We start from the raw sequence: 56,627 nt of genomic DNA, 5'->3' as shown, positions 1-56,627 counted from the left end.
TGCCTTCTTCGTCGACGAAATCGAGATCTACGGCAAGTAGGGGGCGCCGGTGGGGTCGGCGAAGAAGATCGAGGCATTGGGGGCAAGGTCGCGGACCGCGGCCACGCCGGGATCGTCGGACTCGGTTGAGTCCGTGACGATCGCGGCGGCCTCCAAGCCCGGCGCGCCCGACGCCACGGCGGCGGCGACGGCGGCCTGGAGGGCGGTGAGCTTCAGCGAGGGCAGGTCGACGGTGCAGGCCGCGTACGTACGGCCGTCGGTGTCGCGGACCGCGGCGCCCTCGGCGGCACCCGTGCGGGCCCGGGCCGATCGGGCCAGCGTGACGATCTTCGCGTCCTCGGGGTCCAGCTCAGGCACGCGCACTCCTTCTAAGCATCGGCGGATTGGGCGTCGGCGGCTTCCGGATCGGCGGTCCGATCGAGTTGGCGTACGAGCACAGTGTCGACCCGGTTGCGGCGGCCGCCGAAACTTTCGGCAGTCAGTTCCAAGCCGGCGATCTCGGCGGTCGCGCCGGCGATGGGGACCAATCCCAACGCCTGCGCCAAAAGTCCGCCGACGGTCTCCACATCGTCGTCATCGGGCAGCGAGATGTCGAACAATTCTTCCAGGTCTTCCACCGAAAGCCGGGCGCTGACCCGTATGGTCCCGTCGTCGAGATGCTCGATTGGTGGCGACTCCACGTCATATTCGTCGGTGATCTCACCGACGATCTCCTCAAGAATGTCCTCGATGGTGATCAGACCGGCGGTGCCGCCGTATTCGTCGATGACGATCCCGATGTGAATCCGGCGGGCCTGCATTTCCCGCAGCAGGTCGTCGACCGGCTTGGACTCCGGTACGAACTCCGGATCGCGCATCAACTCCGAAAGTGGCGCGTCGACCGGATCGCCGCTGTTCGCGACCCGGGCGAGGTCCTTGAGATAGACCACGCCGACGATGTCGTCGACGCTCTCCCCCAGCACCGGGATCCGGCTGAATCCGCTGCGCAGAGCCAAAGCAAGCGCCTGCCGGATGGTTTTGGTGCGTTCTATCCAGACAATCTCGGTCCGCGGGACCATCACCTCGCGGGCGATGGTGTCGCCGAGCGAGAAGACCGAGTGGATCATGTCCCGCTCTTCGTGCTCCACCACCCCGCGTTGCTCGGCGATGTCGACCAGCTCCCGCAGCTCGACCTGAGTCGCGAACGGGCCTTCACGAAAGCCGCGGCCGGGGGTGACCGCGTTGCCGATCATGATCAGCAGCTGGCTGAGCGGGCCGAGCACCCGGCCGAGCCAGCGCACTGGGCGGGCGGTGATCAGGGCCACCGGGTAGGGGCGCTGGCGGCCGATCGTACGAGGGCCAACGCCGACCAACACGAAACTGACGACTGTCATGGTGCCGGCGGTGACGAGGCCGGCGAGCCAGCCGACACCCCACTCCTGGATCGTCGCGATCGCGACCACGGTGGTGGCGCCCAGCTCGCAGGCCAGCCGGAGCAACAACAGGATGCTGATATGCCGGGCGAACTCCTTGCGGTCCCCGACCAGCGCGAACACCAGGCGGGCGCCGCGTACGCCCTCACGTTCCATCTCGGTGACCCGCGCCGGCGACACCGCGGACAGCGCCGCGTCGATCATCGCGAACAGGCTGGCGAAGACGACCAGGCCGACGGCCAGCGCGACAAGACCCATCTCAGCCGGCCCGGCGAGCCGCCTGCCAGGACGCCAGCAGCCGGTTCTGCAGCGCGAACATCTCCCGCTCCTCCGCTGGCTCGGCGTGGTCGTACCCCAGCAGGTGCAGCACCCCGTGCACGGTCAACAGGTGCAGCTCGTCGGCGGCCGAGTGACCGGCCACCTTGGCCTGCTCGGCGGCGACCTGCGGGCACAGCACGATGTCGCCGAGCAACGCCGGCTGCGCGCCCGGCGAGTCGGCGCCCGGTCCGCGATCGACGTCCAGCTCGTCCATCGGGAAGGCCAGCACGTCGGTCGGGCCCTTCTTGTCCATCCAGCGATGGTTGAGCTCGGCCATGTACTCGGCGTCGACGATCAGCACCGAAAGCTCGGCCATCGGGTTGACGCCCATCTCGTCCAGCGCATAGCGGGCCAGGTCGAGCACCGCCTGGGTGTCGACCTGTTGACCCGACTCGTTGGAGATCTCTATGGACATGTTCGGCAGGTTAACGGCCGCGCCCGGACCGCTGGCCACGGACCCTCGCCGGGGCCGACGAAGTCGCGTGATCGGCGTCCCACTGCCCGTACGCGTCGACAATGTCGGCCACCAACCGGTGCCGCACCACGTCCGCACTGGTCAGCGTCGCGAAATGGATGTCCTCCACGTTTTCCAGGATCTCCCTGACCACCCGCAGGCCGGACATCTGGCCACCGGGCAGGTCGACCTGCGTCACGTCGCCGGTGACCACAATCTTGGAGCCGAACCCCAGCCGGGTGAGGAACATCTTCATCTGTTCCGGCGTGGTGTTCTGCGCCTCGTCCAGAATGATGAACGCGTCATTCAGGCTGCGACCACGCATGTACGCCAGCGGCGCGACCTCAATGGTGCCGGCGGCCATCAGTTTCGGGATGGTCTCCGGGTCCAGCATGTCGTGCAAGGCGTCGTAAAGCGGCCGCAAATACGGGTCGATCTTGTCGAACAGGGTGCCCGGCAGGTAACCCAGCCGCTCGCCGGCCTCGACCGCCGGCCGGGTCAGGATGATCCGGTTGACCTGCTTGGCCTGCAACGCTTGGACGGCCTTGGCCATCGCCAGGTAGGTCTTGCCGGTGCCGGCCGGACCGATCCCGAACACGATCGTGTGGTTGTCGATGGCGTCGACGTAATGCTTCTGGTTGAGCGTCTTGGGCCGGATCGTACGACCACGCCGGGACAGGATGCTGAGCGTGAGGACCTCGGCGGGGCGCTCGCTCGTACCAGCGTCGAGCATGCCGGCGGCCGTCCGCACGGTGTCGGGGGTGAGCTCCTCGCCGCGCTCAAGGACGGTCAGCAACTCGCCGATCAGGCGCTCCGCATACGCGTTGTCGGCCGGCTCGCCGGTCAGCGTGATCTCGTTGCCACGGACGTGCACGTCGGCCTTCACGTGCTGCTCGACCGCCTTGAGGACCTCGTCGCGGGACCCCAACAAGCTCACCATCCGATGAGTGTCGGGCACGACGATCCGGGTCTTGGCCTCGGTGCCGTCCGCGGGCTGGGGCGCCTGGGATGCCTGAGCTTTCTCGGATATCTGAGTTTTCTGGGATATCTGGGCCATGGGCTGCCGCAACGGGCCTGGTCTCGCCTGCCTTCTGTCTCTGGGTCCGGTCTGCTGTGGAGTCCCCATTCTACCGCTGGCGACCGACAGCCCGCCGGCATTATTTGGCTCAGAAAGTCTGCTGGTCCCGGGTGACCCGGTAGGTCGCCCAGTTCATTCGTACGACCTTGCCGTCGTCGCCCCTGGTGAGGCGCAGGTGCTCACCGGCCTCGCGGCCCGAGACCGTGCGGTAGAGGTCGGCGGTGAGCCGCTCGAAGATCGCCGGCGGGATCTGCTTGGGCTGGCCGGCGGCCCGCCCTTCCAGCTTGCCGTCCTTCCAGCTGAAGGTGAACTGGGTGCCCTCGGTCCACCAATGTCCGAGCACGCTGACGATCTCGTCCGGCGGCGCCTCGCCGGGCACCCACGGCTGGATCTGCGGCTCGTCCAGCTCGGCGGAGAGCTCCAGCAGCTTGTGCGGTACCGCGGCGATCTGCCCGGCCGTACCGGACGCCCCGAGGACCGCCGCGCCGACGCCGGACGCCCGGTCGCAGAAGACGCCGGCGATGAAGCCCGGCATCCCACCGGTGTGGCCGACGTGTACGACCCGGTCGCCGCGCGGGACGACCATCAGGCCGAGACCGAGGGCGAGTTTCCAGTCCATCTCGTCGGTCACCATCAGCGGGTGCACCATCTCGTCCACAGTGGACCCGGCCAGCACTTTCTCGTCCGGTTTGGCCAGGAACGCGGCCCAGGTGGCCATGTCCGCGGCCGTGCTCCACAGCTGCGCCGCCGGCCCAACACCGCCGAAATCCAGGCCGGTCTCGGGTCGTACGCGCTCGCTGAAGGCGTCGACGAGGTAGCCCTGCGCAACCGGGCCCTGCTGGGTCACCGTCGTACGGGTCAGGCCGAGCGGGCGGATCAACCGGTCGACGACCAGTTCCTCCCAAGTGCTGCCGGCGAGCCGGGCCACCAGGTGGCCGAGGATCGCGAAGCCGAGGTTGGAGTAGTGGAAACGGCGCGAAGTCGGCAGCACCGACTCGATGTGCGTCAGGTCGGCGAGCAGCTTGCCGCTGTCCGGTACGTCCAGGGTGTCCCACACGTCGCCGTACGGCTCGCGGGCGAGGCCTGAGCTGTGTGACAGCAGCCGCCGGATAGTCAGGTCGCCATGGCGCGGCACGTCCAGGTGCTGGGCGACCGTGTCGTCCAGGTCGAGCAGGCCGGCGTCGCGGGCCTGCATCACCAGCACGGCGGTGAAAGTCTTGGTCACCGAGCCGATCCGGTACTGCGCGTCGGTGCCCTTGGCCAGCTCCGGCCCGGCCACCTCCAGGGTCCAGAGCGGGCGGTCCTGGCGGGCCAGCGCCGCCGACACCGACGGCACCCGGTGGTCCCGCTGCAACAGCCGCACCTCGCGCTCGTACGCGCTGGTAGCCGCCTTGGGGTGGTCGCTTTTCTCCGTCACTGGGGTCCCGTCGGTCATCCGGGCGGCCACTGGAATCCGCGGCCGCCGAGCAGGTGCAAGTGGGCATGGAAGACCGTCTGGCCAGCGCTTTCCCCGGTGTTGAAGACCAACCGATAGCCATCGCCGAGGCCTTCGGACGCGGCGACCTCGACCGCACCCGCGAATAGGTCCGCGAGCAGCGTGGGATCGTCGGCCAGCACCGCGGCGGCATTCGGGAGATGCCGCTTGGGGATGACGAGAACGTGCGTTGGCGCCTGCGGGTTGACATCCCGAAACGCCAGCGTCCGCGCTTCGTCACGCACGACCGTGGCCGGGATTTCCCCGGCCACGATTCGGCAGAACAAGCAGTCTTCTGACATGCCGAAGATCCTACGTACTCTCCCCGCTGCGCGTTCGTGTCGGCCCAATCAGGCCGTTCTCGACGTTGGTGGCGATGCGATGCCGTAGCTCGGGCGAGAGATGGGCAAGCGCCTCGTACGGATCCTCGAGGCCCATCGGGAACGGATAGTCGCTGCCCAGCAGGAGGTGGTCCGCCCCGAAGGTCGCCAGCGCGAGGTCGACGACCGCCGGGCTGTGCGCGAGGCAGTCGCTCCAGAGCTGGCGGACGGTGATGGCGGGGTCCGCGATGCCCGGCGCGATGCCCGGTCGATGGGTGGCGACGCCGCGCGACCACCGGCCGACGACCGCTGGTACGACGCCACCGCCGTGCACCAGGATGATCTTGAGGTCCGGGTGCCGGGTGAGAACGCCGCCGAGCACGAGTTCGGCGGTCGCGAGTCCGGTCTCGACCGGGTTTCCCAACAAGTTCGACAGGTAGTGCAGGTCCATCCGCGAGTCGGGCGACTCACCGGGGTGCAGCAGGAGGGGTTTGCGCAGCGCGCTCAGCGCGGACCACAGGGGTTCCAGCGCCGGGTCGTCGAGGGCGACCGAGCCGCCGCCCGCCGATGCGGTCCAGCCCACCGAGTCGTCGATGTCCTCGACCAGCTCGAGAGCGACCCGCGGCCGGTCGAATGGCAAGTACGTCAACCGGTCGAGCGTCTGCTGGCCGTCCAGGCGGGCGCGCAGGCCGTCGTCCAAGGCCCGTACCCAGCTGCGGCTCTGCTCAGATTCCAAGCACTGTCGGTAAAAGGGTGGCGGCGCCGACACCCATGCCCGGTCCACGCCATTCTCCACCAGGTGCCCGGCGAGTCGCTCAGCGTCGTACAGCCCGGGGGCGCCGACCCGGTGGCCGTCCACGACGAGCCGGCCATCGCCGGCTTCCTCGACTCCTTCGGTCGTACCCGGCAAAATGGGCGCCAAGTGAGTGTGGACATCGGTGCTAGCCATCTGCGGACCTCCCCAGGAGCACCCGGACACGGTCGAGCTTCGCACCGGCCGTCACCAGGCCCGGGCGCTGCCGGGCCGCCCGCAAATCCCGCAGCTGAGCCAAAGTCTCGATGACATCCGCCAGCGGCGGCCCGCTGGCCGTCATGTCCGACTGACGTTCTTCGGAGACGTTGGCCGCCGGCTCCTGCAAATACGGGATCACCAGTTTCTGATGGTGAAAGACCGTCGCGGCGCCGTGTTGCTTGCAGGCGCTCAGAAACAGCTCGGCATTCTCTCGCAGCGGTGGATTCACCGGCCCAGCCTCCAGCTCACGGACAAGCAGATCCAGCAGTGACTCGGTGGTCACGAGCGCGCGGAGCGCGATCTGGTCCTCAGGGGCGAGGTATGGGTATTTGTCGGCGAGCACCCACTGGTAGAACGAGTCGTGCGGCGAACACAGCCCGAGCAACACGTCGATCGCGTTGACAGCGGCGAAATCTCCGGCGTTCGCACCCCGGAACTCGCGGGCGCCGACGCGATAGCTCTTGAAATACGGCCGAATGTTGTAGAAGAAGCGGTCGCGGTCGAGCTCGTCCGCGAGCAGCTGGTGATAGTGCACCACGTCCCGCAGCGCTGCCACCGCGTCCGCGAAATGGTAGGTGGCCAACGGATTCGAGACGCCCAGCGTGGGAATGCTGAGCAGCGCGTGCGCGGCGCGGCGGTACGCCATCACGGCCAACCCGTTGTACGTCAGGAAAATGCGCTCGCTGTCCAACGTGGTGAAACGGTAGAACACCCCGGCGACCGCCCGGTTGTGGATATGCTGGTGGGCGGACGAAAACCGGGGCGCCACTTCCAGCGACGCGGCCAATGCCTGTGCGAGCGGCGCGAACTGTGCCTGGTCGGGCTCCACTTCGTGCCGGCGGCAAGCGCCGAGATAAAAGCCAACCATCCCCAACAGCTCATAACGAGCACCGGCGTCCGGCGGCAGCTCCCGATGCTCGGTGACCTCGCTGATCAGGGATCCACCGTCCCGTACGAGGCGCCGGGTCAGCGCGTCAACATCAGCGCGGCCGTCGAGAATGATCGCCTTCGCACCGAAGTAGATCTCCTCCAGCTCGGTGTTGAGCACGGTGAACTCGCCGCGGATCCACTGTTCGAGGTCGTTGATCGAGGCGACGAGACTCATCGCGTCAGCCGGTTCGCCAGGGTGCCCAGACCGCGGACGCGGGTCACCACCAGGTCGCCCTCAGCAAGGAAAACCTGCGGGTCACGGGCATTTCCGATGCCGCTGGGCGTGCCGGTGAGCAGCACGTCCCCGGCTCGCAGGGTCATGCCGCGGCTCAGTTCGGCGATGAGTCGCTCGAAGCGGAAGGCCATTTGTTTTGTTGACGCGTCTTGTCGCAGCTCGCCGTTGATCTCGCATTGGATTTGCAAGCCGTACGGGTCGTCGATCTCGTCGGTGGTGGTGATCCACGGCCCGAGCGGCATGGTCGCGTCGATGCTTTTGCCTTTGAGCCACTGACCGCCGTGGGCACGTTGCAGGTCGCGCTGCGACACGTCGTTGGCGACACAGAACCCGAAAACGTGCTCCCAGGCCTGTTCTTCGGGAATATCACGTCCGTCGCGGCCGATGACGAGCACGACTTCGGCTTCGTAGTCCCATTTCGCCGACAGGTCCGGGTCGTACGCGATGTCGTCGGCGGGGCCGATGACGGTGTCCGGGCCTTTGGTGAAGAAAGTCGGGTGCTTCGGCGCCTCGGCCGGATCCTGGCCTTCTCGTTTGCCCTTGGATTCCTCGAAATGGTCCCAGTAGTTCCAGCCGGTGCACAGGATGTCCCGGTTGAAGCGGCTCAGTGGCGCTGCCAGCCGGATGCCCGCCAGCGCGATCGTCGGCGCCTGCGCGGCCGCGTCGCGTACGGATTCCAGGGTGCCGCTGCGGACGACGTCATCGAGAGATCCTGGGAGCAACGCGATTTCGGTGTCATCGGACGTGATCGCGCCGAGCCGCCGTTCGCCGTCGACGATCGCGGTGGCAAGTTTCATGACAGCACTCCGATGGCGTTGATCTCGATGAGATATTCCTCTTTCACGAACCTGGACACCTCGACCATGGTCGAAGCCGGTGCGACGCCGGTAAAGTACTGGCGTCGTACGGCATGGATGGCGTCGAAGTCGTTCATGTCTCGTACGTACACATCGACCCGGGCGATGTCCTCCAGCGTGCCGCCAGCGGCTTGAATGGCGGCTCGCAGGTTTTGGCACACCTGATGGGTTTGCGCGGTGATGTCACCGACGCCGGTGATGCCGCCCTCGGTGTTGCGGGCGGTCATTCCGGAGATGAACACCAACCGGCCGGGTCCGGCGACGGTGGCCTGCGCGAAATGCCCGTTCGGGACAGCCAGCTGGTCGGACACGATTTCGTTCTTCGGCATGATTTCCTCAGCGGGCGTCGGCGGAACTGGAATACCAGTCGGGCTGGGTCGGATAGTGCGGGCCGTCGTAGATCTCCAGCAGCACGGTCTCCTCGTCCGCGCGGGTGGGACCGTGCAGACTTCCCTTCGGATTCCAGTAGAACGAGCTCTCGGTCAACGTCAGACCGGTCGGCACGTACGTGTAGCGACCACGCAGGCAGAACATGAACTGGTTCGACGCGTGCGAATGCCTGGACGGAATCCCCGCACCCGGTTGGAACCGAACCAACGCGATGGAGGCACCGGAGGTATCGTCCCGCCACAGCATCTTGTGAGACAGGCCGGCCAGGGTCTTGTCCACCCAGTTCAGATCCTTGGTGTGCAACAGAATTTCCCGGAAGCGACCAAGAACCTCGCCGTTCGGCCCGGCCTCGGTGTGCTCGCGAGAGCGGTCCGGTGCTTCGCCCGAGTATGCGGCAGGTTCGGACACGTTGGCGGCCCACTCGTCGTCGCCGATCCCGTCCGGTTTCGGTGTCACGAAAGTCATCGCCGCTCCCCCAGATATTTCAGCTCGACCAGCCGGCCGACGCCCTCGGTGAGTTCGCTTGGCTCGTACGACACTTCACCGCCAGCGAGTCCGATCCACACGTACGCCGCGCTGTCCGGCGACAGCGCCAGCCGCTCACCAGGTCCCAGTTCGACGCTGTACGCCCGAACTTCCTCGTTCTCGAAGACCACCGGCAGCCCGGAAAGTGGAGCTCCGGGCGATCCGGTCGTCGAGTCGCCCACCGCTTCCTCACCGAGGTCCTTCAGCTCGACGAGCCGGTTGCGGTACGACCGGTCGCCATCGTTGGTGAGCATGTGCACCGGCGATGGTGGCCGGAAAATGACCCCACCCACGGTTTCTTCGAGAAAGCGGGCCGGATCGCCATTGAGCCAGTCCATATGGCACGGCGAGGATTCCAGGTTCGCCACGAGATAGGGGTTGTGGTGCAGATGCCACGGCTGCGTCTGGCCGGGTTCCAGCGCCACTTCCCAGATCCGGATCCGCGAGTTGTCCAACAGGATGGTTTGCCCGATCTCGCCGAGCACGACTTTCTCGCCACTGGGCGATTCCACGATCTGGCCGGCGGTCATCGGGTCGCTCCTTGCGTTATCTGGACGTAAATGTCACGGACCGGATCTTTGGTCTCGTCGGTCGGGTCAATCGGTACGATCGCCGCCACGTGGCCGTCGGGCCGTACCAACACAGCGGTGTCGGGAAGGACACCGATCCGGTGGGTGGCACGCTCTCCCGGATCGAACAACGCGCGGTCTCGCAGGCCGGAGTCCAATGGCGCGTCCCAGCGGCTCACCAAATGGCGGCTGAGGCCGGGAACCTCGGCGGTGGGAATCCGCGGGCGGCGGCGTACATCGGTGAAATAGAAAGCGACGAACGAGTCGCGAGTCAGATCATGCAGCCAGACCTGGCCGCGCGGACCGAAAACCGGTACGTCCGGCAGCCGGTCGCCGGTGCCGACCGGCTGCGGCGCGTCGCCGGAAGCGATCATCGACCAGTCGCCACGGCCATCCACATCCAGCCGTACGCCCAACAACGACCGGGTCACCGCCACCCCCCAACGCCCACCGGCCATCGCCGACACCTCGCTGGACCGCCGGTCCATGTACGCCCGGGCCGCCTCGGCCATCTCCCCCGACCCGCGGATCGCCACCGGCGACTGCTCCCGCTCGTACCCGTCCAACAGCCGCTGATCCGCCCAGCCGCGCAACACCCAGGCGAGGCGCCACGGCAGATTCGACGCATCCAGCACCCCGGTATTGAGTCCAAGCGCCCACATCGGGGTAATCAGATGAGCGGCGTCGCCCATCAGGAAAATTCGGCCGTCTCGCCACCGGTTGGCGACCCGCTGGTGGACCGGATAGACATTGGTGCCCAACACTCGCAGACCGTCGACATCACCGATAAACCGCTGGGCCTTCGCCGTCAGCTCCGCCCGGTCGGGCTCGGGTTGTCCGGGTTCCAACGGATAGAGAAACCGCCAGCAGTGCGGCTGCCTGACCAGGATCATCCATTCCCGCGGATCACCGAAATAGGCCAGATACGGGTAGTCCCGCGGATTGGCCTCATCCAGGTCGACCTCAAGGTCCACGAGCATGTATCGCTGCGCCAGGGTGTGTCCCTCGACCGCGATGCCGAGCGCCTCCCGCAGTTGCGAACGACCACCGTCGCAGGCGAGCAAATAGCTGCCGCGTACCGTCTTGGCGCCCTCTGGCGACTCGACCGTGACGTCGATGTGGTCCGCGCTCTGGGAAAATCCGGTCACCCGGTGTCCCATGTGGACGCTCCCAGGTGCGACCTGCTCCAGCCGGTCCCGCAACACCGGTTCCAAATGGTGCTGGGGAATGTTGATGACAAAGGGAAACCGGGTGTCGCCGGCGAGTGCGCCGGTGTACACGCTGGCTCTGGCCGTCCCGGTGGCGCGGTCGATGTCGCCGATCTCGTCGATCCGCAGCGAAGCGGCGAGCACGTCCTGCGCGGCGCCGTACCGGTCGAGGACCTCGACCGTACGGGTGAGAACTGTGCCGGCCTTGGTGTCCAACGACAGTTGGTCATCTTCCTCGAAAACAGCCACTTCGATCCCGTAATGGACCAAGCCGAGCGCGGTGATCAGGCCGACCGGGCCGCCGCCGGCGACGATCACCGGATTCTGAGGCATCCGACTCACTCCTTCGGGTAGGCACGGTCACGGGTGAGGGTGGAACCGGTCATGGTGGCGGCGTCCGACAGCAGGAAAAGCAGCGGCCCCACGACATCTTCAGGCGTACCGATTCCGGTGGTGGCAGCCCAATGCGCGCGCTCGGGCCCGTCCGGGTTGGCGGCCCGAAACTGCGGGGTGTCGATCACGCCGGGAAACACCGTGTTGACCCGGATCCGGTGCTGCGCCACCTCGGCCGCCAACGATTTGGCAAACGAGATCAGCGCGCCTTTGCTGGCCGCGTACGCCGAAGCCTGCGCCCGGCCCAGGTGCGCCAATCCCGACGCGAACACCAAAATCGAGCCGCGGCGCTGCTCGATCATGTGCGGCAGCGCAGCCTGGCAGGCCCACACGACTCCGTCCAAGTTGATGGCGAGCGTGCGCCGCCATTGCGCGGGATCCATGTCGGCCACCTCGGTACGCGGCTGAACCGCGGCGGCGCACACCAGGGCGTCGACGCGGCCATGTTCGGCGACTATTGCCTCGATCGCGGCGAATACGGCATCGCGATCCGAGACGTCGACCTGATACTGCGAAAGGCCGTCGATGTCGGGGCTCCGCACGATATCCAGGATCGCGGTGTTTCCGCCGGCCTCGACAAACCCGCGGGCGAGCGCCGCGCCGATGCCGTTCGCGCCGCCAGTGACCACGAGAACCTCGCCAGTGGCGTCAAAACTTGTCTTCATCGACTGGCTCCGTTCTGGACGCTCTCAGCTGTTTCGCGCAGTGCCGCGAGAACGCTGCCGCTGATCCGAATGCCCGACTCAGCGGTGGCCTCGGCGCGCTCGTACTCGACCTGGCCGGGCAGGAAGACCCGGTCCGTGCCGGGTCTGGTGGGCGACCCGACGACTTCGTCAGCCAGCCGACGCACATTGCGGCCGAAATCCGCGGCTGGACCGAAAGCCGCCGGATTGATCGCCAGGAAGAAATGCGCGCAGTCGTTGGGCACCGCGGTGTTGGCGTACAAACCACGTACGTCACTGCCAAAGGCACCGCCGGACAGGACACCGGTGAGTACGTCGACGATCAACGCGAGGCCGTACCCTTTCGGGCCGCCGGTCGGCAACAGCATCCCGGCCAGCGCGGCCACCGGATCCGTGGTCGGTGCACCGGTGGAGTCGGTCGCCCAGGTGGCCGGGATCTCCCGGCTTTCCTGCCCGGCCAGCCGGATCTTTCCCAACGCCGCCTCAGAAAGCGCCATGTCGAGCACGATGGGCGGGGAGTCCGGCAGCGGTACCGCGACGGCCAGCGGGTTGTTACCCACGACCGGTCGCGCACCGCCCGGCGCCGGCATCAGCGGCCGGGTGTTCGCCGCCGCCAGACCCACATACCCGGCGTCGGCCGCCGCTTTCGCGTACCGGAAGGCGGCGCCGAAGTGGAACGCGTGCCGTACGACGACCGCGCCGATCCCGAAGTCGTGCGCCTTCTCGATCGCCATCCGCATCGCCTGGTCGCCGCTGAGTTGACCGAGCCCGTGCCGGGCGGCCACCGCAGCAAAATCCTGGACCACCTCGGCGAATTCGGAGCGGCTCACCGAGCCGCTCCGAATGCGCTCCACGTACATGGGCACCAGCAGCGCGCCATGCGAGGCCACGCCCCGAAGATCCGCGTCGACCAACGACTGGGCAACGGTCCGCGCGGCCGCCGGCGAATAGCCGAGGGCGCCAAAGATCTTCTCGATTTCGCTGGTCAGCCGGGCCGCGGTCACCACCGCGGACTCGGTCACAGTCGGCTTGGTCATGCCAGCAACGCTAAGCGCGCACCGACCCACCCGATATCCCGACAACGCTGGTTCTGTCCGGATCCCGCATCCCGTGCGCACCGCTGGTTATGGGAGGTTCTGGTGGCGTTCGAGCTCCGCCGTCAGCAGGTTCTTGTCGCCTTGAGTGCGGCGGCGCACCACCGCGTAAATGGCCAACAGCAGGACAAAGAACGGGATCCCGAATTTCCAGGCCGGGTCCAGGCCCGGCACGAAGAACGTGGACAGCAGCACCGCCGTCAGGAACACCGCGGCCACTCCTGAGGTCACCGGGGCACCCAGCAGCCGGACCGGCGAGTCCGGCAGTCCGAGTTTGGTACGCCGAAGCCGAAAGACGAAATGGGTGACCAGGATCAGAATCCAGACCACGATCGCGGCGAACAGCGCGACCCCGAAAATCACCAGATATGCTTGCGAATTCTGTCGTACGGACAGCAGGGTCGCGGCGGCCATGCCCAGCGCCGACAGCACCAGCGCGTTTCGCGGGACACCGCGCCTGGTCAGTCTTCCGGTCCAACGGGGAGCGAGTCTGTGCAGCGCGAGCGAATGCATCATCCGAGTCGTCACGTACAGATTCGTGTTCGCACTGGACAACGCGGCGGTGATCACCACGAAGTTCATGATGCCGGCGGCGGCCGGAATATTCGCGGCGGCGAAGACTCTCACGAATGGGCTGGAACCCAACGTGCCACCTTGGGCCGCCACTGTCCACGGTGCCACCGTGACGATGACCAGGATGGCCAGGACGTAGAACAATCCCATCCGCAGGACCATTTGCCGGGCAGCCTTGGGGATGTCGTGGCGCGGGTTTTTCGACTCGGCCGCGGTCACCGAGACCACCTCGGTGCCGATGTAGCTGAACAGCGCGAAGACCATGGCCAGGCCGAGACCACTGACACCGTTGGGAAAGAATCCACCATGCGAGGTCAGGTTGGACAGGCCGTGCGCGGGTTGACCCGGCAGACCAAAGAAGATCAGGACCACTCCGAGGATCACGAAAACAGCGATCGCGGTGACCTTGATCATGGAGAACCAGTATTCGAGCGTACCGAAAATGCTCACCATCGAGGCGTTGACGCCGAGAATGACGACCGAGAACGCCACCACTGGAATCCAGAGCGGAACCTGCGGCCACCAGAACTGGATGTAGATGCCGGCCGCGACCACTTCGCCGCCGATGGCGATGACCTGGCCGAACCAATACGTCCAACGGATGACGAAACCAGCCCAGGCGCCAACGTACGAGTGCGCGATGGTGCCGAACGCGCCGGCGTCGGGATGCACCACCACCATTTCGGCCAGCGCCCAGGAAATGACCAGCGCGATCAGTCCACAGAGGACGTACGCGATGACGGCCGATGGGCCGGCGTGGCTGATCGCGAGCGTCGATCCAAGGAACAAGCCGGTGCCGATAGCGCCGCCAATGCCGATCATGGTGAGCTGGCGGGACGTGAGACGTCGATGCAGCGCCGCCGGATCTTTCGGTGAATCCTCAAGCGATTCCTGAGCCACTCCGGTGACCTCCATGGCCGTCATCCTCCGGTTCGTCGATACTCGCGAATGGCGGCAGCGAGGACGTCTATGTCTTCGACGGCGCTGTAGTAGTGCAGGGCGATCCGCAGCAGCTCACCGCGTGGGCTGGTGACAATGCCGCGGCCGGCGAGATAGCCGGCCAGCTCGTTCGGGTTGGCGTCCAGCATCGCCACCTGCGGTCCCCGCAGTGCTGCGTCGGCGGGTGACCCCAGCCGCTCCCCGTCCGCGACCAGCGTGTCGTGGGCGTATTGGCTCAGTTTCCCCACATGCGTACGAACCGTGTCCTGATCGAGTTCACTCAGTACGCGCATGCCAGCGACCGCGCCATAGGCGGCCGGGATCGCCGGCGTGCCACTTTCGAACCGTCGCGCGTTCGCCGGATAGTCGATTTCGCGCGGATTGAAGGCGAACGGGTTCCGCCGACCAAACCAGCCAGTCGCCGGCGGCTCGTGATCGTCCAGAACACCTTCCCGTGCATAGAGAAAAGCGATTCCCGGAATGCCGAGCAGGTATTTGAGCGAACCGGCGGCCAGGAAGTCGCAGCCGAGCTCTCGTACGTCGATCGGCTCCACGCCGGCGCCTTGGTAAGCGTCGACGAACGTCAACGCACCGGCGGCTCGCGCTGTTTCGATGACTTCCTTGACCGGCAGCCTTACGCCATTGCGATACGAGTTCAGCGGCACCGAAACCAGCCCGCAGCTCTCGTTGATCAAAGCCTGGTAGTCCTCGGCATGGACCACACCTGACCGATCCTCGACATATGAGACTTGCGCGCCGTTTCCGCGCTGCGCCAGCCAAACATGGGCAACTGAGGGGAATTCCAGGTCGGTGCTGACGATCCGGGAGCGCGACTTCCAGTCCCGGGTCGACGCCACCTGGTACGCGGCCGCCGACACCGACGGCAGCACCGCGATCTCGTCGACGCTGGCGTGGATCAGGTCAGCGAAGTGCTGACGGGCGAGGTCGACCTCGGCGGTCCACCGCTCCCACGGCGCGCCGTACTGGAGCAGCGTGCGTTGGTATTCCAGGAGCGCTGCGGCCAGCGTGTCAGACAACGCTCCCTGGCTGCAGGAAGCCAGATAGGTCAGGTCCCGCAGGCCCGGAAAGCGCGACCTGAATTCTTCGGGAGTGGGCACTGTTTTCCCTCTCGTCCATAAAACACGAGTGCCTTGGGGTGTCAGGAGCGTACGGCGACGGTAGACGTGTCGCTATCCAGGTGGCGTGCGCGCTATCCATGTCGCGCACATCACGTGGTTATCGGCGAAGCGTGGTCGACGGTTTCTCGCCGAAGCGTTCGCGGTATTGCACGGCAAACCGGCCGGCGTGCAGGAATCCGCAGCGCAGCGCGACCTCGGTGACGTTCCCGGTGGCCGGATCCGCGGCTTTCAGCGCTGCATGAACCTGCCGAAGTCGTACGTCCCGCAGATAGTTCATCGGTGTGGTGTCAGCGAAACGCCGGAATCCGGACTGCAGGGAACGAACCCCGACACCGACCGCCTCGGCGATGTCCTCGACGGTCAACTGCTCGGCGGAATGGTTTTCTATCAGCGACATCGCCTTCTGGATAACCCTGGGCGCGACCGAGCGCTCCACCCGTAACGCGTTGCTGTACGTATTCGGCTGTGCGAGCAGGAAACGCTGGAAGACCAACGCTTCCAAGTGTTCCAGCGCCGCTGGTTCGGCTGCCGAGACGGACACCTCACGCAGCATCAGGTTCATGATGTTGAGCCACCGCCGGGCGGCTTCGGAGGTCAGGTCCATGCCGAGCCCGAACCGCAGCGGCCGGTCCAAAGTCCGGTCCAGCGTGCGGCGCAGGTGTTGTTCCAGACGTTCGCGGTCGATGCGTACGATCATCTGCGGAGTCCCGGTCGCCCACGTCATGTCGAGGCGTTCGGAAGGGTCAACCACCACCGCGGTCGCCGGATCCGAGATCGCCACATGACGGCCGCAGGTGATGTCCGCTCGCCCGGTCAGCGGCACGTGCACGAGGAAACCGCTGGCCGGTGCGGTGGTGACGATACGTACGCCGGCGCGGTAGTCGACATAGGTCAGCGTCATCCCGCCGACGGTGGTGGAGCGAAGCACGGCACGAAAGGTCGAGTGGTCCGACGCGGGCGTCAGCTGGTGGTTGCGAAAGATCCGGCTGCCGACCAGCCGAGCCTCTTCCACGTCCGTCGTGTCGATGACCTCGTGGCAGGCCAGCGAGAGCGCCGGGACCGGCGGTCCCGAGTCTTCGACAACGCCCATGACCACTCCTTCACCGCCTGTCCTTTACAGGACACCACCCTGCGGGTCGTCGGGCACAGCGGGATACGCGCTGGTTCCGTCCGGCAGGTAAGCGGCGGCCGGGGACCCGGCTGGCACGAACACCGCCACTTCGAGCATCGGGACATCGCCTGTGTTCTCGACCTGGTGCAGGGTGCGCGCCGGGAGATGGATGCACGCGCCCGGATAGATCGGGTTGTGCTCACCATCGATGTGCAGGATCCCGGTGCCCTTCAGAACATAGATGACCTCGTTGTAGAGGTGGTAGTGCAACGGGGCCAGCTCGCCGGTCGGCACGTCGCCGACGAAATGCGTGCCGGACCGGAATCCGGTGGAGGGGTTCGCCAGCACCCGGTATTCGCGCCCGGCCGTCGCCTTGCCGACCTCCTGCGCGTCCAGCGGCGAGACCGTTCGCCGGTCGCCGGCCGGAACGTCATCGCCGGCCGGATCCGCCACCCGTACGCTGACGATCTCGGCGGCTTCGGTGATCTGCAGCTGGTACGTCTCACCGCGACCGATGTAGATGCCGCTTTCCGGCCCGAACTCCTGCGCCGGGCCGTCGCCAACCACGAGGTGTCCGCTTCCGGCGAGGACGAACAGCAGCTCCTCGTGGTCACCTGACTCGTACGACGAGGTCGTCCCGGCGTCGATCGAGAGGACCGTCTCGGTGAGGTACGTACAGCCGAACGACTCGGTCAGAACCGGCCGGACCCGCACCGGGCTGCCCGGCTCCTGCCGCGGTGCAATGTCCGGCGCGTACACCACAAAGCGCGAGCCCATCAGCCCACCACCTTCGTCGACTCCAGTGTGACGGTCGTACCGGCCAGCGCCAACGACACCGGACAGGTGCGCTTGGCCCGGTCCGCGATCCGGGCGAAGTCGTCGTCGGCGAGCGCGGCGGCCGAGCCGGTCACCGACAGGCTGATCTCGGTGATCCGGAACCCGGCGTCGGTCTGCTCCAGCAGCACCGCTGCGTTGGCGGTCACCTCGACGTCCGCGAAGCCGCCTTCCTCGAGCAGGTTCGCGACCGACATCGCGAAGCAGCCGGCGATGCCGGCGCCGATCAGTTCTTCGGGGTTGGTGTTCAGCGGCGCGTCGTCGGACTCGCGTGAGCGGAGCGAGTAGTCGCTGTCCAGCGCCCGACTGCCGGTACGGATGTGGCCCTTGCCGGTGGGTACGGGACCCGTCCACTGAGCTTCGGCGCGCCGGCGTACGCGAATTCCCATGGCGTTCTCCTTACGGATTGGTGGACCCAGCTTGCCTATCGCTTGCCTGTGAGTCAAGTACTTGCCTATCACTTGCTCCACAGGCATCCTGGGAGGTCAGCAGGCAGCCGGCGGAAGGAAACCCGTGGCACTGGACGAGTCGCAGATCGACGCGCAGCTGTCGTCGATGGCGACCAAGTTGCGTACCGCGCGTCATGAGCGCGGGATGCGGCTGGTCGACGTGGCGAGCGTGACCGGCCTCAGCGAAGTCCATCTCTATCGCCTCGAGCAGGGCGAGCGAGCGCCCTCGCTACGCGCGCTGCTGGTCCTCGCCAACGCCCTCGACCTGTCCCCCGCCGACCTTTTGACCAGCGACAACGCCGGCCCCAGCAAGGCCGTCGCACATACCGGCCAGGCGGTGTGGAACGGCACCGAGAAGTCGGGATCGGGGGTGATGATCAAGGGCGGTGTCAAGGTCCCCTACGACCTCGCGCACCGGGACAACCCGGGCGCCGAGGCTGGCAGCCCGGAGGCACTGCTCGGGATGGCCTTCGCCGGCTGCTTCTCGATGGCGCTGGCCGCGGACCTGGACGCCGCCGGCTTCCAGCCGTCCCGGATCGAGACCTTCGCCCAGGTCAGAAACGAGATCAGCGCGACCGGCGTCGACCTCAGCGACATCGAACTGCGCTGCGAGGCGGTGGTGGCGGCCATTGGTGACCAGCAGTTCCAACTACTGGCGGAGAACACCAAACGACACTGCCTGGTCGCCCGCGCCCTCGCCGCCGTACCAGCCCGACTCGACGCCCGCCTGGTCTCCTTCTCCGAATCCGACTAGTGGGGCGCAAAACTGTCGTACCCAGTCCGAAAAATCGCCCCCACCCAGTGACGGGTGGGGGGCGGGTTTGAGGACCGATGTCCAACTAAAAATTAGTCCTTGCCTCTCTACCCACCCCCCGCCCGTTCAAAGGGAGGGGGAAAGAAAAACAGACACGTACGACAATTTCGCGCCGTAGCGGGTACTTCGGGTGTGCGAGAGACGTGTAGGTGAATGGGGAGTAACTGGCTCGGTGGGGTCGGGATGTTGACTGTGGGACTTTGACCCGCTCTCGGCGTCGAGTGCGGGATTTTGTTCCACACTCGACGATCCGGCTGCTATGGATGCAAGAGTCGGGCGATCATGCGTTGGTAGCGGGCGACGAGTTCGTCGCGGGTGAGGCGGCCGTCTTTGCGGAACCATTCGCGTACGCCGTTGAGCATGTCGAGGATGGCCATCGTGGTGAGTTCCACGTCCTCGGTGGCGAAGGCGCCGGAGGTGCAGCCTTCGACGATCACGTCTCGTACGGCGTCGTGGTACGTCTGCTGCAAAGCGACCGTCTGGCGGAGCTGATCGGGCGTCAGCGCGTTGCGGAACGGGTTGCCGGTCAGCAGCTCGGGGCGGCGGTCGTCGGCGATTTCCACGTGCAGTCGGGCGGCTTGCGCGAGACGGTCTTCGGGCGACCGGGTGCCGTCGCGCAGCATCGGGACGATCGCCGCGTCGAAGTCCTGCATGAACGGCACGATGATCGCGTAAAGGATGTCCTGCTTGTTCGCGAAGTGGTGATACATCGTGGACGACGAGATGCCGACAGTGTCGGCGAGGTCGCGGATCGACGTGGCGTCGTACCCGCGCTCGTAGAACAGCCGGGACGCCGTCGCGAGGATCTCCGCGCGCAGCACCGGGCCGTCGTCCAGTGATCGTTTCCTGGCCACGACACAACCCTACCAACCGTGTCGAACGATCGATCGACATTGACGAGTGACACAACCCCGGTCTAACATCCGTGTCGATCGAGCGATCGACACTGAGCTTGAGGAGAGCCGATGGCGGACTGGTCGACGGTGCCGGAGCCCGGAGCGCGAGTCCTGGTGACGGGCGCCTCGGGAGGCGTGGGCCGGGCGCTTTGTGAGGCGTTGGCCAAGCTCGGAGCGGCGGTTGTCGGCGTCGATCGGCCTGGCACGGACGCGAACCTCACCGCCGATCTGACCGACGAGGTGGCGGCCGGGACCGCGGTGCGTACGGCCGTGGAACGGATGGGCGGGCTCGACGCGCTGGTCGGCGCGGCCGGGGTCGTCGACACGATTCACCGGGCCGACCGCTTTCCGGCGGCGGCCTTTCGCGGCGATGTCGAGGCGAACCTGACGGCACAGTTTTTCGTTGCGCAGGCAGCCTTTCCGGCCCTACGGGAAGCACCATTGGCCGCCATCGTGCTGTTCTCCTCATTGTCGGCGCAGGACGGGTTGCCCGGGCAGGCTTCGTACGCCGCTTCCAAGGCCGGCGTGCTGGGGCTCACTCGTACGCTCGCCGCCGAATGGATCGGCGCCGGCATCCGGGTCAATGCCGTGGTGCCCGGGCTGATCGCCACCCCGAAGGTGCTCGGCCTGCCGCCCGACACCACGGAACGACTGCTCGCCGACGTACCGATGGGTCGGGTCGCCTCACTCGGTGAAGTCGTCGGCACCGTGATCTACCTGCTCTCACCCGCCGCCGGCTACACGACCGGCCAGGCACTTCGGCTCGATGGCGGCGGCGGCCTCGGCCGCTCCGGCCTGCACCGCTAGCGATCAACGAGGAGATCTGATGTACAGCATCGGTGTGGACATCGGTGGCACCTTCACCGACTGCGTGCTGGTCGACGGGGACGGCCGGCACGTCACCAGCAAGGCGCTCTCGACCAAGGCCGACCCGGCCGCTGGCGTGCTCGAAGCCCTCGGCCTGCTCGCCGAGGCCGCCGGGATTCCCTTACATGACCTGCTCGCCGGCACGACCCGCTTCGGCCACGGCACCACGATCGGCACCAACGCTGTGTTGGAGCGTACGGGCGCGCGCGTCGGGCTGGTCGCGACGGCCGGCCACGGCGACGCGCTCACCCTGATGCGCGGCCATGGCCGGGTCGCCGGCCGCTCCATCGAAGAGGTCTTCTCCGTCCACGGCAGCCGGCTCCCGGCGCCACTGATCGAACCCCGCGCCGTTCTGGAGCTGCACGAACGCGTGGACGCCCGCGGTGACGTCGTCGTCGCGCTGGACGTGGAACGCGCCGTCCGCGAGGTAGCCGAACTCGTCCGTACGCACAATCTCGACTCGATCGCGATCGCGCTGCTCTGGTCCTTCGCCAACCCGGCACACGAAAAAGACCTGGTAGACGCGCTGACCGCGGCGGCGCCAGAGCTCTATCTCTCGCGTTCCTCGGCGGTCTCGCCGCGGCTCGGCGAGTTCGAGCGCACCGTCGCCACCGTGATCAACGGGTACGTCGGACCGGCCTGCTCCAGCTACCTGACCAGCCTCGCCGAGCGTCTCGCCGGCGCTGGACTACAGACACCGCTGCTCGTCATGCAGTCCAACGGGGGCGTACTTCCCGCCGAAGCTGCCGCGGCGACCTCGCTGAGCACCATCGACTCCGGCCCGGCCGGCGGACTCACCGGCGTCGCGACCCTCGCCGCCGCGTACGGGCACGACAAGGTGGTGGCCACCGACATGGGCGGCACCTCGTTCGACATCGGGCTGGTCATCGACGGCAAGCCGGTGCTCGCCGACGAAAACGTCATCGACCAGTACACGTACCGGCTCCCGCACCTGGACGTTCGTACGATCGCCTGCGGCGGCGGCACCATCGCCCGCTTCGACAAGGCCACCAGCGGCCTGCGGGTCGGCCCGCAAAGCGCAGGCTCCGAACCCGGCCCGGCCTGCTACGGGCGCGGCGGCAGCGAGCCGACCGTGACCGACGCCGATGTCGTCCTCGGCCTGCTCCGCCCAGCCGCCTTCCTGGACGGGCGGATGCCGCTGGACCGCGACGCCGCCGTCGCCGCGGTGGAACGGCTGGCCAAACAGCTGAACCTCTCGGTCGAGGACACCGCGGCCGGCATCCTGGAGATCAACAACATGCGCGCGGCCTCGCTGGTCCGCCAGCAGACGCTGGAACGCGGCCACGACCCGCGCGACTTCGTCCTCTACGCGTACGGGGGCGCCGGCCCGGTGCACGCCTTCGGCTATGCGGCCGAGATCGGCGTACGCGAGGTGGTCATCCCCCTCGGCAATGGCGCGTCGACACTGTCCGCGTACGGCATCGCGGCCGGCGACACGGTCCTCTACCACGAGCTGGAACGCGGCTTCCTCGCTCCGTTCGACGGCGATGCGCTGGCCGCCGCTGTTGCCGAGGTCGAGGCGGCCGTACGCGCCGACCTCGCCGCCGCCGGAGTCTCCGGCGAGGTGAAGGTCGAGGTCGAGGCGCTGATGCGGTTCCGCGAGCAGCTGATGCACAGTCTGGAGATCCCCGTCGAGCTGCCGGCCGGACCGAACACCGGCGCCGGACTGCTCGCCGCTTTCGACGCCGAGTACGTCCGCCGCTACGGCTCCGGCGGGACCGCGCTGTTCCAGGCCGTCGAGGTGTTCGCGCTGCGGGCTCGCGCCAGCGTCGCGGCCGCACTGCCAACGCCCAAGGCGGCCGCCACGGACGGCGCCGACGCGGTGTCGACGGACGTTTACTGGCCGGGCCTGGGCTGGACCGCCACCGCCGTGCACACCGGCGTACCAGCGGACACCGTCGCTGGCCCGGCGCTGGTCGAGCTCGCCCACACCACCATCGCCGTGCCCATCGGCGCCACCCTGCGCGGCGGCGACGGCGTGCTCACTTTGACCCTGAAGGAATCCTGATGGCCATCACCTGGGACGGCGTCGCCCGCAGTTACATCCCCGCCGACGAGCTGACCATCCCCGAGTCGCTGCGCCTGCACACCGCGGCCGCCGAAGCCGTGGACCCGGTGACCTTCGAGGTCATCCGCTACAGCCTGCTCAACACCAACCTGGAGCACGGCCAGACGCTGCAACGGTTGTGCGTCTCACCGGTCACCATGATCACCCGGGACTTCCAGCCGTCGATCACCACCGAGACCGGCGACCTGGTCTTCCTCGGCCCGTACCTGCAGTATTTCTCCAACGCCCAGTCGCTGACGATCAAGTGGATCCTGGAGAACCGGGCCGACGATCCGGGCATCGAGCCTGGCGACATGTACGTGTCCAACGACCCGTACGTCGGCACCCCACACCAGCCCGACACGATCGTGGCGGCACCCGTGTTCGTCGGCGATGAGCTGTTCTGCTGGGTCTCCAACGTGCTGCACCACGCCGATGTCGGCGGCTCCGTGATGGGCAGTTTCTGCATGGACGCGACCGATATTTTCGCGGATCCGCCGGCCTTCCCGCCGTTCAAACTGGTCAGCGGCGGGCACGTACGCAAGGACCTGGAGCAGATGTTCCTGCGCCAGTCCCGGCTGCCCACCAACGTGCACATGGACCTGCGCGCGGCGATCTCGGCGAACTTCGTGGCCGCCGGCAAGGTCACCGCGCTGGTCGAGCGGTACAGCGCCGAGGTCGTCAAGGCCGTGATGAACCGCGTCCTGGACGCGGGTGAGAAGACGATCGACGAGCGGCTGGCGAAGGTGCCGGACGGGCAGTGGAGCCACCGGCTCTACCAGGAGGCCGCGCACACCGGAGACGCCGGCGCGTACGCGTACCAGATCACCGTCCGCAAAGAAGGCGGTCACCTCTACGTCGACAACGCTGGCACCGATCCGCAGACCGGCTCGATCAACGTCACGTACGCCGGCTTCTCGGGCGCTTTTCTGGCCGCGCTGACCGCGTCGCTGACCGCTGACCTGGCCGGCGCGTACGGAGGCGTCTACCGCCGAGTCCACTTCGATCCCACCCCCGGCACGCTGTCCTGCGCCGACTTCCCGGCCGCGGTCAGCCCGTCCGGCATCTACACGATGGAGACGCTGATCAGCCTCTCCGGCTCGGTGATCTCGAAGATGCTCGCCTGCGCCGAACCAGAGGTCGCGCGGCTCGCGATCGGTCCCGCGCATCCGTCGTTCTACGGTCTGATCGCCGGTGGCATGCATCCGGACGGAACTCCGTTCATCGCCACCAACGCCGACAACATGATCGGCGCGTTGAGCGCCTCACCGGCCGGCGACGGCGTCGACTTCGGCGGCCATTTCTGGATTCCCGAAGGTACGGCCAGCAATATCGAGGAGCTTGAGCTGCTCTGGCCGATGCTGTTCCTCTACCGCCGCGCGCTCCCCACCGGCGCCGACGGAGCCGGCAAGTTCCGCGGCGGACGCGGGTTCGTCGAGGCTGGCATCCCGTGGACCGTGCCCGGCATGGCCGCGGCCGCGTACGTCGACGAGTCGTTCCCGAAGGCGGTTGGTACGTTCGGCGCCAACCCCGGCTCGGCCGGCCACTTCCGGCTCAAGCACGGCACCGACGTGGTCTCCAAGTTCGCCAGCGGCGAGGTCACCCTCGACTTCGACGCGACCGCCGGCCTGGAGCCGCCCGTCGAGGCCAAGGGCCCGCTGCTCATGATGGGCGCGGACGCCATGTGGGAATGGACCGGCGGCAACGGCGTCGGCTTCGGCGACCCGCTGGCCCGCGATCCCGAGCAAGTACGCGCCGACATCGCCGCGGGCGCGATCAGCGCCGACACGGCCGCCCGCGTCTACGGCGTGGTCGACGGCGACACTGCTGCCGTACGCGCCGACCGCCTCGCCGAACGGTTGGCGGCGGCTGTCGTACCAGCCGAAATCCAGACCGCGCCGGCCGACGCGACCATCCGCGTACTGGCCGGTGAGCTGGCGATCCGCGAAGAGGACGGCGCGTTCGTGTCGGCCACCGGTCGAGCCGTCCTCGCTCCGGCCGGCGGCAACTACAAGGACGGCTGTGCCGTGCTGGAACGGCCGCTGCACAGCACCGAGCCCGAATACCGTACCCGCGAAGGCCGTGCCGGCTGGGAGATCGTCTACCGCGAATACCTGTGCCCGGTCACCGGCCGGCGGATCGACTCCGAGATCGTCCGGTCCGGCGACCCCGCGCTGCACGACATCGTCATCGGGTCGCTGGCATGAACCTCAGCCAACTGCTGATGGAGCAGGCCAACGGCCCGGGCGAAGCAGTCGTCGAGGGTACCGAGCGGCTCAGCTACCCCGAGTTGGTACGGCGGTCGCGAGGGGTGGCCGCCGGGCTGGACATCGAGCCCGGTGACCGGGTCGCGATCCTGCTCCCGAACGGTTGGCGTTACGCGGTGGCGTACTTCGGTATCCAGCTCGCCGGCGGCATCGCGGTGCTGGTGAACGCCCGCCTCGCCGCTCCGGAGATCGCGCACGTGCTGACCGACAGCGGCGCCAGGCTGGTGATCACGGACGACACGTTCGTCGAGCGGCTCCCCGCGGATGCACAGTGGCGCCCTCTCGACTCGTTGTTGCACGAACACCCGCTGCCGATGATCGCAGGGTTGGAGCGCGCTCCGGACGACGTCGCCAACCTCCTCTACACGTCCGGCACCACCGGCGTGCCCAAAGGAGCGATGCAGACCCATGCGAACCTGCTGTTCAACGCGCGCTGCGTACGCGAGCGGATCGGTGTCACGGCGGCGGACCGTACGCTGGTGGTGGCGCCGCTGTTCCACGCCACCGGGATCAACTCCCAGCTGATCGGGTTCATGTCGGCCGGCGCCTGCTGCGTCCTCGTACCAGCCTTCGTCGCGGACACCATCTCGCGCACGCTCGCGGACGAGAAGATCACCGTGTTCGCCGGGGTGCCGGCGATGCTGCGGCTGATCCTGGCCCGCGACCGCAGCGCCGACCTGTCGACGTTGCGGCTGTTCGCGATGGGTGGCGCGCCGGTGCCGGAGTCGTTCCCGGCCGAGATCGCGCAGCGGCTGCCCGAACTCAGGTTGGCCAACGTATGGGGGCTGACCGAGGCGACCTCGATCGTCACCTACACCGGCGGTGCGGACTACCGGGCCAACCCCGGCACGGTGGGGCGGCCCGTGTCGGGGCTGGAGGTGGCCATCTCGCGGGACGGGGACGCCCCGGCGGACCTGCGCGACGTGATCGGCGAGCTGTGCGTACGTGGGCCGGCCGTCACCGCCGGCTACTGGGGCAAACCGCACGCGACTCTCGCCACCTTCGTCGATGGCTGGCTGCACACCGGCGATGTCGGCAGCGTCGACTCGCTCGGCTACGTACGGGTGCTCGACCGGATCAAGGACATGATCATCAGGGGCGGCGAGAACATCTACAGCCTCGAGGTGGAGACCGCGCTGGCCACCCACCCGGGCGTGGCCGATGTCGCCGTCGTCGGCGTACCGGACCCGATTTTCGACGAGCGGGTCCGCGCGGTGATCGTCCCGCTTGGCGACCCGCCGGACGTGGATGACCTGCGTAGACACGCCGCCGAACTGCTCGCCGACTTCAAGGTGCCGGCCGAGTTCCGCTTCGTCACCGAACTTCCCCGAAACCCGTCGGGCAAGGTCCTCAAACGGCGGTTACATGACCTCGCTGGCTGAGACGGCGCGGGACGTGGACACCGTTCCCCCCGTCAACGAGCTCGACGTGCTGATCATCGGCGCCGGTTTCAGCGGCCTCGGGGTGGCCGCACTGCTGGACCGGGCGGGCCTGCGCTCGTTCCGGATCCTGGAGGCCAGCCACGACCTCGGCGGCACCTGGCGGGACAACACGTACCCGGGCTGCGCGTGCGACATCCCGTCGCCGCTCTACTCGTACTCCTTCGACCAGAAATCCGACTGGACGCGTCTATTCGCGCCACAGCCGGAAATCCTGGCCTACCTGCACGACGTGGCCCGTCGCCGCGGCCTCACTGACCGGACCCGGTTCGGCACCCAGGTGGCCCGCGCCGACTGGGATGAGGCGGCCGCTCGGTGGGAGGTGATTACCACCGCCGGCGAGCACTACCGGACGCGTTTCCTGGTCACCGCGGTCGGCGCGCTGCACCACCCAGTCGTACCGAAGCTGCCTGGCGCCGAGACCTTCGCCGGCCCCGCTTTCCATTCCGCGAACTGGGACCACGACCTCGACCTCACCGGCAAGCGGGTCGCCGTCATCGGTACGGGAGCGAGCGCCATCCAGTTCGTCCCCGCCATCGTCGACAAGGTCGAGGCGATGGCCGTCTTCCAGCGCACCGCGCCGTGGATCCTGCCCAAAGCGGACCGGCCGACGGAGCCGCGGCACCGCCTTTATCGCTGGTACGTGCGAAAGCGGCTGTTCTGGATCCACGAGAACCGGGCGGCCGGTTTCGTACGCGATCCTTCGAAACTCGCCCAGACCGCTCGCTATGCCCGTGGCCTGCTGAAACGCCAGGTTCCCTCAGAGCCGTTGCGGGAGTTGCTGACGCCGGACTACGCGATCGGCTGCAAGCGGCTGCTGATCTCCAACGACTGGTATCCGGCTCTCACGCGACCGCACGTGTCGGTGCACACCGGGTCGGTGCGGGAGGTGCGGCCGGACGCTGTGGTGGCCGCCGACGGGACAGTCGTACCGGCCGACGTTTTGATTTACGGCACGGGTTTCGACGCGCACGACAACGTCACCCGGATGGCCATCACCGGCCGCGACGGCGTCCGGCTGACCGACGCGTGGCGGGACGGGATGGCTGCCTACCTCGGCACCACCGTGACCGGCTTCCCCAACATGTTCGTGATGACCGGCCCGAACACCGGCCTCGGCCACAACTCGCAAATCGTGATGATCGAAGCCCAGGCCCGGCACCTGCTGGACTGCATCCAGCGTGTCCGCCGCCGCGGCGGTCGCTCGATCGAGGTCCGCGCCGAGGTCCAGACGAGTTACAACGAGTGGATCCAGCAGCGAATGGCGAGCACCGTCTGGCAATCCGGCGGCTGCCGCAGCTGGTATCAGGACCCCGGCACCGGCCGGCACACGATCCTGTGGCCAGACACGACGATCGCTTTCCTCAGACGTACTCACCGCGTACGGACCGCGAATTTCCACCTGCGCTAAGGGGGGTGCGGCGCAAAACTGTCGTACCCAGGTGAAATTTTGAGCCCCCGCCCTTTCAGAAGGGTGGGGGGCGGGTGGCGGGTTTTCATTACGTAAGTTGACGCGCGCGCGATAAGCGCGCGATCAACCTGAACTCGTTGTTGATCTTGCTTACTTTGCAAAGTGAACAAGATCAACAACTTCGACACCGCCGCGACGCCGGTCCGGTACGACGGCCTCGCGCCGTAGCCGGTATTTCGATGGACCAGGTTCACACCCGGTCAGATCTGCACAATCGGAATCCGATTGTGCACGACGCTGTCAGCCGCCGCGGATGAGCATTTGGGTGCGGTGGGTGACCCGCCGCGGCGGGCCGGTGGTGCCGGCGATGCGGTCGAAGAGCAGCCGGGCGGCTCGCCGGCCGAGTTCGATGGAGTCGTGGGTGACCAGGGCGATCGGGCGGGGCAGCAGGTCAGCGAGTTCCACGTCGTCAAAGCCGGCGAGGCCGGCGCCGCCGTCGACCCGACGGATCGCGTGCAGGGCGCCGACGGTCATCCGGTTGTTGTCGGCGAAGATCGCGTCCGCCTGGGTGGGGCCGGTCAGCAGGTCGACGCCGGTCTCCTCGGCGGCCTCCGCGGTGTGGTTGCCGAACCGGACCAGCGCCTGGTCGAAGTCGAGGCCGGCCACCCGCAGCGCCTGTTTGTAGCCGGCGAGCCGGTGATGGCCGGTGACCACCGCGGGGTCGCCGCCGATGTAGCCGATCCGCTGGTGCCCGGCCTGGATGAGGTAGTCGACAGCCCGCTGCGCACCGGCCCGGTTGTCCAGGACCACGGCGTCGGCGCGTACGCCCCGGGGTGCCCGGTCGACGTAGACGATCGGCGCCCACCGGGACAGCTCGGCATGCAGTTCGGCGTGGTCGTGGGCGGTCGGTACGACCAGCAGGCCGTCCACCCGGCGCCGCAGCATCTCCTGCACCAGATCCCGTTCGCGCTGGTAGTCCAGGCCACTGTTGCCCACGATCAGCATGTGGCCGTGCTCGCGGACGATCTCCTCGGCACCCTGCGCGATGGCCGAGAAGAACGGGTTGGCCACGTCCGCGACGACCAGGCCGACGGTGTCCGAGCTCTGCCCCGGCCGCAGCGCGCGGGCCGCCTCGTTGCGCTGGAAACCCAGCTGGGCGATCGCGTCGACCACCTTCGCGCGGGTCTCGTCGTGCACGTACCGCTCGTTGTTCACCACCCGCGACACGGTGCTGACGCTGACCCCGGCGACTCTGGCCACGTCGTGCATGGTGGGGGTCGGCTGGGTCGGCACGCGGGCACCTTTCGGATCGACAACTGGTGTCGGCAGCCTAAACCTGTCAGCGCACCGCGACTCGCGGTGCGGCCGTGGGCGCGTCGCCGCGGAGCAGCCGTACGCCCGGTACGGCGAGGCCGACCAGCAGCACGACGGCGGCGATCGGGATCAGGTTGAGACCGATCGGCGGCAGGATCACCCCAATACCCACCAGCACCGCGCTGGCCACCGTCAACCGGCTCGGCCAGCGGACCGCCAGCAGACCGACCAGCGCCAGCAGGCCGACGTAGAAGAGCACCGGCCCGACCGTGTAGACCGCTGGTACGACCCCCGGAATGGCATCTACCTGGTGAAAAGACGTGGTCATGGCGGTTTTGGTGGTGGCCTGCAGCCCGACCATCAGGTCGATGAGGATCTGCCCGAACTGGGCCAACAGCCCGATGCCGGCCACCGCCGCCGCCACCGTCCCGTAGAGCTGCCACCGGCCGCCGCCGACGGTGACCTGGCGACGCAACTCCAGCACGACCAGGGCGAAAAGGGCGAGTCCCACCAGGAAGGCCAGGTGCCCGAAGGTCCACCCGAAACCTGGCCCCTGCCGGCCACCGAGCAACCGGACCAGACCGTAGAGGAAAACGAAGACCGGGGCGGCCAGCATCGCCATCCCGGCGGCCCGCTGTGCGGACCCTGGCTGACTGTTCGTCATGGTCAGCAGCATGCCGCGCCAGCTGACCGGGTTCCATCGGGGAATTCCCCGGGATGTTCCCTGAGAAACCGCCCGCGAGCCGGCCCGGCGAAGCGATCTGCGACGATCCAGTGGTGACGACTCGCATGCCCAGCGCCGGTTATTCGATCACCGTCCGGGTCTCGGTCCCCGCGGACGCTTCCGCGGTCGGCCGGCTGACCACCGCGGTTGGCGATGCCGGCGCCATCATCAGCGCCCTGGACATCGTCGACTCCACCACCGAGCACGTGCTGGTCGACATCAGCGCGGACACCGCGGACGGCGAACATGCCAACCAGGTGACCAACGCGCTGCGGGCGCTGGACGGCGTGGAAGTACGCAAGGTCAGCGACCGGACTTTCCTGCTGCACCTGGGCGGAAAGCTGGAAGTGACCCCGAAGGTCGCGCTGCGCAACCGGGACGAGCTGTCCCGTGCGTATACGCCTGGTGTGGCCCGGATCTGCCTCGCCATCGCGGAAAACCCCGAGGACGCCCGCCGGCTGACCATCAAGCGGAACACGGTCGCAGTGGTGACCGACGGCTCGGCGGTGCTGGGGCTGGGCAACATCGGGCCGGCCGCCGCGCTGCCGGTGATGGAGGGCAAGGCCGCGCTGTTCAAGCGGTTCGCCGGAGTCGACGCCTGGCCGGTCGTGCTGGACACCCAGGACACCGACGAGATCGTCCGGATCGTGAAGGCGATCGCGCCCGCGTACGGCGGGATCAACCTGGAGGACATCGCCGCGCCGCGCTGCTTCGAGATCGAGGACCGGCTCCGCAAGGAGCTGAACATCCCGGTCTTCCACGACGACCAGCACGGCACCGCCATCGTGGTGCTGGCGGCGCTGACCAACGCGCTGCGGGTGGTCAAGAAGAACCTCTCGGACGTACGCATCGTGGTCGCCGGCGCCGGCGCGGCCGGCACCGCGATCATGAAGCTGCTGCTGGCCCAAGGCGCCACCGACATCATCGCGTGCGACCGCGACGGCGCCCTGCACGCCGAGATGGCCGGGCTGAACGACGCGATGCGCTGGCTGGCCGAGCACACCAACCCGACCGGTTTCGTCGGGGACGTGCGAGGAGCCGTACGCGGCGCCGACGTCTTCATCGGGGTGAGCGCGCCGAACATCCTGGACGAGGCGGACGTGGCCGCGATGGCGCCGGAGTCGATCGTCTTCGCGCTGGCCAACCCGGACCCTGAGGTCGACCCGGTGGCCGCCCGACGGCACGCCGCGGTGGTCGCCACCGGCCGCTCCGACCAGCCGAACCAGATCAACAACGTACTGGCCTTCCCAGGCGTCTTCCGGGGGCTGCTGGACGCCCAGGCGACCGACTGGACAACCCCGATGGCGTTGGCGGCGGCGACCGCGATCGCCGACGCGGTCGGCCCGGACAAGATCAACCCGAGCGTCATCGTGCCGAGCGTCTTCGACTCCTCGGTCGCCCCGGCGGTAGCCGCCGCGATCCGCGACGTGGCCGCCGCCGGCTAAGCCACCGTTTGGTGGGCGGCTGGCGGGAGACCGTCGGAGGTGCCGTAGTCCCAGTCCCGGTGCGGGAGTTGGACGCGTTGGCGCAGCGTGGGGTCATAGTGCCAGCGCTCGCCAAAGCCCCAGTGCAGGATGTTGTAGCGCTCGGGTTGCAGCACCAGGCCGGCGCCGCCGGCGGTGTGCTGAATCCGCCGGGCCATCAGCCGGGTCAGCAGCGGGGCGACCGGCGCGGCCTCGGGCTGACCGGCCACCACGGCGGTGGTCGCGCCGACCACCAGGCTGGCCAGCTGCAGGTGCGGCACGTGTCGGGACGGTGCGCTCAGCACCGGCAGCACGATCCGGGTCTCCGGCGGATATGGCACGTCCGGGTCGGCGGGTACTTCGGCCAGCTCACGGGCGATCTGACTGAGCCCGTCATCGGCCGGATCGGCGACCACTACCGCGATCTCGCCGCGTTCCTGCAGGAAGACGGCAACCCGGCCGAGGAACGTACGGACGAGTTCCTCGCGGTCGGCGCCGGCCCGGCTCGCGCTGTCCGCCACGACGACGACGGACGCGATCTCGCGCCGCATCGCGGCCGCGAGCACCGTGGTGTGGACGTGTAACCGCCGGTCCCGGTCGCTCAGCGCGGCACCGGCGGCCCAGCCGATCCGGTCGCTCGCGGCGAGCCCGGCCTCCCGGCGAATCCGCCGCAGGTCGGTATCGAAGCCGGCTACCTCGGACTCAGGGACCAGCACACCGCCGATCGCCCGCAACGGACCGAGTCCGGCGCGGGCCGGGGCAGGGACGTCACAGCCGTCCATAAACACCAGATACAACGGGTTGCCTCCTGCCGAAAAACCTGGCCGGCGGCATCGGCGACCAATTCCCTCTCGGGGTGATCTTTTTGGGTGCTGGCATTGATGATCTTGGCACCAATGATCCGTGTTTCACACCCCTGTAACCGAACGTTGCCACATCAACACCACCGGTGCAACGAGAGATCCCACCGCATCTTTTGGTAAATCCGACAAAAACCCCAATAAAGTACGAATGACCACTCTCGCGTTTAAAGTGACAAATAGCGCCAATCTCCCGTCGGAGCGAATGCTGCGAACCTGCAGATCCGCAGCGCTCCGACGACCGTCCGGCACATTGGCACGATCGAGCGTCAGTCCAGGTAGTCCGCGGGTGGGCCGACCACGGCGAGCGCCGCCAGCAGCTCGTCGTGGACGCCCGGCGCGGCGGCCAGCAGGCCGCGGCTCGCCAGCGAGTGCTCGGTGCCGTCAATGTCGGTCACCAGGCCACCGGCGGCGCGTACGAGACAGGCGCCCGGGCAGGTGTCCCAGGGATGGTTGCCGAAGGCGATCATGCCGCCGACCAGCCCGGATGCCGCCCACGCTGCTTCCACCGCGGTGGAGCCCAGGACTCGTACGCGCAGACTGCGCTCGGCCAGCAGGTCCAGCAATGCCATCCGCCACCGGGTCGGGAAGCGTCGGCCGCCATTCGCGGTCACATTGCCGAAGGCGATCGCCACGTCCGCCAGCTTGGTTCGCCCCAACGCCGGCAGCGCTTTGCCATTGCGGAACACCGGGCCACCGGTGACGGCCGCGTAGCGTTGGTCAAGCAGCGGCGCCCAGGTGAGGCCGATGACCGGCAGGCCATCTCGCATCAGCGCCAGATTGATGGCGGTGATCGGCAGCCCGAGCGAGAAATTCGCCGTGCCGTCGATCGGGTCGAGCACCCAGACAGTGCCCTCGGACGGCGCCGGACCACCGTTTTCCTCGCCGTGCACACCGATGCCGGTGCGCTCGACCAGCAGCGCGCTCACGTGCCGCTCAATCGACAAGTCGGCTTCGGTCGCGAAGTCCTTGGCGCTCTTATGGACGCTGGCCTGGGCACCGAGCTGGCCGGTGAACTCGGCGACGGAACCGTCCAGAATCTCGCTCGCGACTCGCAGCAGGTCAGCGTCGCTCATCGGGTCAACTCACCGCTCGCGACCAGCACCGCCGGTCCGGACAGCAACGCCGCCGGCCCATCCAGACTCACGACCAGCCGGCCGCCTGGCACGTCCACCGCCACCACTCCGTTTTCCCGGCCAGCTCTGCGCAACGCCACTGCCGCGACAGCGCACGCGCCCGTACCGCAGGACCGCGTCTCCCCCACGCCTCTCTCGTGCACCCGCATGACGACGTGCTCGTCTGCGCCGTCCACCGCCGGCTGGTCGAACGCGACGAACTCCACATTCGCGCCAGCCGGCAGCACCTCCGGGTCGATCCTCGGCGCCCGGAAAAGCTCCAGGCCGGCGACCTGCTCGGGACTGGCGACCGCGCACACCAGGTGCGGATTGCCGACATCCACCGCGAAGCCGTCGTACGACGTGTCGCCCACCCACGCGGTCGTCGCCGCACCAATCGTCGGCCGCTGTGCGTCAATCGTGATCTGATCGCCGGCCGGCAGCACCCTGCGCAACCCCGCCCGGGTCGCCACCGTGAACTCCCCCGGTCCCGCCTCGCCATGTGTGAGCAGCCAGCGCGCGAAAACCCGCAACCCGTTCCCGCACATCTCGCCGGCGGTCCCATCGGCGTTGTGGAAGTCCATAAACCACTCGGCATCCGCCGCGTGCTCAGCAGCCTCCGGATGCTTCGCGGACCGTACGATCCGCAGCACCCCATCGGCGCCAACTCCGGCCCGCCGGTCGCAGAGCGACCTGACCAGCCCGGGCGTCAGCTCGATCGCCCCATCCGGGTCAGGCAACAACACGAAGTCGTTCTCGGTGCCATGACCCTTCCAAAACCGCAGGCCACCGGAATCAGCGATGCTCACACCCCCATCGTACGGCGACCCCAGCTGCCGGTATTTCGACGCACACCGCTATCCGGCGGGGAAGACCACCCCTGCCGATCCGCCGCCGCGGCGTACCGGTTCCGCGGCGGCGAGCATTCGTCCGTGGCCGAGGAATTCCACGCCGGTGGCGGCGCCGATTTCCGGGTTGTTCACGAAGGTGTGGCCCATCGCTTTCAGCGCCGCGAAGTAGGCCGCGGCTTGGAATGCCGGCTCGGCCTCGGTGTTGGCCGCGTTGCGTTGCGAAGCCCGGGGCGCAGCGATCGCGTCCTCCAGGGACAGGTGCCGATCGATCCGGCCGAGGATCACCTGCAGGGCGGTGGTGATGATCGTCGCGCCGCCTGGTGAGCCGGTCGCGAAGAACGGCTTGCCGTCCTTGAGGACGATGGTCGGCGAGATGCTGGACCGCGGCCGCTTGCCGGCGGCAGGCAGGTTCAGGTCCGGTACGCCGGCGGTGATCGGGGTGAAGTCGAAGTCGGTGAGTTCGTTGTTCAGCAGGAAACCGCGCCCGGGCACGGTGATCCCGGAGCCGCCGGTCTGCTCGATGGTGAGGGTGTATTCGACCACGTTGCCCCACCGGTCGGCGGTGGTCAGGTTCGAGGTGTTCTGGCCCTCGTAGCTGGTGGGCGCGGCGGTCCCGCTGGTCGGGCAGCCGCCGTACGAGCCATCCGGGTTGCCCGGCGCGACCGTTCCGGTGGAGGCCTTGGTCGGGCTGATCAGACAGAATCGCTCCTTGCCGAAGCCCTGGGACAGCAACTCCTTCTGCGGCACGGTCACGTACGCCGGGTCACCCACCCAACGGTTCCGGTCGGCGAACGAATATCGGGACGCCTCCAGGAAATAGTGCAGATACTCGGCCTGCGACATCTTGGACAGGTCCACGTTGTCGAGGATGTTCAGCGCCTCGCCGACGGTCGTCCCACCGGACGACGACGGCGGCATGCTGTAGACGTCGAGCCCGCGGTAACTGACGTGCGTGGGTGCCCGGTTGATCGCGCCATAAGCGCGCAGGTCGGCGAGGGTCATCTGACCCTTGCGTACGTTCCGCGTCGCCTTCGGGTCAACCGGCGGGTTCTGCGTGGTCCGAACGATGTCCTGGCCAATCGAGCCGCCGTAGATCGAGCCGATCCCCTGCCGGCCGAGCTGCTCGTACGTTCGGGCGAGGTCCGGATTACGCAGGACCGTGCCGACCACGGGTGGCTGCCCGCCAGGCAGGAAAAGCTTCGCGGTGGCCGGAAAGTCCTTGAAACGGTCGGCGTTGCTGGCCGTCTGGTCGTGGAACGTCTGGTCGACCACGAAGCCGTTGGCCGCTACTGCCTCAGCCGGTCGCAGCGCCTGCCCCAGCGACAGGGTTCCCCACTGCCGCAACGCCTGCGACCAGGTCGCCGACGTGCCCGGGACGCCGTTGGAAAGCCCGCTGGTGACCGCCTGGTCAAACGGGATCGCGACGCCGTTCTCGGTGAAGGTGGTGGACTTGAAGGTCGCCGGCGCGGTTTCCCGGCCGTCGATCGTGTAGACGCGCTTGGACCTCGCGTCGTAGTACGTGAAGAAGCCACCGCCACCGATGCCCGTCGAATACGGCTCGGTGACGCCCAGCGTGGCGGCCGCCGCGACCGCCGCGTCCACGGCGTTGCCGCCGCGCCGAAGCACCGCGAGACCGGCCTGGGTGGCGTCGGCGTCCACAGTGGACACCGCGCCGCCGTATCCGGTGGCCACCGGTTGCTTCGGCGTGGGCCGCCGGGCGGCCGCTGCCGGCGCGGCCAGCAGACCGGCCGCGAGGACGACCGCGGTCACCGCACCCAGCTGGGAAACCAACCGGCCGCGTCGGAACAGGGAGGACGTTCCACGATCAGACATGCGGCCAATCTGCCGTACGACCGGCCTCCCAACAAGACCCGGCGGGCGGCCGTTGCGGGTCAACGCGAAAGGGCAAGCAAGGCCGCGGTCATCTCGGTGACCATTGTTTCGATGGTTTCCGGCAGCGCGATGTTGTGCAGCATCGGGTATTCCAGGGCGACGACCGGTACGCCCGCCTCCGACAGCCGTTCGGCGTAGCGGCGGCCGTCGTCGCGCAGGAAGTCGTGCCGGCCGGTCACGATGACCGCCGGCGGCAGACCGGCGAGGTCGGTCGCCAGCAGCGGCGACACGTACGGATTTTCCCAGTCCGTGCTGTAAAGCCGGCGCACCCCGTCCAGGTTCGGGAGCACCGCGGGATCCGCTCGCAGCGACGGCGAGGAGAGCGTGAGGTCCAGGCCGGGCACGTGCAGCAGCTGCGACCGGATCGCCGGCCCGCCCCGGTCGCGCGCCAGCAGGCACAGCGCGGCGGCCAGGTTGCCGCCCGAGCTGGCCCCGGCCACCGAGACTTCGGTGGGACGCAAGGACGAAACCGTCCAGAGCAGTGCCGCGTACGCGTCCTCGAGCTGCTGCGGATACGGCGACTCCGGCGCCAGTCGGTAGTCGACGTTGACCACGACGCTGCCCAGCGCCGCACAGAACCGCTGGCAGTACAGGTCGGTCAGCGCGAATCCGCCGCCCAGCCACCACGCGCCGCCGTGGTAGTAGACGAGCGCCGGAAACGGCCCCTCACCCGCCGGTGTGTAGACGCGTACGGTGATGCGCCCGCCCTCGACCTCCACTTCTCGGTCCGAGACGGTGGGAGCGTCCGGCGGAGCGGCCGGGAGCAGCTGGGCCAGCACGTCCGCCGGCGCGTCATGGGCGGCGCGTACGGCCGTCACCTCGGCCAGCCACTCGGCCCGGCTCTGCCCGGGCGCTGGCCAGGGCGACGGCAGCGCCGGCAGGTCGGCCGGCAACTGGCTCATCACCTCGGCGACCAGCATGGCCAGCCGCGGGTCCATGGTGTCCTGGTCAGGAAGGGGCATGGGGGTCTCCTCAGGCAGTGGATCGGACCACGAGCTGGCCGGGCAGCATGACGTGCTGGACGGCGGCGGCCGGGTCGGCGAGCCGTTCCAGCAGGAGTCCGGCGGCCAGCCGGCCGGACTCTTCGAACGGCTGGCGGACCGTGGTGAGGTCGAGCGCGTCGGCGAGCGTGCCGTCGTCATAGCCGACCACCGCCACGTCCTGCGGCACCCGCAGGCCAGCCGCCCGGAAACCGGCGACCAGGCCGGCGGCAAGGTCGTCGTAGTGCGCCAGGATCGCGTCCGGAACGGCGCTCGCGGCGATCAGCTCAGCCGCCGCCCGGCGCCCACCGGAAAGCGAGTTGTCGGTGGTCACGTGCCGGACGTCCGCCCCCAGCGCCCGTACGAGCCCACGTATCCGCAGCTGACCGGGCGACAGATAGTCCGCCGACCGCTGCTGCTCACTGACGTACGCGACTTCCCGGTGGCCGCGCTCGGCCAGGAACTCCCCGACCAGCGCCCCGCCGCCCTCGTCGTCCACGTTCACCGTGGTGAAGTCGCGGTGCACGCTGTCCACCAGTACGGTCGCGAGCCCGCGCTCGACCAGCCGGCGGGCCATCGCGTCCTCCAGCGGCACGCCCATCAGCAGCATGCCGTCCAACCGTCCGGTCGTGGGCAGCGAGCTGAGCAGCGGAGACACCGACGCGGCCACCGATGGTTGGTCGAAAACCACCACCTCCACGGCCAGTCCCTCACACGCCCGGAGCACGCCGACCAGCCGGCCGCGGTACGACGCGTACGAGCTGAAAGGCGCCAGCACCCCGATCCGCCCGACGCCCCTGCGGGCCTGGCTGACCGCGTCCGCCTTCGGCGTGAAGCCCAGCTCGTCGATCACCTCCAGCACCCGCCGCAGGGTGGCCGCGCCGACTCGCTGCGGCTTGTTGAGCGCGTTGGAGACGGTCGTGATCGACACCCCCGCTCGGGCGGCCACGTCGTAGATCGTCGGCCGCTCCGGCACGCCGGTCATCGGTCCTCCACGGTCATGCCCGGCCATGCACGTCGACGAGTCTCGCGATCAGGTCGTCCTGCCAGCGCCGGGCCGTCGGCCAGGTCGCCGTCAGTATCGGCGAGCCGTGCAGCGCACCCGGGTAGCAGGTCACCGACGCGCGGACGCCGGCGTCCCGCAGCCGCTGGACGAAGGCCGATCCGTCCGTACGCAGCGGATCCCACTGCGCGGTCTGGATGTAGGTCGGCGGGAACCGGGTGAGATCCGGGACCAGCAGCGGTGACGCCGTCGACAGCTCGGCGAGCTCGAGGTGCCCGAGGTAGTCCCGGCGAGCCCGGTCGAGCAGCGCGAGCGTACGGCTGAGCAGGTCGCCGATCTCGCTGTCCGGACCGTGCTGCACGACGAGGTCCGCGCAGGTGGCGGTGGCCGTGCCGAGGGTGAGGTCGAGCGCCGGCACCTCCAGGAGCAGCGCCGCGATCCCGAGCGCCGGCTCGGCGACCACCGCGGCCGCGGCCAGGTTCGCGCCGGCGGACGAGCCGCCGAGGGTGACCGTCGCCGGGTCGACGCCAAGCGCGACCGCGTTTTCCGTGAGCCATCGGACCGCGGCCACCACGTCGTGCACCGGTATGGGGAACCGATGCTCGGGAGCCAGCCGGTATTCGACCAGGACGACGACACAGTTTGCCCGTACGGCCCGGTGTCGCGCACTGCCGTCCGCCACCAACTCGTCGATCGACCCGGTCGTCCAGCCGCCGCCGTGCAGCACCACGTGCGCTGGCAGCACCGCGGCGGGATCCGGATGATAGGTCCGTACGACGATCTCGGCGCCGCCACTGACCGGCACCCGATGGTCCCGCACGTCCGCCACCGGCGGCCCGGGCTCCCCGAACTTCTCGAACATCCGGTCGATTTCCGCGGTCAGGAAGACTCGGAAGGCGACCATATCGGCCGGCGCGAGAGAGGACTCCGCCATCGCGTCGAGGTGCGCGCGGACGGCCGGTTCCAAGGTCATTTCGACTCCCCGTTCGGTATTTCGCGGTGTCGGTGACAGGCCACGTGATGGCCGATCGCGTGTTCGGTCAGGATGGGTCGCTCGTCGAGACAGCGCTGCCGCGCGTACGGACAGCGGGCCGCGAAAACGCAGCCGTTGCCGTTGGCCGCTGGTTTTGCGGCCTGCGGACGGGAAAGCCGGGCCGCCGCCTGTCGCGCTGGGTCCGGGATCGGGACGGCGGCGACCAACGCCCGGGTGTACGGGTGCGCCGCGGTGCCGGACATCGCCGCGGCCGGCCCGCGCTCGACCACCTGCCCGCGGTACATCACCACGATCTCGTCGCTGAGATAGCGTACGACCGAGAGATCGTGCGAAATGAACAGAAAACTCAGCTGGCGGCTGGCCCGCAGCCGGCTCAGCAGGTTCAACACCTGCGCCTGCACCGAAAGGTCCAGCGCACTGACCGCCTCGTCGCAGACCACGAAGTCCGGATCCCGCACGATCGCCCGCGCGATCGCGATCCGTTGCCGCTGCCCACTGGAAAACTGCGCCGGATGGCGGGCGGCCGCCGACGCCGGCAACCCGACCTCGGCCAGCACCTCGGCGACCTGGTCCCGGACCAGGCGGGCCGGCATTGCGGCGCCATAACGCAAACCCTCGCCGAGGGTGTCCCCGATCGTCCGCGCCGGGTTCATCGATCCGTACGGATCCTGGAAAACCACCTGCATCCGCCGGCTCAACTCGCGCCGCCTCCGGCCGGTAGCCGCGGTGATGTCCTCCCCGTCGAACCACACACTTCCGGCGCTGATGGGCGCCAACCCGACCGTCGCGAATCCCAGGCTGGTCTTGCCCGACCCTGACTCCCCGACCACCCCCACCACCTGCCCCCGCCCGACCCGGACGTCCGCACCTCGCACCGCCACGGTCTTCCCGTACCGCACCTGCAGCCCCCTGACCTCCAACATCAAAGCCCCCGCGAACTTGACGGTTTCGTTGTCGACACGCCGGAGTTGAGAGCGAAAACGTCGAGTTCGCGGAGCCTGTCGTGATGCAGGCAGCGGGTGAGACCGCCGTTCGCCGGCCGCAGTGGTACGGGACCTGTCGCGCAGTCGACGGCGGCGAACCGGCAGCGATCCTGGAAACGGCAGCCCACCGGCCAGTCCGCCGGCGCTGGCACCACGCCTTCGATCGCCGGCAGCGGTTTACCTGGTACAGCAAGGAAAGGACTCGACATGAGCAGGCCGGCCGTGTAGGGGTGCCGGGGTGTTCGGACGAGCTCGGTCAGCGTCGCCTCCTCCACGATCTCGCCGGCATACATGACAAGCGCCCGTTGACAGAGGTCACTGAGCACCCCCCAGTCATGGGTGACCAGAATGACCGCGGTGCCCACATCGCGCAGCAGGTCGAGGATTTCGGCTTGTACGGTCACATCCAGCGCCGTCGTCGGTTCGTCCGCGATGATCAGTACCGGGTCGCCCGCCAACGCGGCCGCGATGCCGACCCGCTGCGCCATTCCGCCGGACAACTGGTGTGGATAGCGCCTGGCCACCGCCGCCGGATCGGGCAGCCGTACGAGCTCCAGCAGTTCCACCGCCCGCCGCCGGGCCGCGCCGCGGGAGCAGCCGCGGTGCGTACGGACCACCTCGGCGACCTGCGCACCGACCGCAAACGCCGGGTCGAGGCTGGCGACCGGTTCCGGCGACACCCACCCGATCCGGGCACCACGGACCGCCGCCAGCTCCCGCCGACTCGCCTGGGTGAGGTCTTTTCCTTCGAAAACCACACTTCCGGCGGTGATCCGGCCGCCGCGGAGCAACCCGAGCACGGCCTGGACGGTGACCGACTTGCCGCAGCCGGACTCCCCGACGATGCCCAGCACCTCGGCCGGCATGAGGTCGAAGTCGACGCCGGAAACCACCGTGTTTTCCGTGCCGTACTGGGGAAAAGCGACCGTAAGGCCGCGTACGGACAGCAGCGCGCCGGCTTTGCCCGTCGCAGGACTGCTTGGCACCGTTGAAGTGCGGGGCCGGTGAGTGCCACTGTGGTGGCGGTCCGCGACCGCGTCACGAATGCCGTCGCCGACCAGCCCGAGCGCGAGGATGAAGGAAATCACCAGAAAACCGGACGGGACCAGCAGCCACGGTTGGGTGCCGAGGTTGGTCGACGCCTCCGACACCTGCCCACCCCAGGTGGCCTGCGCCGAGCCCACCCCGAGAAAACCCAGCCCGGTCTCCAGCAGGACCGCGCCGGCCCCGAAAAGCGACAGCTGAACGACGATGGGCCCAGTCAGCCTCGGCAGGACGTGCCGGCGCAGGATCGTCACCGCCCGCAGGCCACTGACTTTGGCCGCGCTGATGTAAAGCTCCTCGCGAACGCCCCGGGCCACCGAGCGTACGATCCGGGCCAGCCCCGGCGCGGCGAGCAGGCCCAGCGCCACCATCGCGGCGGTCTCGTTGCCGGGAAAGATCGCGACCACGACAAGCAGCACGATGATCACCGGCACCGCGTAGACGAGATCCGCGAGCCGCAGCACCACCCGCTCGATCCAGCCGCCGAAATAGCCGGCAAGCACACCCATCGGCACTCCGACGGCCAGGAAAAGCAGGCTTGACACCAGAACTCCGACGAGCGTGATCCGGCCACCGAACAGCAACCGGCTGAGCACGTCCCGACCCAACACGCCGGTCCCCAGCCAGTGCTGCGGGGTCGGCCCGGACAGCGCCTGGGTCAGGTCCTGGTCGTCCGGGCCGTAGGGCGCGATCACCGGCGCGAGCAGGCTGGCCAGCGCGATCACGACCAGATAGCCGGCCGCCAGCCTCGCCAGTGGCCGCCTCACATCCGGACTTTCGGGTTCAGCGCGGCATACCCGATCTCCACCACGAGATTGACCCCGACCACCAGCAACGTGAACACCACAGCTACGCCTTGAATCACTGGAATGTCGTGTGTCGATGCCGCCGAAACCGCCAGCCCGCCCAGTCCTGGCAGCACAAAGACGGTCTCAGCAAGGACCGCCCCGCCAAAGAGCCCGACCACCACCAATCCGACCACGCTCAGCACCGGCGTCGCCGCGTTTCGCAGTACGTGCCGGAAAATCACCGACCACTCCGGCACTCCTCGGGCCCGCAGCACCATCACGTACTCCCGGCCGAGTTCGGCCAGCACACCGTCCCGGGTCTGCTTGGCGATCGGCGCGCTGCTGCCCAAACCCAGGGTCAACACCGGCAGGACCAAGGAGGCCAGCCAGCCGCCGACCGAGTCGGCGGCCGGGGTGTAGCCGGTGGCCGGGAACAGCGGCAGCGCCACCGCGAACAACGCCACCAGCACCAGCCCGAGCCAGTAGCTCGGCACCGCCAGTCCGAGCAAAGACCCCACATCGACCAGCCGGCCCAGAAAACCACCGCGCAACGCGCTCGCGACCCCCAGCCCGACGCCCACCGCGGTCGCGACCAGGACGGCGCCGCCGACCAGCGAAAGCGTGACGCCCAGCCGGCCCGAGAGCTCGTGGGTGACCGCGTCCGACGACTGCAGCGACTGGCCGAGATCGCCATGCACCGCGGCGGCGAGCCAGTGCACATATTGTTGCCACAGCGGCTCATCCAGATGCAGCTGGCGACGCAGCGCGACATACTGCGCCGGGCTCGCGTTCACTCCGAGGATGGCTCGCGCGGCATCGCCGGGCACCAGGCTGGCCAGTACGAAGGTCAGCATCGAGACGCCGAGCACCAGGGGCACGGCGGTCAGCAGCCAGCGTACGACGATCTTGCGCATTCACCCCTCCCCGGTTATTTGGTGTCGAACCAGTCCAGCGGCGACGCCACCGGCACCGCGGGGCTGACAGTCAACCCACCCAGGTCGGCACGGCCGAAATACAGGACCGGAGTGAAGGCCACCGGCGCGAACCAGGCGTTCTCGACGAGATATTCCTGCATCTGCTGGTCAAGTCCGGCGCGCGCGGCCGGCTCGGCGGCAGCTGCCTGGCCGTAAAGCGCGATCAGCGGCGCGGAGGACGTCTTGAAGCCGTTGAAAACCGCGGCCGCCGGCAGGAAAAGTCCCTGTCCCATCAAGTACATCGGGCCGGCACCGTAACCCACCAGCACGGTCGGATAGCGATGGTTGGTGGAGTCGGTGACGTACGACTGCGCGTCGGTCACCGTCGTCAGCTTGAGGGTGATGCCGACTTTCGCCAGCTGGCCGGCAATTGCCTGCCCCATGGTGTCCATGCCGGGAAACTGCAGGACCAGCACCGCCAGCGTGAACCCGTTCCGATAGCCGGCGGCGGCCAGCAACTGCTTCGCCTTTGCCAAGTCGTACGGGTATCTTTTCGCGGCGGCCGGCGAGTATCCATCGGCGCCGGGGACCACGGTCTGTACGGTCGGCACCCCGTACTGCCCCAGCACTGCCCGGGAAACGGTGGCCCGGTCGATCGCGTAGTTGATCGCCTGCCGCACCCGTACGTCCCCAAGTGGTTTGCTGACCTGGCCACCTCGGTCGATGAGATTGAGGCCCTGCCAGACAAACGGCACCGACGCGACCTGCATGCCGGCCGCCTTGGCCTGCGCCGCGGTCGCCACGTCCGCGCCGGTGATCACGTCGACCTGTTTGGTTTTCAACGCGTTCAACGCGGCCTGCGGGTTGGCGATTACCCGCATGACGATTTTTTGGTAGTGCTGGCGGGAAGGATCGTAATAGCCGCGCCGAGCCACGTACGTGTAATGGTCTCCGGCGACGCTCGTCGACGGATCGAAGACGTACGCGCCAATGCCCGCGCTCGGCGTCGACACCGTGAGTTTGGCCGGATCCGCAAGGCCTTTCGGGCTGATGATCTCCCCCACGCCATAGAACTGTGTGAGGATCTGCGGCATCAGCGGCACCGGAGCAGCCAGTTTGATCGAGAGGCTGAGCGGCCCGGTGACGTCGACGGATTGCACCGCTCCCAGCAACTGGGCCTGCGCACCGACGGCTTTTCGAGCATAGTCAAGCGAAGCCTTCACCCCGGCGGCTGTCAATGCGCCGCCATCGGAAAAGGTCACCCCCGGCCGAAGCGCCAGCGTGAAGTCTTTGTTCCCGGTGCCGACGTACTTCCAGGAAGCCGCAAGCGCCGGTTTCAGCGAGCCGTCGGACGCCTGATAAATCAGCGGGTCGTAGGCCAGCATCGTGTACGAGACGAAGGCGTTGTCGACGGTCGCCGGGTTGAGGCTGTTCGGTGCCGACGGGACCGCCACTGTCAACGTCCGCCCGGCCACTGGCTTGCCCTTCGGTGCCGGGGCACCATCGCGGCCCGCACCGCCACCGCAGGCGGCGGTCACCGCCAAGGTCGCCGCGACCACCAGCGCCAGGACGCTTCGATCTCGCGCTCCGCCGATCGACACGAGGACCTCCGGAAGGCTCGCCATCTTGTGACCTGCCCCACATAGTCCGCATCGCCCGAGCCCTTGTCAAGCGCTTTACAAAAATCACTTCACAAGAAGCCTGGTCTGTCCACAAGGCCGACGAAACCGGGGATCAGCAGAGGGCGAGCGCGGCGGCCAGCAGGTCGTGACGGGTGGCGTCGAGCCACTGGATCTGGTCGTCCCGGCGGAACCAGCTGCGCTGGCGGCGGACGAACCGTCGGGTGGCCCGCGCGGTCACGTCGACCACCTCGGTCTCGGGCAGCTCGCCGTCGAACATCCGCAGCACCTGCGCGTACCCAAGGGCCCGGGACGCCGTCAGCCCGGACCGCAGCCCGCGCCGCTCCAGCTCGCGCACCTCGCGGACCAGGCCGGCGGCGAACATCCGGTGCACCCGCTCGTCGACCCGGTCGTCGAGGTCGTCCGGCGTACGATCCAGGCCGATCTGAAGGGCGTCGTAGACGGGCTGGCGATCGGGCAAGCTCGCCGCGAACGGCCGCCCGGTGATCTCCATCACCTCCAGCGCGCGGACGATCCGCCGCCCGTTGCTGGGCAGGATGACCGCGGCGGCGGCTGGGTCGGCAGCGCCCAGCCGGGCATGCATCTCGGCCGCGCCGACGACCTCGAGCTCGGCCTCCAGCCGGGCGCGTACGTCCGGGTCGGTGCCAGGGAAGTCGAAGGCCTCCAGGACGGCCCGCAGGTAGAGGCCGGAGCCGCCCACCAGGATCGGCACCCGCCCGGCGGCCAGCAGCTCGTCGATCACCTCGCGCGCGTACCGCCGGTAGAGCGCGACGCTGGCGGTCTCCGCCACCTCCCAGAGGTCGAGCAGGTGGTGCGGGATCCCGCCGCGCTCGGCCAGCGTGGGCTTGGCCGTACCGATGTCCATGCCGCGGTAGAGCTGCATCGAGTCGGCGTTGATCACCTCGCCGCCGAGTCGCTGGGCGAGCCGGACGCCCAGCGCCGTCTTGCCGGTCGCGGTCGGGCCGACGATCGCGAGCACGTCAGCCACCGAAACCTCGCACATTGCGCAACCCCGCGACCACGGAAAGAGACTTCGGGCGATCGGCAACGGGCACGGAAGAAGACCTTAGCGGTCGCCGGCGTCACACCAGGTGACCAGCGGCCGCGGGCATTCGTGCCTTGAATAGAGTAAGCGGTGAATTGCCGGCGGGGAGCGGGTCGAATACGCGACAATGCGACTGCACGCGCGATGGGGCCCCGCAGCGCGACGCTGGTGAAGGGCCGGGAAACGAGGGTGGTCATGGTCGACGGCGAGACGCCGCAGAGCCAGTTCGGGCGCATCGACGCCGACGGCACGGTCTACGTCCGAACGGCAGCGGGTGAACGGACTGTCGGGTCCTGGCAGGCCGGGTCGGCGGAGGAGGGTTTAGCTCACTTCAGCCGCAGATACGACGATCTGGTGACCGAGGTCGTGCTGATCGAGAATCGGTTGGCATCGGGCAGTACGGACGCCTCACACGTCGCCGGCAGCGTGAAACGGTTGACCGACAGCCTGCCGACGGCGGCGGCGGTCGGCGATCTTGACAAGCTCGCCGCCCGCCTGGAGGTGCTGTCCGGCAAGGTCGCCGAGGGCGCCGAGAAGGCCAAAGCCGAGCGGGCCGCCCAGCGCGAGGCCGCCGTGGTGGCCAAGACCGCGCTGGTCGCCGAGGCCGAGCTGATCGCCGCCGAGTCCACCCAGTGGAAGACGGCCGGTGACCGGCTGCGCGCGATCCTGGACGAGTGGAAGGCGATCCGCGGCGCCGACCGCAAGTCCGACGGCGACCTGTGGAAGCGCTACGCCGCCGCCCGGGACGCCTTCGGCCGCCGCCGCGGCAGCCATTTCGCCAGCCTGGACGCGGCCCGTCGGGAGTCGCAGACGGCCAAGGAGAAGCTGGTCGCCGAGGCTGAGGAGCTGGCCACCTCCAGCGAGTGGGGTCCGGCCGCGACCCGACTGAAGCAGCTGATGGGCGACTGGAAGGGCACCGGCCGCGCGCCGCGCGAGGCCGAGGACACTCTCTGGACCCGTTTCCGGGCCGCCCAGGACGCCTTCTTCGCCCGCCGCAACGAGGTCTTCAGCGAGCGGGACGCCGAACAGCGCAACAACCAGAAGGCCAAGGAGGAACTGCTCGCCGAGGCCGAGAACCTGCCCATCGACACGGACGTACGAACGGCGCAGGCCAAGATGCGGGACATCCAGTCCCGCTGGGAGTCCGTCGGCCGGGTCCCCCGCGACTCGATGGGTGACCTGGAGTCACGCCTGCGGGCCGTCGAGGAGGACATCCGCGACGCCGCCGACAGCGAATGGCGGCGTGGCAGCGCGGACGCCAACCCGCTGCTGACTCAGATGCGCAACCAGGTCGCCGAGGCCGAACAGCGCCTGGAGCGGGCCCGTGCGGCCGGCGACAAACGCCGTGTCAAGGACGCCGAGCAGGCCCTGGACAGCAAGCGCCGCTTCCTGCAGCTCGCCGAGCAGCCGCAATAATCCGCGCGAGGGTGACGCGAAACGTCACCCTCGGGTGGGGATTTTCGGCATGCCGAGGAGCACGCCGGGCGTACGTGGCGCGGCACCGGCCGCGGCGATGTCGCCGGCGCGCGTACGGCGGTGGGAAAGCAGAGTGCCGTCGGCGACCAGGTGGTGCGGCGCGCCATAAGTGACCTCAGTGGTCACGACGTCACCAGGGCGGATCACCGAAGCGTCGCCGGCGAAATGCACCAGCCGACCGTCCCGGGCGCGGCCGGAGAGCCGGTGCGTACGAGCATCCTTGCGGCCTTCGCCGGTGGCGACCAGCACCTCGACCGTCTCGCCCACCAGCGCGCGGTTGGCGGCCAGCGAGATCTCGTCCTGCAACGCCTGCAGCCGGACATATCGCGCCTGTACGACGGCCTTCGGGATCTGGTCGTCCATCGACGCGGCGGGCGTACCGGGCCGCGGCGAGTACTGGAAGGTGAAGGCGCTGCTGAACCGCGACTGCTCGACGACATCCAGCGTCGCCTGGAAGTCGTCGTCGGTCTCGCCCGGAAAACCGACGATGATGTCGGTGGTGATCGCCGCGTGCGGGATCTCCTCTCGCACCCGCCGCAGGATCGACAGGTAACGCGAGGACCGGTACGAGCGACGCATTCGGCGCAGCACGTCGTCCGAGCCCGACTGCATGGGCATGTGCAGCGACGGGCACACGTTGGGCGTCTCGGCCATCGCGACGATCACGTCGTCGGTGAAGTCGCGTGGGTGCGGCGAGGTGAAGCGGACCCGCTCCAACCCCTCGATGTCGCCGCAGGCCCGCAGCAGCTTGCCGAAAGCTTCCCGGTCGCCGAATTCAGCGCCGTACGAGTTCACGTTCTGACCGAGCAGCGTCACCTCCAGCACGCCGTCGGCGACCAGCGCCTGCACTTCGGCGAGGATGTCGCCCGGCCGGCGGTCCTTCTCCTTGCCCCGCAGCGACGGCACAATGCAGAAGGTGCAGGTGTTGTTGCACCCGACCGAAACCGACACCCAGCCGGCGTAGGTCGACTCGCGGCGGGACGGCAGGCTGGAGGGAAAGACCTCCAGCGACTCCAGGATCTCCACCTGCGCCTCGGCGTTGTGCCGCGCACGCTCCAGCAGGACGGGCAGCGAGTGCATGTTGTGCGTACCGAAGACCACGTCCACCCACGGCGCCTTGCGGACGATCTCGCCGCGGTCCTTCTGCGCCAGGCAGCCGCCGACCGCGATCTGCATGCCGGGCCGGCCGCGCTTGGCCGGCCGGAGCATCCCGAGATTGCCGTAGAGCTTGTTGTCCGCGTTTTCGCGCACCGCGCAGGTGTTGAAAACAACGACGTCCGCGTCGTCCGGATCATCCCCGCTGGCGCGGACATATCCGGCTTGCTCCAGCAAGCCGGATATCCGCTCGGAGTCGTGAACATTCATCTGGCAGCCGAATGTCCGGACTGCGTAAGTACGCCCGGCCGCATCGGGGGTTAGCGAGATTGTCATAGCGCTAACCAGCGTACGCGGATGTCCGCTCGGCCCAGCGGTCCGGGCGTTTCGCGGACGCCGCCAGCCGTTGTCAGACAGAATGCTTGAGTAAAGAAAACTAGACGACAGCTAGCGGCCGCGTTGATCCCACGTCGTACACCACCGCTAGAGTGCTGCGACACCAGCCGAACAGACCTCCAAAGGAGCCGCTGATGGGTCAGTCTCCGAATGCCCTGGTCAAGGACAGGTCACCGGATCCCCAAGCCGGTGAACCGCTGGTCGTCCTTGCCGACGTGAACAAGCATTTCGGTGAACTGCATGTCCTGCGCGGCATCGACATGCGGATCAACCGGGGCGAAGTGGTGGTCGTGATCGGCCCGTCCGGATCCGGCAAGTCGACGCTCTGCCGGGCGATCAACCGGCTGGAAACGATCGAGTCCGGTTCCATCACGATCGACGGCGTGCCGCTGCCGACCGAAGGCAGGGAACTTGCCCGGCTGCGCAGCGAGGTCGGGATGGTTTTCCAGCAATTCAACCTTTTCGCCCACAAAACCGTGGTCGAGAATGTCATGTTAGGCCCCATTAAGGTGCGCAAGGCCCAGAAAGCCACGGCACACCAGCAGGCGATGGAGCTGCTCACCCGGGTAGGGGTGGCCAACCAGGCCGACAAGTATCCGGCGCAGCTGTCCGGTGGCCAGCAGCAGCGAGTGGCGATCGCCCGGGCACTCGCCATGCGCCCGAAGATCATGCTGTTCGACGAGCCGACCAGTGCACTGGACCCGGAAATGGTCAACGAGGTGCTGGAAGTGATGACCTCGCTGGCCAAGGACGGGATGACCATGGTGGTGGTCACGCACGAGATGGGCTTCGCCCGGCGGGCCGCCAACCGAGTCGTTTTCATGGCCGACGGGCAGATCGTCGAGCAGAACGATCCGGACGAGTTCTTCACCAACCCCCAGTCCGACCGGGCCAGGGACTTCCTCTCCAAAATCCTCACCCACTAACTGATTTCATATCGAAAGGAAGACGATGAAGCTACGGAAGCTTCTGGTCGTCGGCATGGTCGGAGCGCTCGCGCTCACCGCGGCCTGCGGCAAGACGGGCAGCCCGACCTCCGGCCCGACCGGGTCGGCCGTGACCGTGCCGGTCGCCACCGGCGTGACCGTCGCCGGCTCGACCACCTTCACCAACATGACCAAGCGCGGCAAGGTCATCATCGGCGTCAAGGAAGACCAGCCGAACCTCGGATACAAGGACCCGACGACAGGCAAGTACTCCGGTTTCGACATCTACATCGCGAACGCGATCGCCGCGAAGCTCGGGTACGGCCCGGACAAGATCCAGTATCAGGCGGTCTCGTCCCAGAGCCGCGAGCAGGCGATCGCCAACGGCCAGGTCGACTACTACGTCGGGACGTACTCGATCACCGACAAGCGCAAAACGCAGGTGTCGTTCGCCGGGCCGTACTACATCTCCGGCCAGGACCTGCTGGTCCGCAAGGGCGACACCTCGATCACCGGCCCGGAGACCATCAAGGGCAAGAAGGTGTGTTCGGCCACCGGCTCGACCTCGATTCAGACCCTCAAGGCCGACAAGGCCAAGTACGGCGCCGAAACAGTCGAGTTCGAGAAGTATTCGCAGTGTGTGGACGCGTTGCTGAACAACCAGGTCGACGCGGTCACGACCGACGACTCGATCCTGAAGGGTTATGCGGCGCAGCAGCCGACCAAGTTGCAGGTCGTCGGCAAGCCGTTCTCCAAGGAGGAATATGGCGTCGGCCTCGCGCTGAACGACTCGGCGCTGCGCGGCAAGATCAACGACATCCTGAACGGCCTGGAGCAGGACGGCACCTGGAAGAAGATCTACGACGGCACGCTCGGCAAGTCCGGCTCGACTTCGGAGCCGCCCGCGCTTGAGCGTTACTAACGCATTCCCGCTGGCGCCCGCGGTCCACGGTGACCGCCGGCGCCAGCGGTCTCTTCCGGCTTCGAAAACGTAGGCGGCGGTATGCACGCTCTGGTAAACCTGTTCTCCCCGGTGACGGACCACTGGCCGCTTTATCTGCAGTCCTTTGGCGTCACCGTCCTGCTTTTCCTCATCTCCGGCGTCGCCTCGCTTTTGTGGGGCACCGCGCTGGCCGGCATGCGGGTCTCACCGGTCCCGGTGCTGCGGGCATTTGGCACCGGATATGTGAACCTGCTCCGCAACACCCCACTGACCCTGGTGTTCTTCTTTGTGACGTTCGGATTCCCGTACCTGGACATCCACTTCTCGTTCTTCGCCTTCGCGCTGATCGCTCTCACGGCGTACACATCGGCGTTCATTTGTGAGGCCGTACGAGCCGGCCTCAACTCGGTGCCGCCCGGCCAGGCCGAAGCGGCCCGCGCGGTCGGCCTGACGTTTTTCCAGACCCTCAACCTGGTGTTGCTGCCGCAGGCGTTCCGTGCGGTCGTCCCGCCGGTGTCCAGTCTTTTGATCGCCCTGCTCAAAAACACCACGATCGCGGCCGGGTTCAGCGTGGCCGAGGCAGGCACCATCCGGGCCAACCTCTCCGAACTCGGCTATGCGGCCTTCCCGGTGCTGATCTGGGTGGTCATCGGATTCCTCATCCTGGTCCTGCCACTTTCGGCGCTGCAGCGCTGGTTCGAGCGACGCTGGAGGGTGGCATGAGCACGGCCTCGGTTCTTTTCGACGCCCCAGGGCCAAAAGCCCAGGCCCGCTACCTGACCGGCGGCATCGTCGGCTCGGTGGTCCTGGTCGCGGTGTTCGCGTTCGTCGTCTACCGCTTCTGGGTCACCGGCCAGTTCGACGGTCAGAAATGGTCGATTTTCGAATACCAGCAAGTGCAGCTGACCATTCTCAGTGGCTACCTGAACACCCTCGCCGCGGCCGCGATGGCGGCCGTGCTGGCCGTGACGCTCGGCGCGTTGCTGGCCGCCGCCCGACTGTCGGACCACCGGTGGCTGCGCGGGCCCGCCTTCGCGGTGGTGGAACTGTTCCGCGCGATTCCGTTGCTGCTGTTGATGTTCCTGGCCTATTACGCGGCACCCGGCATTGGGCTGACGTTCAGTCCGTTCTGGTCGGTGGTCCTGGGCCTGACGCTCTACAACGGCTCAGTGCTGGCCGAGATCTTCCGGGCCGGCGTGGAGGCGGTGCCCAAGGGACAGGCCGAAGCCGCGTACGCGATCGGAATGCGCAAGACCCAGGTGATGACCACCGTGCTGCTCCCCCAGGCCGTACGGACCATGTTGCCCACGATCATCAGTCAGCTGGTCGTGCTGCTGAAGGACACCGCACTCGGTTTCCTCGTGACGTACGACGAATTGCTGAAGCAGCTGAAACAGCTGGCGACGGCACCTGATTTCGCTTTCCCGCTGATCCCGCTGACGCTGGTCGGCGGCAGCATCTACATCGCGACCTGCCTGCTGCTGGCTTTCCTGGCGAACCGCCTGGAGGCCCGGACCAGGCGCTCGGTCAAGGTCGCTCCCGGTGCCGTGGACGCGGCGGACGCGGCCGGCGCCGCCGCCCAAGGTGGCGGCGCGATGGGTGGTGGCGCCCCACCGATCGGCGGTTTGTAGTCGCTCGTACGGCAAAAGGGCCTGCACTCGACCTCGAGTGCGGGCCCTTTTGCCGGTGGTGCCGATAATGCCACCGGTAACGAAGCCCGCCGGCCCGGCGACCAGCCCCATCACCGCCCCAGCTCAAACGGAATATTTCCCCGACGCCAACGATTGGTAAGCGGCTCGTTACGTTTTAGCGAGCTATCTCGCTGGCGCGGGATTCGCGTACGACGGTGACCCGGATCTGCCCCGGATAGGTCAGCTCCTCTTCGATCTGCTTCGCGAGATCGCGAGCGAGCATGCCGGCAGCGATGTCATCGATCGCGTCCGGGGAAACCATCACCCGAACCTCACGGCCGGCCTGCATCGCGAAGACCTTCTCGACGCCGTCCTTCTCGGCGGCCATTTCCTCGATCCGCTCGAGGCGCTTCACGTACGCCTCCAGGCTCTCCCGCCGCGCGCCCGGCCGGCCGCCCGAGCACGAGTCGGCGGCCTGGGTCAGGACAGCTTCGATGCTGTGCGGGTGCACCTCGTTGTGGTGCGCCTCGATGGCGTGTACGACATCTTCGTGCTCGCCGAACTTGCGGGCCAGGTCGGCGCCGATCAGGGCGTGGCTGCCTTCGACCTCGTGGGTGAGCGCCTTGCCGATGTCGTGCAGGAACGCGCCGCGCTTGACGTTCATCGGGTCGACGCCGATCTCGGCGGCCATGTGCGCGGCGATGTGCGCGGTCTCGACCAGGTGTTTCAGCACGTTCTGGCCGTAACTGGTGCGATAGCGCAGCCGACCCAGCAGGGTGACCAGCTCGGGGTGTACGTCGGTGATGCCGACGTCCACGAGCGCGTCCTCGCCAGCGCGCTGGCAGAGCTGCTCGACCTCGGCCTTGGACTGCTCGTACACCTCTTCGATCCGGTGCGGGTGGATCCGACCGTCCAGCACCAGCTTCTCCAGGGTGATCCGGCCAATCTCCCGGCGTACCGGATCGAAGCACGACAACAGCACCGCTTCGGGGGTGTCGTCGATGATCAGGTTGACGCCGGTGACCGACTCGTACGCCCGGATGTTGCGGCCTTCGCGGCCGATGATCCGGCCCTTCATCTCGTCGCCGGGCAGGTGCAGCACAGCGACCACGCTTTCGGCGGTCTGCTCGCTCGCGACCCGCTGGATCGAGTCGACCACGATGCTGCGGGCTCGCTGCTCGCCGTTGGTGCGCGCCTCCGCCTCGATGTCCCGCACGAGCAGGGCGGCATCCCGCTTGGCCTGCGTCTCGATGTGCTTGATCAGCTCGGCCTTCGCGTCCTCGACGGTCAGTCCGGCGACCCGCTCCAGCTCGGCCGTACGCGCCGCCTCGGCCTCGTCGGCGGCCAGCTCGCGGCTGGCCAGGTCGGTCTCCCGGACCGCGGCCGCCGCCTCGGTCTCGGCCAGCTCGTGACCGCGCTGCTCCATCCGGTTGGCCTGGGTGTCCAGCCGCTGCTCGCGATCGGTAGCCCGGGATTCCCGGCGCTCCAGCTCGGTCTGCAGCCGGCGGATCGAGTCGGTCCGCTCCCCCAGTTCGCGCTGGATGGTCCGGCGGGCCTCTTCGCGGGCGTCGGCCAACTCGTCCCGGGCCTTGCGTTTGGCGTCCTCGGTGATGGCGGCCGCCTCCGTACGAGCGTCGGAAAGCAACCGTTCCACCGCGGGCCGGGCGGCCGCCTCGGCCTCCGGATCCGGAACCGATTCCGCGGTCTCGACCGTTGGAACCGATGTGACCGCAAGTTCCCGGTCGGCTTGCTCGGCAGTCGCGCTGGCGGCGGACCGCGCCGGGACGGCGCTCGCCGCGGGGTCGGCGTGGCCGCGCTGGGCGGCGCCGCCAAAGCCGAACCTCCTGGCGAAGAACAGGACCGTAATGCCGCCGGCCACGACGGCGATGAACACGACGACGAGAGTTAGTACCAGCTGGCTAAAGCCCATCGCCTTCTCCTCCTGCTACGCCGCCACAAGGCGACCGTCGGAGCGCGCAACGGCGCACGCTCCCGCCAGAGGAGCCGCCGCCGTGCGTGCGCACGGCCGCGGGAAACGATATCCACGACGGCTTGCCGCCGTGGAACCACCCGACCGGAAAGGGGTCGGCGAACAAACAACCATCGTATGGATGGCTGGATAGACGGGCATCAGGACCCGGTTCGTCGAGACATCGTTGTCGTGCGTTATGTGGTCGTGCAGTCCGTTACCCGCAGGTATGCGGGCTCCTCATTCGGTAGTTTCGAGGCTATGGCGGCCACCACACAGGGTCAAGCTGGGCGCGACCGCGTGTCCCTGGAACCTGGACAAACCAGTCGAGACTACGGGCCATCCGAGCACATCTTGCCGGTTCGGCCAGGTCACCCTTACCGGAACGAAGCTTAACGGAACCTTAAGTCTCTTCCATTGCGCCAAAAGTCACGTCAGTCAGGTCCAGGTCTGCGGTCCTTACAGCGGCGAGCTCGTCCCGTATGACCGCGGACGCCAGGCCCGCCGGATACCCCTTACGAGCCAGCATGCCCAGCAGCCGGCGAGCGGCTACCTCGGGCGCCAGGGCGCGCATGCTCCGCAGCCGCTTACGCACCAACTCGGCCGCCGAGGCCATCTCGTCACTCGAGTCAACGGTCTCCAGCGCCTGCTCAACCACCTCGGCGGCGAGGCCTTTGCGGCGCAGCTCCATCGCGATCGCCCGGCGGGCCAACCCACGACCGCGCCGCCTGGACTCCACCCACTCCTGCGCGAAAGACGCGTCGTCGATCAGTCCGACCTCGGCGAACCTGGCCAGCACGGCGGTGGCGGTCGACTCGGGCACCTCTCGCTGGCGCATCGCCTCGGCCAGCTCGCCTCGCGTACGCGCGCGGCTTGCGAGCAGCCCGAGGCAGATCGACCGGGCTCGCTGCTCGGCGTCCTCGGGGGTCTCGTCGACTGGTTTGTCCAGCTCGGACCGTTTCCTGCGGTCAGCCTTCTTACCACGGCGTTTGGGCTGGTCAGCCTCGTCGTCATCGTCGATCGGCGCGGCGCCGATCGATCGGAGTGGCTCGGCCGGAGCACCCGGTTGGCGGATCTTGCGGCCCGTCGGTCGGGCGGTGCCGGGCGGGAGCTCGTACGCGCTGCCAACCGGCCGCGGGTCGGACTTGGTTGCGCTGTCGACACTGTCCGCATGGCCGCCGGTCACGAGGCCTGCGCTGGTGAAGTGTCGGAGCACCGCGGCCGCGGCCGGCGCCGCGACACCGCGCTCGCGCAGCGCCTCGGCCAGCTCGGGATGAGACCGGCGTCCTTCCGTCATCAGTTGCAGGCAGATCAGGCGTGCTACCTGCTCCGGGTCACTCGGGCCGTCCTCAGAGGGACCTGGAGGGGGTTCACCGGTTGAGTGACCCGAGCGCCCCGGAGCAGGAATTCTTTCGGTGGACATCTGGCGGTCGCACCGGGCCTAGAAGTCGACCGGTGCCGGCACTGTCGCGTCCACGTCGACCACCGCACCCACCCCGAGCTTCTCCTTGATCCGCTTCTCGATCTCGTCGGCGAGGTCCGGGTTGTCCATCAGGAACTTGCGGACGTTCTCCTTGCCCTGGCCGAGCTGATCGCCCTCGTAGGTGTACCAGGCGCCGGACTTGCGGACCAGCCCCTGCTCCACACCCACATCGATGAGCGAGCCTTCGCGGCTGATGCCGTGCCCGAACAGGATGTCGAACTCGGCCTGCTTGAACGGCGGAGCCACCTTGTTCTTCACGACCTTGACCCGGGTCCGGTTGGCGACCGCGTCGCCGGAGTCCTTCAGCGTCTCGATCCGCCGCACGTCCAGCCGCACAGACGCGTAGAACTTCAGCGCCCGGCCACCGGTGGTCGTCTCCGGGGAGTTGTGCACGATCACACCATCGGCCAGATAGTTGTGCGACCCCTCAACCTCGATGTCGAAGCGGTGCATCGACCTCGTGGGCGGCTTGATCTTCACGTCCAGCACCGGAGCGGGCACTGGCAACACCCGAGGCTCAATAAATTCAGGCTCGACCGCGAACTGACCACGGAACCGCTCCAGCAGCTTGTGCTGCATCGACGGGTGGACATACGGCGCGATCAGCTCGTGCAGCTTTGCCGTTTCTTCCTTGGCGAACGTGAGAACCGCCATTTGACGGGCACCGCGCAGCGCAAGCTTCGGATGGAGATCGAACGCACCGGCGAGGTGCTCGACCAGCCGTTCCCGGGAGCCGGGGCTCATCGCCTCGACACAGATCTCCGAGCGACCGCTGCCCTCCTGCGTTCGCACCTGCAATCCCTTGGAGCGGTTGGCGAACGAGCCGTCGTCGGCATACCAAATGGCCAGGGACAGCGGAGTGAGCGCTTTCAGATATTCCCAGGACAGATGCTTGTGACCGTCGCCGAGATAGACCGCCTGCCGCAGCTCGGCAAGCTCGGGCAACGGCGTCAGGTCAACGAAGCCTGCGTTCTTGGCATTCGTCGTACGCGTCTGGTCGATGTTGCCGAACAGCGACGCCTTCCAGTCCAAATACTCCACTTGCTGCGCGCCATGGCCCATCCGGAACCGAGTGCCAAGGCTGCCCGGGATACGGCTGGGAGACAGCGCCGCGTCCCCCATCAGGCCGCCCAGCACCACATCCCACTGCTGAGAGCTGAGGCGGTGGTTCTGGGCGAGCATCACCCGGTCACCGGGGATGAGTTCACCCGCCTCACGCCATCCACCTGGAGTCCGCACCAGGTGATTCTCGGTCAGCCCCATCTGAGCGCGCCCATTTCCACCGGGGCGGGCAACGGTGATCTGGAGGAACTTGTCAGCGACTCCGTTGTCGAACCA

The 56,627-nt window shown here is 68.0% G+C and carries 51 protein-coding genes (1 of these 51 only partly in view); 12 read left to right on the top strand and 39 right to left on the bottom strand.

The window, feature by feature from the left end:
* Positions 1 to 27 precede the first annotated feature (27 nt).
* The 20 genes from ABD301_RS35560 to ABD301_RS35465 all read right to left on the bottom strand — a co-directional run bounded on the left by ABD301_RS35560 (position 28) and on the right by ABD301_RS35465 (position 17,937).
* Complete coding sequence (locus tag ABD301_RS35560; protein WP_344314558.1) at positions 28 to 357, bottom strand: cytidine deaminase; 330 nt, start codon at positions 355 to 357, stop codon at positions 28 to 30.
* Between the two features lie 11 nt (positions 358 to 368).
* Positions 369 to 1,670: a hemolysin family protein gene (locus ABD301_RS35555; protein ID WP_344314557.1), complete on the bottom strand. Its 1,302-nt coding sequence runs from the start codon at positions 1,668 to 1,670 to the stop codon at positions 369 to 371.
* 1 nt (position 1,671) lies between these two features.
* A complete protein-coding gene (gene ybeY / locus ABD301_RS35550) occupies positions 1,672 to 2,145 on the bottom strand; it encodes an rRNA maturation RNase YbeY (protein WP_344314556.1) in 474 nt (157 codons plus the stop codon).
* Positions 2,146 to 2,155: 10 nt separating this feature from the next.
* Positions 2,156 to 3,241, bottom strand: a complete 1,086-nt coding sequence (locus ABD301_RS35545; protein ID WP_425552012.1) for a PhoH family protein — start codon at positions 3,239 to 3,241, stop codon at positions 2,156 to 2,158.
* Between the two features lie 109 nt (positions 3,242 to 3,350).
* Positions 3,351 to 4,697 (bottom strand): serine hydrolase domain-containing protein, encoded by a 1,347-nt coding sequence (locus ABD301_RS35540; RefSeq protein ID WP_344314555.1) that lies wholly within the window; start codon positions 4,695 to 4,697, stop codon positions 3,351 to 3,353.
* Positions 4,694 to 5,038 carry a histidine triad nucleotide-binding protein gene (locus ABD301_RS35535; protein WP_163573602.1) on the bottom strand — a complete coding sequence of 115 codons (345 nt, stop codon included), beginning with the start codon at positions 5,036 to 5,038 and terminating at the stop codon, positions 4,694 to 4,696. Before ABD301_RS35535 ends, ABD301_RS35540 begins: the two co-directional genes overlap by 4 nt.
* A gap of 10 nt (positions 5,039 to 5,048) precedes the next feature.
* Positions 5,049 to 6,005 carry an amidohydrolase family protein gene (locus ABD301_RS35530; protein ID WP_163573601.1) on the bottom strand — a complete coding sequence of 319 codons (957 nt, stop codon included), beginning with the start codon at positions 6,003 to 6,005 and terminating at the stop codon, positions 5,049 to 5,051.
* Positions 5,998 to 7,173, bottom strand: a complete 1,176-nt coding sequence (locus ABD301_RS35525; RefSeq protein WP_344314554.1) for a monodechloroaminopyrrolnitrin synthase PrnB family protein — start codon at positions 7,171 to 7,173, stop codon at positions 5,998 to 6,000. The genes ABD301_RS35530 and ABD301_RS35525 overlap by 8 nt, the downstream gene beginning before the upstream one ends.
* Positions 7,170 to 8,030, bottom strand: a complete 861-nt coding sequence (locus ABD301_RS35520; RefSeq protein ID WP_344314553.1) for a fumarylacetoacetate hydrolase family protein — start codon at positions 8,028 to 8,030, stop codon at positions 7,170 to 7,172. The genes ABD301_RS35525 and ABD301_RS35520 overlap by 4 nt, the downstream gene beginning before the upstream one ends.
* A complete protein-coding gene (locus ABD301_RS35515) occupies positions 8,027 to 8,419 on the bottom strand; it encodes a RidA family protein (RefSeq protein ID WP_344314552.1) in 393 nt (130 codons plus the stop codon). Before ABD301_RS35515 ends, ABD301_RS35520 begins: the two co-directional genes overlap by 4 nt.
* A gap of 7 nt (positions 8,420 to 8,426) precedes the next feature.
* Entirely contained in the window at positions 8,427 to 8,945 is a 519-nt protein-coding gene (locus ABD301_RS35510; protein ID WP_344314551.1) for a cupin domain-containing protein, read from the bottom strand.
* The gene (locus tag ABD301_RS35505; protein ID WP_344314550.1) at positions 8,942 to 9,535 is read right to left on the bottom strand and encodes a cupin domain-containing protein; all 594 of its coding nucleotides are present in this window, start codon (positions 9,533 to 9,535) and stop codon (positions 8,942 to 8,944) included. Before ABD301_RS35505 ends, ABD301_RS35510 begins: the two co-directional genes overlap by 4 nt.
* Positions 9,532 to 11,115, bottom strand: a complete 1,584-nt coding sequence (locus tag ABD301_RS35500) for an FAD-dependent monooxygenase (protein WP_344314549.1) — start codon at positions 11,113 to 11,115, stop codon at positions 9,532 to 9,534. The genes ABD301_RS35505 and ABD301_RS35500 overlap by 4 nt, the downstream gene beginning before the upstream one ends.
* Before the next feature lie 5 nt (positions 11,116 to 11,120).
* Positions 11,121 to 11,840 (bottom strand): SDR family NAD(P)-dependent oxidoreductase, encoded by a 720-nt coding sequence (locus tag ABD301_RS35495; RefSeq protein ID WP_163573597.1) that lies wholly within the window; start codon positions 11,838 to 11,840, stop codon positions 11,121 to 11,123.
* The gene (locus ABD301_RS35490) at positions 11,837 to 12,895 is read right to left on the bottom strand and encodes an Ldh family oxidoreductase (RefSeq protein ID WP_163573596.1); all 1,059 of its coding nucleotides are present in this window, start codon (positions 12,893 to 12,895) and stop codon (positions 11,837 to 11,839) included. The genes ABD301_RS35495 and ABD301_RS35490 overlap by 4 nt, the downstream gene beginning before the upstream one ends.
* An 87-nt stretch (positions 12,896 to 12,982) precedes the next feature.
* Positions 12,983 to 14,440, bottom strand: coding sequence for an amino acid permease (locus ABD301_RS35485; protein ID WP_344314548.1), 1,458 nt, complete (start codon positions 14,438 to 14,440; stop codon positions 12,983 to 12,985).
* A gap of 5 nt (positions 14,441 to 14,445) precedes the next feature.
* Positions 14,446 to 15,582 carry an aminotransferase class V-fold PLP-dependent enzyme gene (locus tag ABD301_RS35480; RefSeq protein WP_344314547.1) on the bottom strand — a complete coding sequence of 379 codons (1,137 nt, stop codon included), beginning with the start codon at positions 15,580 to 15,582 and terminating at the stop codon, positions 14,446 to 14,448.
* 118 nt (positions 15,583 to 15,700) lie between these two features.
* A complete protein-coding gene (locus ABD301_RS35475; RefSeq protein ID WP_163573595.1) occupies positions 15,701 to 16,693 on the bottom strand; it encodes an AraC family transcriptional regulator in 993 nt (330 codons plus the stop codon).
* Positions 16,694 to 16,717: 24 nt separating this feature from the next.
* Positions 16,718 to 17,491 (bottom strand): cupin domain-containing protein, encoded by a 774-nt coding sequence (locus ABD301_RS35470; RefSeq protein WP_344314546.1) that lies wholly within the window; start codon positions 17,489 to 17,491, stop codon positions 16,718 to 16,720.
* The gene (locus tag ABD301_RS35465; RefSeq protein ID WP_344314545.1) at positions 17,491 to 17,937 is read right to left on the bottom strand and encodes an OsmC family peroxiredoxin; all 447 of its coding nucleotides are present in this window, start codon (positions 17,935 to 17,937) and stop codon (positions 17,491 to 17,493) included. Before ABD301_RS35465 ends, ABD301_RS35470 begins: the two co-directional genes overlap by 1 nt.
* 124 nt (positions 17,938 to 18,061) lie before the next feature.
* Between ABD301_RS35465 and ABD301_RS35460 the strand changes: the two genes are divergently transcribed.
* Entirely contained in the window at positions 18,062 to 18,751 is a 690-nt protein-coding gene (locus ABD301_RS35460; RefSeq protein ID WP_344314544.1) for an OsmC family peroxiredoxin, read from the top strand.
* Between the two features lie 317 nt (positions 18,752 to 19,068).
* Here the strand turns inward: ABD301_RS35460 and ABD301_RS35455 are convergent, their stop codons facing one another.
* On the bottom strand, positions 19,069 to 19,665 hold the full coding sequence (locus ABD301_RS35455; protein WP_344314543.1) for a TetR/AcrR family transcriptional regulator: 597 nt from the start codon (positions 19,663 to 19,665) through the stop codon (positions 19,069 to 19,071).
* Positions 19,666 to 19,776: 111 nt separating this feature from the next.
* On the opposite strand from ABD301_RS35455, the gene ABD301_RS35450 reads away from it, so the two are divergent.
* From ABD301_RS35450 to ABD301_RS35430, 5 genes are read left to right on the top strand one after another with little or no spacing between them, the layout of a single operon-like run.
* Positions 19,777 to 20,514, top strand: a complete 738-nt coding sequence (locus ABD301_RS35450; protein ID WP_163573591.1) for an SDR family NAD(P)-dependent oxidoreductase — start codon at positions 19,777 to 19,779, stop codon at positions 20,512 to 20,514.
* A gap of 19 nt (positions 20,515 to 20,533) precedes the next feature.
* On the top strand, positions 20,534 to 22,603 hold the full coding sequence (locus tag ABD301_RS35445) for a hydantoinase/oxoprolinase family protein (protein ID WP_344314542.1): 2,070 nt from the start codon (positions 20,534 to 20,536) through the stop codon (positions 22,601 to 22,603).
* The gene (locus tag ABD301_RS35440; RefSeq protein ID WP_344314541.1) at positions 22,603 to 24,849 is read left to right on the top strand and encodes a hydantoinase B/oxoprolinase family protein; all 2,247 of its coding nucleotides are present in this window, start codon (positions 22,603 to 22,605) and stop codon (positions 24,847 to 24,849) included. The genes ABD301_RS35445 and ABD301_RS35440 overlap by 1 nt, the downstream gene beginning before the upstream one ends.
* On the top strand, positions 24,846 to 26,291 hold the full coding sequence (locus ABD301_RS35435) for a class I adenylate-forming enzyme family protein (protein WP_344314540.1): 1,446 nt from the start codon (positions 24,846 to 24,848) through the stop codon (positions 26,289 to 26,291). The genes ABD301_RS35440 and ABD301_RS35435 overlap by 4 nt, the downstream gene beginning before the upstream one ends.
* Entirely contained in the window at positions 26,275 to 27,759 is a 1,485-nt protein-coding gene (locus tag ABD301_RS35430) for a flavin-containing monooxygenase (protein ID WP_163573588.1), read from the top strand. The genes ABD301_RS35435 and ABD301_RS35430 overlap by 17 nt, the downstream gene beginning before the upstream one ends.
* A gap of 300 nt (positions 27,760 to 28,059) precedes the next feature.
* Here the strand turns inward: ABD301_RS35430 and ABD301_RS35425 are convergent, their stop codons facing one another.
* On the bottom strand, positions 28,060 to 29,052 hold the full coding sequence (locus tag ABD301_RS35425; protein WP_344314539.1) for a LacI family DNA-binding transcriptional regulator: 993 nt from the start codon (positions 29,050 to 29,052) through the stop codon (positions 28,060 to 28,062).
* Between the two features lie 46 nt (positions 29,053 to 29,098).
* Complete coding sequence (locus tag ABD301_RS35420; protein WP_344314538.1) at positions 29,099 to 29,737, bottom strand: hypothetical protein; 639 nt, start codon at positions 29,735 to 29,737, stop codon at positions 29,099 to 29,101.
* A gap of 125 nt (positions 29,738 to 29,862) precedes the next feature.
* Here ABD301_RS35420 and ABD301_RS35415 point away from each other — a divergent pair, with 125 nt between their 5' ends.
* Positions 29,863 to 31,242, top strand: coding sequence for an NAD-dependent malic enzyme (locus ABD301_RS35415; protein ID WP_344314563.1), 1,380 nt, complete (start codon positions 29,863 to 29,865; stop codon positions 31,240 to 31,242).
* Here ABD301_RS35415 and ABD301_RS35410 read toward each other — a convergent pair.
* From ABD301_RS35410 to miaA, 12 genes are all read right to left on the bottom strand, one after another.
* Positions 31,239 to 32,057, bottom strand: coding sequence for a hypothetical protein (locus tag ABD301_RS35410; protein WP_344314537.1), 819 nt, complete (start codon positions 32,055 to 32,057; stop codon positions 31,239 to 31,241). The genes ABD301_RS35415 and ABD301_RS35410 overlap by 4 nt on opposite strands.
* Positions 32,058 to 32,389: 332 nt before the next feature.
* On the bottom strand, positions 32,390 to 33,196 hold the full coding sequence (locus ABD301_RS35405) for an inositol monophosphatase family protein (RefSeq protein WP_344314536.1): 807 nt from the start codon (positions 33,194 to 33,196) through the stop codon (positions 32,390 to 32,392).
* Positions 33,193 to 34,044: a diaminopimelate epimerase gene (gene dapF, locus ABD301_RS35400; RefSeq protein ID WP_344314535.1), complete on the bottom strand. Its 852-nt coding sequence runs from the start codon at positions 34,042 to 34,044 to the stop codon at positions 33,193 to 33,195. The genes ABD301_RS35405 and dapF overlap by 4 nt, the downstream gene beginning before the upstream one ends.
* A gap of 48 nt (positions 34,045 to 34,092) precedes the next feature.
* Positions 34,093 to 35,919, bottom strand: a complete 1,827-nt coding sequence (gene ggt / locus ABD301_RS35395) for a gamma-glutamyltransferase (protein ID WP_344314534.1) — start codon at positions 35,917 to 35,919, stop codon at positions 34,093 to 34,095.
* A gap of 59 nt (positions 35,920 to 35,978) precedes the next feature.
* Entirely contained in the window at positions 35,979 to 36,941 is a 963-nt protein-coding gene (locus ABD301_RS35390) for an alpha/beta hydrolase (RefSeq protein WP_344314533.1), read from the bottom strand.
* A 10-nt stretch (positions 36,942 to 36,951) separates the two neighbouring features.
* Positions 36,952 to 37,944, bottom strand: coding sequence for a LacI family DNA-binding transcriptional regulator (locus tag ABD301_RS35385; RefSeq protein WP_344314532.1), 993 nt, complete (start codon positions 37,942 to 37,944; stop codon positions 36,952 to 36,954).
* A 13-nt stretch (positions 37,945 to 37,957) separates the two neighbouring features.
* Positions 37,958 to 38,935, bottom strand: a complete 978-nt coding sequence (locus tag ABD301_RS35380; protein ID WP_344314531.1) for an alpha/beta hydrolase fold domain-containing protein — start codon at positions 38,933 to 38,935, stop codon at positions 37,958 to 37,960.
* Positions 38,932 to 39,879: an oligopeptide/dipeptide ABC transporter ATP-binding protein gene (locus ABD301_RS35375; RefSeq protein WP_344314530.1), complete on the bottom strand. Its 948-nt coding sequence runs from the start codon at positions 39,877 to 39,879 to the stop codon at positions 38,932 to 38,934. Before ABD301_RS35375 ends, ABD301_RS35380 begins: the two co-directional genes overlap by 4 nt.
* Positions 39,879 to 41,750 carry a dipeptide/oligopeptide/nickel ABC transporter permease/ATP-binding protein gene (locus ABD301_RS35370; RefSeq protein WP_344314529.1) on the bottom strand — a complete coding sequence of 624 codons (1,872 nt, stop codon included), beginning with the start codon at positions 41,748 to 41,750 and terminating at the stop codon, positions 39,879 to 39,881. The genes ABD301_RS35375 and ABD301_RS35370 overlap by 1 nt, the downstream gene beginning before the upstream one ends.
* Complete coding sequence (locus tag ABD301_RS35365) at positions 41,747 to 42,685, bottom strand: ABC transporter permease (protein ID WP_344314528.1); 939 nt, start codon at positions 42,683 to 42,685, stop codon at positions 41,747 to 41,749. The genes ABD301_RS35370 and ABD301_RS35365 overlap by 4 nt, the downstream gene beginning before the upstream one ends.
* A 14-nt stretch (positions 42,686 to 42,699) precedes the next feature.
* Positions 42,700 to 44,310: an ABC transporter substrate-binding protein gene (locus tag ABD301_RS35360; RefSeq protein WP_344314527.1), complete on the bottom strand. Its 1,611-nt coding sequence runs from the start codon at positions 44,308 to 44,310 to the stop codon at positions 42,700 to 42,702.
* Positions 44,311 to 44,419: 109 nt separating this feature from the next.
* Positions 44,420 to 45,328 (bottom strand): tRNA (adenosine(37)-N6)-dimethylallyltransferase MiaA, encoded by a 909-nt coding sequence (gene miaA, locus ABD301_RS35355; protein ID WP_344314526.1) that lies wholly within the window; start codon positions 45,326 to 45,328, stop codon positions 44,420 to 44,422.
* 237 nt (positions 45,329 to 45,565) lie between these two features.
* Between miaA and ABD301_RS35350 the strand changes: the two genes are divergently transcribed.
* Complete coding sequence (locus tag ABD301_RS35350; protein ID WP_344314525.1) at positions 45,566 to 46,786, top strand: DUF349 domain-containing protein; 1,221 nt, start codon at positions 45,566 to 45,568, stop codon at positions 46,784 to 46,786.
* A gap of 24 nt (positions 46,787 to 46,810) precedes the next feature.
* Here the strand turns inward: ABD301_RS35350 and miaB are convergent, their stop codons facing one another.
* Entirely contained in the window at positions 46,811 to 48,277 is a 1,467-nt protein-coding gene (gene miaB, locus ABD301_RS35345; RefSeq protein ID WP_344314524.1) for a tRNA (N6-isopentenyl adenosine(37)-C2)-methylthiotransferase MiaB, read from the bottom strand.
* Positions 48,278 to 48,471: 194 nt separating this feature from the next.
* On the opposite strand from miaB, the gene ABD301_RS35340 reads away from it, so the two are divergent.
* The 4 genes from ABD301_RS35340 to ABD301_RS35325 all read left to right on the top strand — a co-directional run bounded on the left by ABD301_RS35340 (position 48,472) and on the right by ABD301_RS35325 (position 51,837).
* Positions 48,472 to 49,263 carry an amino acid ABC transporter ATP-binding protein gene (locus ABD301_RS35340; protein ID WP_425552011.1) on the top strand — a complete coding sequence of 264 codons (792 nt, stop codon included), beginning with the start codon at positions 48,472 to 48,474 and terminating at the stop codon, positions 49,261 to 49,263.
* Positions 49,264 to 49,288: 25 nt separating this feature from the next.
* Positions 49,289 to 50,185, top strand: a complete 897-nt coding sequence (locus ABD301_RS35335; RefSeq protein ID WP_163573338.1) for a glutamate ABC transporter substrate-binding protein — start codon at positions 49,289 to 49,291, stop codon at positions 50,183 to 50,185.
* Between the two features lie 81 nt (positions 50,186 to 50,266).
* Positions 50,267 to 50,929, top strand: a complete 663-nt coding sequence (locus ABD301_RS35330) for an amino acid ABC transporter permease (protein ID WP_344314523.1) — start codon at positions 50,267 to 50,269, stop codon at positions 50,927 to 50,929.
* Positions 50,926 to 51,837: an amino acid ABC transporter permease gene (locus ABD301_RS35325; protein WP_344314522.1), complete on the top strand. Its 912-nt coding sequence runs from the start codon at positions 50,926 to 50,928 to the stop codon at positions 51,835 to 51,837. The genes ABD301_RS35330 and ABD301_RS35325 overlap by 4 nt, the downstream gene beginning before the upstream one ends.
* Before the next feature lie 175 nt (positions 51,838 to 52,012).
* Here the strand turns inward: ABD301_RS35325 and rny are convergent, their stop codons facing one another.
* The 3 genes from rny to recA all read right to left on the bottom strand — a co-directional run.
* The gene (gene rny, locus ABD301_RS35320; protein ID WP_344314521.1) at positions 52,013 to 53,767 is read right to left on the bottom strand and encodes a ribonuclease Y; all 1,755 of its coding nucleotides are present in this window, start codon (positions 53,765 to 53,767) and stop codon (positions 52,013 to 52,015) included.
* Between the two features lie 442 nt (positions 53,768 to 54,209).
* On the bottom strand, positions 54,210 to 55,103 hold the full coding sequence (locus ABD301_RS35315) for a regulatory protein RecX (protein ID WP_344314520.1): 894 nt from the start codon (positions 55,101 to 55,103) through the stop codon (positions 54,210 to 54,212).
* 144 nt (positions 55,104 to 55,247) lie between these two features.
* A protein-coding gene (gene recA / locus ABD301_RS35310) for an intein-containing recombinase RecA (protein ID WP_344314519.1) crosses the window boundary here: on the bottom strand, positions 55,248 to 56,627 show its 3' portion. 750 nt of this gene lie beyond the right edge of the window; the window shows 1,380 of its 2,130 coding nt (coding positions 751-2,130); its start codon lies off the right edge, out of view — the gene reads right to left on this strand; the stop codon is at positions 55,248 to 55,250.

The sequence above is a fragment of the Fodinicola feengrottensis genome (assembly GCF_039530045.1).
In the GTDB taxonomy this organism is placed as follows: domain Bacteria; phylum Actinomycetota; class Actinomycetes; order Mycobacteriales; family HKI-0501; genus Fodinicola; species Fodinicola feengrottensis.
This window is presented reverse-complemented; position numbering and strand designations above follow the sequence as displayed.

Excerpts from the sequence above, each read along its gene's own strand:
- ABD301_RS35335 (WP_163573338.1), top strand. The coding sequence starts at position 49,289 with ATGAAGCTACGGAAGCTTCTGGTCGTCGGCATGGTCGGAGCGCTCGCG.
- miaA (WP_344314526.1), bottom strand. The coding sequence starts at position 45,328 with ATGTGCGAGGTTTCGGTGGCTGACGTGCTCGCGATCGTCGGCCCGACC.
- ABD301_RS35520 (WP_344314553.1), bottom strand. The coding sequence starts at position 8,030 with ATGAAACTTGCCACCGCGATCGTCGACGGCGAACGGCGGCTCGGCGCG.
- ABD301_RS35390 (WP_344314533.1), bottom strand. The coding sequence starts at position 36,941 with ATGCCCCTTCCTGACCAGGACACCATGGACCCGCGGCTGGCCATGCTG.
- ABD301_RS35450 (WP_163573591.1), top strand. The coding sequence starts at position 19,777 with ATGGCGGACTGGTCGACGGTGCCGGAGCCCGGAGCGCGAGTCCTGGTG.
- ABD301_RS35380 (WP_344314531.1), bottom strand. The coding sequence starts at position 38,935 with ATGACCTTGGAACCGGCCGTCCGCGCGCACCTCGACGCGATGGCGGAG.
- ABD301_RS35535 (WP_163573602.1), bottom strand. The coding sequence starts at position 5,038 with ATGTCAGAAGACTGCTTGTTCTGCCGAATCGTGGCCGGGGAAATCCCG.
- ABD301_RS35540 (WP_344314555.1), bottom strand. The coding sequence starts at position 4,697 with ATGACCGACGGGACCCCAGTGACGGAGAAAAGCGACCACCCCAAGGCG.
- ABD301_RS35475 (WP_163573595.1), bottom strand. The coding sequence starts at position 16,693 with ATGGGCGTTGTCGAAGACTCGGGACCGCCGGTCCCGGCGCTCTCGCTG.
- ABD301_RS35415 (WP_344314563.1), top strand. The coding sequence starts at position 29,863 with ATGCCCAGCGCCGGTTATTCGATCACCGTCCGGGTCTCGGTCCCCGCG.
- miaB (WP_344314524.1), bottom strand. The coding sequence starts at position 48,277 with ATGACAATCTCGCTAACCCCCGATGCGGCCGGGCGTACTTACGCAGTC.
- ABD301_RS35430 (WP_163573588.1), top strand. The coding sequence starts at position 26,275 with ATGACCTCGCTGGCTGAGACGGCGCGGGACGTGGACACCGTTCCCCCC.
- ABD301_RS35530 (WP_163573601.1), bottom strand. The coding sequence starts at position 6,005 with ATGGCTAGCACCGATGTCCACACTCACTTGGCGCCCATTTTGCCGGGT.
- ABD301_RS35465 (WP_344314545.1), bottom strand. The coding sequence starts at position 17,937 with ATGGGAATTCGCGTACGCCGGCGCGCCGAAGCTCAGTGGACGGGTCCC.
- ABD301_RS35420 (WP_344314538.1), bottom strand. The coding sequence starts at position 29,737 with ATGACGAACAGTCAGCCAGGGTCCGCACAGCGGGCCGCCGGGATGGCG.
- ABD301_RS35485 (WP_344314548.1), bottom strand. The coding sequence starts at position 14,440 with ATGGAGGTCACCGGAGTGGCTCAGGAATCGCTTGAGGATTCACCGAAA.
- ABD301_RS35525 (WP_344314554.1), bottom strand. The coding sequence starts at position 7,173 with ATGAGTCTCGTCGCCTCGATCAACGACCTCGAACAGTGGATCCGCGGC.
- ABD301_RS35515 (WP_344314552.1), bottom strand. The coding sequence starts at position 8,419 with ATGCCGAAGAACGAAATCGTGTCCGACCAGCTGGCTGTCCCGAACGGG.
- rny (WP_344314521.1), bottom strand. The coding sequence starts at position 53,767 with ATGGGCTTTAGCCAGCTGGTACTAACTCTCGTCGTCGTGTTCATCGCC.
- ABD301_RS35385 (WP_344314532.1), bottom strand. The coding sequence starts at position 37,944 with ATGACCGGCGTGCCGGAGCGGCCGACGATCTACGACGTGGCCGCCCGA.
- ABD301_RS35545 (WP_425552012.1), bottom strand. The coding sequence starts at position 3,241 with ATGGCCCAGATATCCCAGAAAACTCAGATATCCGAGAAAGCTCAGGCA.
- ABD301_RS35505 (WP_344314550.1), bottom strand. The coding sequence starts at position 9,535 with ATGACCGCCGGCCAGATCGTGGAATCGCCCAGTGGCGAGAAAGTCGTG.
- ybeY (WP_344314556.1), bottom strand. The coding sequence starts at position 2,145 with ATGTCCATAGAGATCTCCAACGAGTCGGGTCAACAGGTCGACACCCAG.
- ABD301_RS35360 (WP_344314527.1), bottom strand. The coding sequence starts at position 44,310 with ATGGCGAGCCTTCCGGAGGTCCTCGTGTCGATCGGCGGAGCGCGAGAT.
- ABD301_RS35435 (WP_344314540.1), top strand. The coding sequence starts at position 24,846 with ATGAACCTCAGCCAACTGCTGATGGAGCAGGCCAACGGCCCGGGCGAA.
- ABD301_RS35325 (WP_344314522.1), top strand. The coding sequence starts at position 50,926 with ATGAGCACGGCCTCGGTTCTTTTCGACGCCCCAGGGCCAAAAGCCCAG.
- ABD301_RS35495 (WP_163573597.1), bottom strand. The coding sequence starts at position 11,840 with ATGAAGACAAGTTTTGACGCCACTGGCGAGGTTCTCGTGGTCACTGGC.
- ABD301_RS35445 (WP_344314542.1), top strand. The coding sequence starts at position 20,534 with ATGTACAGCATCGGTGTGGACATCGGTGGCACCTTCACCGACTGCGTG.
- ABD301_RS35440 (WP_344314541.1), top strand. The coding sequence starts at position 22,603 with ATGGCCATCACCTGGGACGGCGTCGCCCGCAGTTACATCCCCGCCGAC.
- ABD301_RS35375 (WP_344314530.1), bottom strand. The coding sequence starts at position 39,879 with ATGTTGGAGGTCAGGGGGCTGCAGGTGCGGTACGGGAAGACCGTGGCG.
- ABD301_RS35470 (WP_344314546.1), bottom strand. The coding sequence starts at position 17,491 with ATGGGCTCGCGCTTTGTGGTGTACGCGCCGGACATTGCACCGCGGCAG.
- ABD301_RS35405 (WP_344314536.1), bottom strand. The coding sequence starts at position 33,196 with ATGAGCGACGCTGACCTGCTGCGAGTCGCGAGCGAGATTCTGGACGGT.
- ABD301_RS35330 (WP_344314523.1), top strand. The coding sequence starts at position 50,267 with ATGCACGCTCTGGTAAACCTGTTCTCCCCGGTGACGGACCACTGGCCG.
- ABD301_RS35340 (WP_425552011.1), top strand. The coding sequence starts at position 48,472 with ATGGGTCAGTCTCCGAATGCCCTGGTCAAGGACAGGTCACCGGATCCC.
- ABD301_RS35500 (WP_344314549.1), bottom strand. The coding sequence starts at position 11,115 with ATGCCTCAGAATCCGGTGATCGTCGCCGGCGGCGGCCCGGTCGGCCTG.
- ABD301_RS35490 (WP_163573596.1), bottom strand. The coding sequence starts at position 12,895 with ATGACCAAGCCGACTGTGACCGAGTCCGCGGTGGTGACCGCGGCCCGG.
- ggt (WP_344314534.1), bottom strand. The coding sequence starts at position 35,919 with ATGTCTGATCGTGGAACGTCCTCCCTGTTCCGACGCGGCCGGTTGGTT.
- ABD301_RS35555 (WP_344314557.1), bottom strand. The coding sequence starts at position 1,670 with ATGGGTCTTGTCGCGCTGGCCGTCGGCCTGGTCGTCTTCGCCAGCCTG.
- ABD301_RS35510 (WP_344314551.1), bottom strand. The coding sequence starts at position 8,945 with ATGACTTTCGTGACACCGAAACCGGACGGGATCGGCGACGACGAGTGG.
- ABD301_RS35365 (WP_344314528.1), bottom strand. The coding sequence starts at position 42,685 with ATGCGCAAGATCGTCGTACGCTGGCTGCTGACCGCCGTGCCCCTGGTG.
- ABD301_RS35315 (WP_344314520.1), bottom strand. The coding sequence starts at position 55,103 with ATGACGGAAGGACGCCGGTCTCATCCCGAGCTGGCCGAGGCGCTGCGC.
- ABD301_RS35350 (WP_344314525.1), top strand. The coding sequence starts at position 45,566 with ATGGTCGACGGCGAGACGCCGCAGAGCCAGTTCGGGCGCATCGACGCC.